This is a genomic window from Synechococcus sp. WH 8101 (assembly GCF_004209775.1).
In the GTDB taxonomy this organism is placed as follows: domain Bacteria; phylum Cyanobacteriota; class Cyanobacteriia; order PCC-6307; family Cyanobiaceae; genus Synechococcus_C.
Genome location: NZ_CP035914.1, coordinates 2066877 through 2119914 on the forward strand (window position 1 = coordinate 2066877; position 53038 = coordinate 2119914).

59 protein-coding genes, 2 tRNA genes and 1 pseudogene (1 of these 62 running past the window's edge) are annotated in these 53038 nt (G+C 64.3%); 32 read left to right on the top strand and 30 right to left on the bottom strand.

Features of this window, described 5'->3' with window-relative positions; genetic code table 11:
• Positions 1–36 precede the first annotated feature (36 nt).
• Together SynWH8101_RS11040 and SynWH8101_RS11045 are read right to left on the bottom strand one after the other, a co-directional pair.
• The gene (locus SynWH8101_RS11040) at positions 37–498 is read right to left on the bottom strand and encodes a hypothetical protein (RefSeq protein WP_130129810.1); all 462 of its coding nucleotides are present in this window, start codon (positions 496–498) and stop codon (positions 37–39) included.
• Positions 499–539: 41 nt separating this feature from the next.
• Positions 540–2615, bottom strand: a complete 2076-nt coding sequence (locus tag SynWH8101_RS11045) for a glycogen-debranching protein (protein WP_130129811.1) — start codon at positions 2613–2615, stop codon at positions 540–542.
• 68 nt (positions 2616–2683) lie between these two features.
• On the opposite strand from SynWH8101_RS11045, the gene SynWH8101_RS11050 reads away from it, so the two are divergent.
• The 4 genes from SynWH8101_RS11050 to SynWH8101_RS11065 all read left to right on the top strand — a co-directional run bounded on the left by SynWH8101_RS11050 (position 2684) and on the right by SynWH8101_RS11065 (position 5463).
• A complete protein-coding gene (locus tag SynWH8101_RS11050) occupies positions 2684–3364 on the top strand; it encodes an MBL fold metallo-hydrolase (protein WP_130129812.1) in 681 nt (226 codons plus the stop codon).
• Between the two features lie 132 nt (positions 3365–3496).
• Positions 3497–3772, top strand: a complete 276-nt coding sequence (locus tag SynWH8101_RS11055; protein WP_006043393.1) for an HU family DNA-binding protein — start codon at positions 3497–3499, stop codon at positions 3770–3772.
• An 86-nt stretch (positions 3773–3858) separates the two neighbouring features.
• Positions 3859–4821, top strand: a complete 963-nt coding sequence (gene gluQRS / locus SynWH8101_RS11060) for a tRNA glutamyl-Q(34) synthetase GluQRS (RefSeq protein WP_254427951.1) — start codon at positions 3859–3861, stop codon at positions 4819–4821.
• A 372-nt stretch (positions 4822–5193) separates the two neighbouring features.
• Positions 5194–5463 (top strand): lactate dehydrogenase, encoded by a 270-nt coding sequence (locus SynWH8101_RS11065; protein ID WP_130130498.1) that lies wholly within the window; start codon positions 5194–5196, stop codon positions 5461–5463.
• Positions 5464–5468: 5 nt separating this feature from the next.
• Here the strand turns inward: SynWH8101_RS11065 and SynWH8101_RS11070 are convergent.
• Positions 5469–5539: transfer RNA gene (locus tag SynWH8101_RS11070), tRNA-Gly, on the bottom strand.
• Positions 5540–5675: 136 nt separating this feature from the next.
• Here SynWH8101_RS11070 and SynWH8101_RS11075 point away from each other — a divergent pair.
• Genes SynWH8101_RS11075 through plsY form a run of 5 tightly spaced genes read left to right on the top strand, consistent with a single transcriptional unit; the run spans position 5676 to position 9798 of the window.
• Entirely contained in the window at positions 5676–6992 is a 1317-nt protein-coding gene (locus SynWH8101_RS11075; RefSeq protein WP_130130499.1) for an MFS transporter, read from the top strand.
• A gap of 16 nt (positions 6993–7008) precedes the next feature.
• Positions 7009–7755, top strand: coding sequence for an ABC transporter permease (locus tag SynWH8101_RS11080; RefSeq protein WP_130129813.1), 747 nt, complete (start codon positions 7009–7011; stop codon positions 7753–7755).
• Between the two features lie 13 nt (positions 7756–7768).
• Complete coding sequence (locus tag SynWH8101_RS11085) at positions 7769–8224, top strand: DUF3119 family protein (RefSeq protein WP_254427952.1); 456 nt, start codon at positions 7769–7771, stop codon at positions 8222–8224.
• Between the two features lie 36 nt (positions 8225–8260).
• On the top strand, positions 8261–9199 hold the full coding sequence (locus SynWH8101_RS11090; RefSeq protein ID WP_130129814.1) for a DUF3086 domain-containing protein: 939 nt from the start codon (positions 8261–8263) through the stop codon (positions 9197–9199).
• Positions 9199–9798, top strand: a complete 600-nt coding sequence (gene plsY, locus SynWH8101_RS11095) for a glycerol-3-phosphate 1-O-acyltransferase PlsY (protein WP_130129815.1) — start codon at positions 9199–9201, stop codon at positions 9796–9798. The genes SynWH8101_RS11090 and plsY overlap by 1 nt, the downstream gene beginning before the upstream one ends.
• Before the next feature lie 6 nt (positions 9799–9804).
• On the opposite strand, the gene pyrF is transcribed toward plsY, so the two are convergent.
• From pyrF to SynWH8101_RS11110, 3 genes are all read right to left on the bottom strand, one after another.
• Complete coding sequence (gene pyrF / locus SynWH8101_RS11100; protein ID WP_130129816.1) at positions 9805–10521, bottom strand: orotidine-5'-phosphate decarboxylase; 717 nt, start codon at positions 10519–10521, stop codon at positions 9805–9807.
• On the bottom strand, positions 10521–11768 hold the full coding sequence (gene tyrS / locus SynWH8101_RS11105; RefSeq protein ID WP_130129817.1) for a tyrosine--tRNA ligase: 1248 nt from the start codon (positions 11766–11768) through the stop codon (positions 10521–10523). Before tyrS ends, pyrF begins: the two co-directional genes overlap by 1 nt.
• A gap of 74 nt (positions 11769–11842) precedes the next feature.
• Positions 11843–12169 carry a DUF1825 family protein gene (locus SynWH8101_RS11110; RefSeq protein WP_007101707.1) on the bottom strand — a complete coding sequence of 109 codons (327 nt, stop codon included), beginning with the start codon at positions 12167–12169 and terminating at the stop codon, positions 11843–11845.
• An 84-nt stretch (positions 12170–12253) separates the two neighbouring features.
• Here SynWH8101_RS11110 and SynWH8101_RS11115 point away from each other — a divergent pair, with 84 nt between their 5' ends.
• Genes SynWH8101_RS11115 through SynWH8101_RS11135 form a run of 5 tightly spaced genes read left to right on the top strand, consistent with a single transcriptional unit; the run spans position 12254 to position 16068 of the window.
• Positions 12254–13039 (top strand): response regulator transcription factor, encoded by a 786-nt coding sequence (locus tag SynWH8101_RS11115; protein ID WP_130129818.1) that lies wholly within the window; start codon positions 12254–12256, stop codon positions 13037–13039.
• Between the two features lie 32 nt (positions 13040–13071).
• Positions 13072–13653 (top strand): hypothetical protein, encoded by a 582-nt coding sequence (locus SynWH8101_RS11120; protein WP_130129819.1) that lies wholly within the window; start codon positions 13072–13074, stop codon positions 13651–13653.
• Between the two features lie 7 nt (positions 13654–13660).
• Positions 13661–14251 (top strand): GIY-YIG nuclease family protein, encoded by a 591-nt coding sequence (locus SynWH8101_RS11125; protein WP_130129820.1) that lies wholly within the window; start codon positions 13661–13663, stop codon positions 14249–14251.
• 31 nt (positions 14252–14282) lie between these two features.
• Positions 14283–15785: a leucyl aminopeptidase gene (locus SynWH8101_RS11130; RefSeq protein ID WP_130129821.1), complete on the top strand. Its 1503-nt coding sequence runs from the start codon at positions 14283–14285 to the stop codon at positions 15783–15785.
• Positions 15786–15816: 31 nt separating this feature from the next.
• On the top strand, positions 15817–16068 hold the full coding sequence (locus tag SynWH8101_RS11135) for a hypothetical protein (RefSeq protein ID WP_130129822.1): 252 nt from the start codon (positions 15817–15819) through the stop codon (positions 16066–16068).
• 374 nt (positions 16069–16442) lie between these two features.
• Here the strand turns inward: SynWH8101_RS11135 and msrA are convergent.
• From msrA to SynWH8101_RS11175, 8 genes and pseudogenes are all read right to left on the bottom strand, one after another.
• Positions 16443–17075 (bottom strand): annotated as a pseudogene (msrA, locus tag SynWH8101_RS11140) (peptide-methionine (S)-S-oxide reductase MsrA); the annotation flags it as partial.
• Complete coding sequence (gene lpxB / locus SynWH8101_RS11145; RefSeq protein ID WP_130129823.1) at positions 17072–18259, bottom strand: lipid-A-disaccharide synthase; 1188 nt, start codon at positions 18257–18259, stop codon at positions 17072–17074. The pseudogene msrA and the gene lpxB, both read right to left, overlap by 4 nt.
• Complete coding sequence (gene lpxA, locus SynWH8101_RS11150) at positions 18259–19110, bottom strand: acyl-ACP--UDP-N-acetylglucosamine O-acyltransferase (protein WP_130129824.1); 852 nt, start codon at positions 19108–19110, stop codon at positions 18259–18261. Before lpxA ends, lpxB begins: the two co-directional genes overlap by 1 nt.
• Positions 19111–19115: 5 nt before the next feature.
• Positions 19116–19523 (bottom strand): 3-hydroxyacyl-ACP dehydratase FabZ, encoded by a 408-nt coding sequence (gene fabZ, locus SynWH8101_RS11155; protein WP_174719553.1) that lies wholly within the window; start codon positions 19521–19523, stop codon positions 19116–19118.
• 64 nt (positions 19524–19587) lie between these two features.
• Entirely contained in the window at positions 19588–20448 is an 861-nt protein-coding gene (lpxC, locus tag SynWH8101_RS11160) for a UDP-3-O-acyl-N-acetylglucosamine deacetylase (protein WP_130129825.1), read from the bottom strand.
• Positions 20448–22790: a BamA/TamA family outer membrane protein gene (locus tag SynWH8101_RS11165; RefSeq protein ID WP_130129826.1), complete on the bottom strand. Its 2343-nt coding sequence runs from the start codon at positions 22788–22790 to the stop codon at positions 20448–20450. The genes lpxC and SynWH8101_RS11165 overlap by 1 nt, the downstream gene beginning before the upstream one ends.
• Positions 22791–22836: 46 nt before the next feature.
• Positions 22837–23589, bottom strand: a complete 753-nt coding sequence (purC, locus tag SynWH8101_RS11170) for a phosphoribosylaminoimidazolesuccinocarboxamide synthase (protein ID WP_130129827.1) — start codon at positions 23587–23589, stop codon at positions 22837–22839.
• Positions 23586–24554: a hypothetical protein gene (locus tag SynWH8101_RS11175; RefSeq protein ID WP_130129828.1), complete on the bottom strand. Its 969-nt coding sequence runs from the start codon at positions 24552–24554 to the stop codon at positions 23586–23588. Before SynWH8101_RS11175 ends, purC begins: the two co-directional genes overlap by 4 nt.
• A gap of 102 nt (positions 24555–24656) precedes the next feature.
• Between SynWH8101_RS11175 and purD the strand changes: the two genes are divergently transcribed.
• Together purD and SynWH8101_RS11185 are read left to right on the top strand one after the other, a co-directional pair.
• A complete protein-coding gene (gene purD / locus SynWH8101_RS11180) occupies positions 24657–25961 on the top strand; it encodes a phosphoribosylamine--glycine ligase (RefSeq protein ID WP_130129829.1) in 1305 nt (434 codons plus the stop codon).
• A gap of 24 nt (positions 25962–25985) precedes the next feature.
• Positions 25986–28043 carry an ATP-binding protein gene (locus SynWH8101_RS11185; RefSeq protein ID WP_130129830.1) on the top strand — a complete coding sequence of 686 codons (2058 nt, stop codon included), beginning with the start codon at positions 25986–25988 and terminating at the stop codon, positions 28041–28043.
• A gap of 6 nt (positions 28044–28049) precedes the next feature.
• Here the strand turns inward: SynWH8101_RS11185 and kaiC are convergent, their stop codons facing one another.
• The 3 genes from kaiC to SynWH8101_RS11200 form a co-directional block, all read right to left on the bottom strand.
• On the bottom strand, positions 28050–29588 hold the full coding sequence (kaiC, locus tag SynWH8101_RS11190) for a circadian clock protein KaiC (RefSeq protein ID WP_130129831.1): 1539 nt from the start codon (positions 29586–29588) through the stop codon (positions 28050–28052).
• A 66-nt stretch (positions 29589–29654) separates the two neighbouring features.
• Positions 29655–30014, bottom strand: coding sequence for a circadian clock protein KaiB (kaiB, locus tag SynWH8101_RS11195; RefSeq protein WP_130129832.1), 360 nt, complete (start codon positions 30012–30014; stop codon positions 29655–29657).
• Complete coding sequence (locus SynWH8101_RS11200) at positions 30011–30919, bottom strand: circadian clock protein KaiA (protein WP_130129833.1); 909 nt, start codon at positions 30917–30919, stop codon at positions 30011–30013. Before SynWH8101_RS11200 ends, kaiB begins: the two co-directional genes overlap by 4 nt.
• A 163-nt stretch (positions 30920–31082) precedes the next feature.
• On the opposite strand from SynWH8101_RS11200, the gene rplU reads away from it, so the two are divergent.
• Complete coding sequence (gene rplU, locus SynWH8101_RS11205; RefSeq protein WP_130129834.1) at positions 31083–31433, top strand: 50S ribosomal protein L21; 351 nt, start codon at positions 31083–31085, stop codon at positions 31431–31433.
• Between the two features lie 39 nt (positions 31434–31472).
• Positions 31473–31739, top strand: coding sequence for a 50S ribosomal protein L27 (gene rpmA / locus SynWH8101_RS11210; protein ID WP_130129835.1), 267 nt, complete (start codon positions 31473–31475; stop codon positions 31737–31739).
• On the opposite strand, the gene SynWH8101_RS11215 is transcribed toward rpmA, so the two are convergent.
• Both SynWH8101_RS11215 and SynWH8101_RS11220 read right to left on the bottom strand, forming a co-directional pair.
• Positions 31717–32187 carry a DUF2127 domain-containing protein gene (locus SynWH8101_RS11215; RefSeq protein WP_130129836.1) on the bottom strand — a complete coding sequence of 157 codons (471 nt, stop codon included), beginning with the start codon at positions 32185–32187 and terminating at the stop codon, positions 31717–31719. The two genes, rpmA and SynWH8101_RS11215, sit on opposite strands and share 23 nt — an antisense overlap.
• Positions 32188–32207: 20 nt before the next feature.
• A complete protein-coding gene (locus SynWH8101_RS11220; RefSeq protein ID WP_130129837.1) occupies positions 32208–32960 on the bottom strand; it encodes a bifunctional 2-polyprenyl-6-hydroxyphenol methylase/3-demethylubiquinol 3-O-methyltransferase UbiG in 753 nt (250 codons plus the stop codon).
• Positions 32961–33040: 80 nt separating this feature from the next.
• On the opposite strand from SynWH8101_RS11220, the gene truB reads away from it, so the two are divergent.
• Complete coding sequence (gene truB, locus SynWH8101_RS11225; protein WP_130129838.1) at positions 33041–33934, top strand: tRNA pseudouridine(55) synthase TruB; 894 nt, start codon at positions 33041–33043, stop codon at positions 33932–33934.
• Between the two features lie 59 nt (positions 33935–33993).
• On the top strand, positions 33994–34779 hold the full coding sequence (locus tag SynWH8101_RS11230) for a YebC/PmpR family DNA-binding transcriptional regulator (protein WP_130129839.1): 786 nt from the start codon (positions 33994–33996) through the stop codon (positions 34777–34779).
• Here SynWH8101_RS11230 and SynWH8101_RS11235 read toward each other — a convergent pair.
• Together SynWH8101_RS11235 and SynWH8101_RS11240 are read right to left on the bottom strand one after the other, a co-directional pair.
• Positions 34766–35629 carry a glucosamine-6-phosphate deaminase gene (locus tag SynWH8101_RS11235; RefSeq protein WP_174719516.1) on the bottom strand — a complete coding sequence of 288 codons (864 nt, stop codon included), beginning with the start codon at positions 35627–35629 and terminating at the stop codon, positions 34766–34768. The two genes, SynWH8101_RS11230 and SynWH8101_RS11235, sit on opposite strands and share 14 nt — an antisense overlap.
• Positions 35577–36929, bottom strand: coding sequence for a SpoIID/LytB domain-containing protein (locus SynWH8101_RS11240; protein WP_130129841.1), 1353 nt, complete (start codon positions 36927–36929; stop codon positions 35577–35579). The genes SynWH8101_RS11235 and SynWH8101_RS11240 overlap by 53 nt, the downstream gene beginning before the upstream one ends.
• An 82-nt stretch (positions 36930–37011) precedes the next feature.
• Between SynWH8101_RS11240 and SynWH8101_RS11245 the strand changes: the two genes are divergently transcribed.
• On the top strand, positions 37012–37959 hold the full coding sequence (locus SynWH8101_RS11245; protein ID WP_130129842.1) for a ribonuclease Z: 948 nt from the start codon (positions 37012–37014) through the stop codon (positions 37957–37959).
• Between the two features lie 124 nt (positions 37960–38083).
• The gene (gene psbV, locus SynWH8101_RS11250) at positions 38084–38596 is read left to right on the top strand and encodes a photosystem II cytochrome c-550 (protein WP_217350134.1); all 513 of its coding nucleotides are present in this window, start codon (positions 38084–38086) and stop codon (positions 38594–38596) included.
• Positions 38597–38643: 47 nt separating this feature from the next.
• On the opposite strand, the gene SynWH8101_RS11255 is transcribed toward psbV, so the two are convergent.
• The 4 genes from SynWH8101_RS11255 to serA form a co-directional block, all read right to left on the bottom strand.
• Positions 38644–39033: a hypothetical protein gene (locus SynWH8101_RS11255; protein ID WP_130129844.1), complete on the bottom strand. Its 390-nt coding sequence runs from the start codon at positions 39031–39033 to the stop codon at positions 38644–38646.
• A gap of 112 nt (positions 39034–39145) precedes the next feature.
• On the bottom strand, positions 39146–39445 hold the full coding sequence (locus tag SynWH8101_RS11260; protein ID WP_007101676.1) for a ferredoxin: 300 nt from the start codon (positions 39443–39445) through the stop codon (positions 39146–39148).
• 142 nt (positions 39446–39587) lie between these two features.
• Positions 39588–40502, bottom strand: a complete 915-nt coding sequence (prmA, locus tag SynWH8101_RS11265) for a 50S ribosomal protein L11 methyltransferase (protein WP_130129845.1) — start codon at positions 40500–40502, stop codon at positions 39588–39590.
• A 9-nt stretch (positions 40503–40511) separates the two neighbouring features.
• Positions 40512–42098: a phosphoglycerate dehydrogenase gene (serA, locus tag SynWH8101_RS11270; RefSeq protein WP_130129846.1), complete on the bottom strand. Its 1587-nt coding sequence runs from the start codon at positions 42096–42098 to the stop codon at positions 40512–40514.
• 119 nt (positions 42099–42217) lie between these two features.
• On the opposite strand from serA, the gene SynWH8101_RS11275 reads away from it, so the two are divergent.
• The 6 genes from SynWH8101_RS11275 (at position 42218) to SynWH8101_RS11300 (ending at position 46326) form a co-directional block, all read left to right on the top strand.
• Positions 42218–42736, top strand: coding sequence for a hypothetical protein (locus tag SynWH8101_RS11275; protein WP_130129847.1), 519 nt, complete (start codon positions 42218–42220; stop codon positions 42734–42736).
• Positions 42736–43530: a photosystem II S4 domain protein gene (locus SynWH8101_RS11280; protein WP_174719517.1), complete on the top strand. Its 795-nt coding sequence runs from the start codon at positions 42736–42738 to the stop codon at positions 43528–43530. Before SynWH8101_RS11275 ends, SynWH8101_RS11280 begins: the two co-directional genes overlap by 1 nt.
• 86 nt (positions 43531–43616) lie before the next feature.
• Positions 43617–43688, top strand: a tRNA-Val gene (locus SynWH8101_RS11285).
• A 28-nt stretch (positions 43689–43716) separates the two neighbouring features.
• Positions 43717–45117, top strand: a complete 1401-nt coding sequence (murD, locus tag SynWH8101_RS11290) for a UDP-N-acetylmuramoyl-L-alanine--D-glutamate ligase (protein ID WP_130129849.1) — start codon at positions 43717–43719, stop codon at positions 45115–45117.
• Positions 45118–45143: 26 nt separating this feature from the next.
• Entirely contained in the window at positions 45144–45605 is a 462-nt protein-coding gene (locus tag SynWH8101_RS11295) for an EVE domain-containing protein (RefSeq protein ID WP_174719518.1), read from the top strand.
• On the top strand, positions 45589–46326 hold the full coding sequence (locus SynWH8101_RS11300) for a hypothetical protein (RefSeq protein WP_370586996.1): 738 nt from the start codon (positions 45589–45591) through the stop codon (positions 46324–46326). The genes SynWH8101_RS11295 and SynWH8101_RS11300 overlap by 17 nt, the downstream gene beginning before the upstream one ends.
• Here SynWH8101_RS11300 and SynWH8101_RS11305 read toward each other — a convergent pair.
• The 4 genes from SynWH8101_RS11305 to SynWH8101_RS11320 all read right to left on the bottom strand — a co-directional run bounded on the left by SynWH8101_RS11305 (position 46314) and on the right by SynWH8101_RS11320 (position 47871).
• Positions 46314–46625 (bottom strand): DUF2811 domain-containing protein, encoded by a 312-nt coding sequence (locus tag SynWH8101_RS11305; protein WP_254428123.1) that lies wholly within the window; start codon positions 46623–46625, stop codon positions 46314–46316. The two genes, SynWH8101_RS11300 and SynWH8101_RS11305, sit on opposite strands and share 13 nt — an antisense overlap.
• 326 nt (positions 46626–46951) lie before the next feature.
• Positions 46952–47332, bottom strand: coding sequence for a DUF1818 family protein (locus SynWH8101_RS11310; protein ID WP_130129850.1), 381 nt, complete (start codon positions 47330–47332; stop codon positions 46952–46954).
• Positions 47329–47556: a DNA-directed RNA polymerase subunit omega gene (locus SynWH8101_RS11315; RefSeq protein ID WP_038001123.1), complete on the bottom strand. Its 228-nt coding sequence runs from the start codon at positions 47554–47556 to the stop codon at positions 47329–47331. Before SynWH8101_RS11315 ends, SynWH8101_RS11310 begins: the two co-directional genes overlap by 4 nt.
• Positions 47557–47586: 30 nt before the next feature.
• On the bottom strand, positions 47587–47871 hold the full coding sequence (locus SynWH8101_RS11320) for a hypothetical protein (protein ID WP_007101665.1): 285 nt from the start codon (positions 47869–47871) through the stop codon (positions 47587–47589).
• A gap of 39 nt (positions 47872–47910) precedes the next feature.
• Between SynWH8101_RS11320 and SynWH8101_RS11325 the strand changes: the two genes are divergently transcribed.
• From SynWH8101_RS11325 to SynWH8101_RS11335, 3 genes are all read left to right on the top strand, one after another.
• A complete protein-coding gene (locus tag SynWH8101_RS11325) occupies positions 47911–49545 on the top strand; it encodes an Hsp70 family protein (RefSeq protein WP_130129851.1) in 1635 nt (544 codons plus the stop codon).
• A gap of 87 nt (positions 49546–49632) precedes the next feature.
• Entirely contained in the window at positions 49633–50475 is an 843-nt protein-coding gene (locus SynWH8101_RS11330; RefSeq protein WP_130129852.1) for a hypothetical protein, read from the top strand.
• Between the two features lie 55 nt (positions 50476–50530).
• Positions 50531–50752 carry a ferredoxin-thioredoxin reductase variable chain gene (locus SynWH8101_RS11335; protein WP_038001864.1) on the top strand — a complete coding sequence of 74 codons (222 nt, stop codon included), beginning with the start codon at positions 50531–50533 and terminating at the stop codon, positions 50750–50752.
• Here the strand turns inward: SynWH8101_RS11335 and pyrR are convergent.
• Positions 50736–51305, bottom strand: coding sequence for a bifunctional pyr operon transcriptional regulator/uracil phosphoribosyltransferase PyrR (pyrR, locus tag SynWH8101_RS11340; RefSeq protein WP_130129853.1), 570 nt, complete (start codon positions 51303–51305; stop codon positions 50736–50738). The genes SynWH8101_RS11335 and pyrR overlap by 17 nt on opposite strands.
• 137 nt (positions 51306–51442) lie before the next feature.
• Between pyrR and gpmI the strand changes: the two genes are divergently transcribed.
• Positions 51443–53038: the 5' portion of a 2,3-bisphosphoglycerate-independent phosphoglycerate mutase gene (gpmI, locus tag SynWH8101_RS11345; protein WP_130129854.1), read on the top strand. 33 nt of this gene lie beyond the right edge of the window; the window shows 1596 of its 1629 coding nt (coding positions 1–1596); the start codon lies at positions 51443–51445; the stop codon falls past the right edge of the window.

A 53038-nucleotide genomic window follows, 5' to 3' on the forward strand; every position in this document is an offset into this window, starting at 1 on the left:
TGCTGAGGCGGAGGCAGCGTCGCGATCGCCACAGAATCAGAGCGTTGTGTTGGAAGGCTGATGCTCACTGAGCCGCCAGCGCCAGGTTTGCACCAGCTCGAGCCGCAAGCCGTGACCTCTCAGCTTCAGCACCCTGGTGAGGGTCACCCGATTGGCATCACAGGAACGCGTCACGGACGCCCGGGGCTTCTCGAAGACAAAGCGTTGATCCATGAAATGGTTCAGCACCACCGCCGTCACCCCGGTGGTGGGAGCGGCGAGATCCAACCGGAAACGGTCACACTGCAACGCCTGAGTCGCACCATCTGCCCCAGCAAGCGCCAGGTCGCGACAGGGAATCACCTGCTGATCCTGCAGGCGGATCCAGGCCTGGTTGGGCCGTTGGGGGGCCCAGCTGAAACCCAGAGGCGCCTCACACTCGCCCGCTGCCGCCGGCAGGGCGATGGTGGCGATCCCCGCGAGCAGCAGAGATCGGCCGAACGGGCTGAAAGCACGCATGCTCCGGCTCTTGCATCAGATCACGGCATTCTCGGCTGCCTTCAGAGCTGAAGACTGCCGAGCATTTCACGGGCCACCATCACCACCAGGCTGCGGGCCTCCAGAGGTACCCCCCCGGGCGTCCACACCTCCGGCTGCTGGGGCAGATCGTCTCCCGGTGGCAAAGCGGTGTCGATCAGGCGATGCCAGGGCGAGGTGGGCTGGGGCAGATCGAAGTGCATCGCCTTGAAATAGCTGTTGAAACCGGCCCAGAGCACGGCACCCCGACTGCCGCGCTGCAGGCTCACCGCCAGGCAATGGGACCAGCTGGCCCAGTCGGGCTTGCCGAGTTCCACCCCGTGCCATTGGCGCCAGAGCTGATCGGGATCGCTGCTGCGCCGCTGCGGCATCTCACCGATCGGCTGTTGAGGATTGATCAGATCGGCCAGCTGCTGGCGCAGGCGGAGCAACCGCCGCACGTAACCCTGGAGGTGCCGGTCGCAGTGGTCGTCGCCCCAGATCATCCAACTCAAGGGGCTGTCCTGGCACCAGCTGTTGTTGTTGCCGCCCTGACTCCGCCCCACCTCATCGCCCATCAACAGCATCGGCACCCCTCGGCTGAGAAGCAGTGAGGTGATCAGATTGCGCTGCTGCCTGCGGCGCAAGGCCAGAACGGCGTGATCGGTGCTGGGCCCCTCCACACCGTGGTTCCAGCTGCTGTTGTGATTCTCTCCATCGCGGTTGTCTTCTCCATTGGCGAGGTTGTGTTTGCCGTTGAAGCTCACCAGGTCCATCAGGGTGAAGCCATCGTGGGCCGTGATGAAGTTCACGGAACGCCCCAACGCGAGGGGGCGCCCTCCGTTTAGGTCCGGGCTGCCGCGCAGGCGCTGACCCAGCTTCCAGGTGCTGTTGTCATCGCCTTTCCAGAAGCTGCGCAGATCGTCGCGGAACCGTCCGTTCCAGGCACCGATCCGCTGCGCTGGGAAATCGCTGAGCCGATAAAGGCCGCCGCAATCCCATGGCTCACTCACCAGTTTCAGGTCACTCAACAGGGGGTCGGCTTCGATTGCCTCGAACAGAGGCGGATGGTCGAGTGGTTGCAGCCCCTCACCCCGACTGAGGGCAATGCCGAGATCAAACCGGAACCCATCCACTCCTAGTTCGATCGCCCAACAGCGCATCGATTCGAGAATGAGCTGACGGGTCAGGGGGCGATTGGCGGCAATGCTGTTGCCACAGCCACTCACATCGAGGTAATCGCCTTTGCTGTTCTGGTGGTAATAAAGCCGATCGCCGCAGCCCCGCCAACTCAGCGTCGGCCCATGTCGATTCCCTTCGGTGGTGTGGTTGTAGACCACATCAAGCAGCACCTCAAGACCGTTGTCGTGACAGGCCGCCACCAGCTCGCGCACCTGGGCGCGAGCCTGCAGAGGGTCGTCGCCCTCGAGATAGCCATGGTGGGGAGCAAACCAGCTGAGGGGGCTGTACCCCCAGACGTTGTCGCGCCCCGCCGGAGCATCCTGCGGATCAAACGCCTGGATCGGCAGCAGCTCGATCGCCGTGACCCCCAGATCCTTGAGATAAGGGAGCTTGTCGATCACCCCCCGCAGGGTGCCACGACGGTCCGGTGCCACACCACTGTCGACGCGCCGGGTGAACCCCCCCACATGCAATTCATAGATCACGCTGCGATTCCAGCTGTGGTGCGGTCGCGGATGGGCCTGAAAGTCGAAACTGTCCCGTTCGCACACCACCGCCTTCAAGCAGCAGTCGGTGTTGGGTGAGGCACCGGTGGCCGCCTCCCGCCGATACACCTCCCAGCCGGCGATCGCCCGCGCGCAGGGATCGAGCAGCACCTTCGCTGGTCGGAAACCATGGCCGCCCGGCTCCAACGGGCCGAACACGCGATAGCCATAGCAACAACCGGCCTGGAGGCCTTCCACCTCCACATGCCAGTAATCACCGGACCGATGCTCCAAGCCGAGATCGATGATCCGCTCCGGTTGAGGCGCATCCGCACGGGCATACAGCAGAAGCTCCACCCGATAAGCGCCGGGGGCTGCGAGGGAGAAATTCACCCCCCGTTCGGTGATCGCACTGCCCAAGGGCCAGGGCCTGCCGCGCTGGATCGTGCTCAAGGATCCCGGCCCCCGCGTTCACAACGCACTGCGCTCAAATTAATGCTTGCGGCCGTTTGATTCAGCCCATGACCATGCCGTCCGTTCTGGAATCAGGACGCCCGCCGCAACCGGTGCGCGATGACCTCTGGCTGTTTCCTCCCAATCGCGACTGCCGGGGAGGGTCCTCCTGGTGGCTGACGTCTGATCCAGAGCCCGTGCTGATCGACTGCCCACCCCTCACGGAAGCCAGCCTTGAAGCTCTGCAGACCCTGGCGGCAGGACGCCATCCCCGCATCCTGCTGACCAGCCGGGAGGGCCATGGCCGCATCCGGCGGCTGCAGGAACGCCTGGGTTGGCCCGTACTGGTGCAGGAACAGGAGGCCTATCTGCTGCCGGGCGTCCATCCCCTGGAGACGTTCCAGGAGACCCACACCACGGCAGCGGGCCTACGGCTGCTGTGGACGCCTGGGCCATCCCCTGGCAGCTGCGTGGTCCACGCCCCGGCCCCCTGGAATCTGCTCTTCTGTGGTCGTTTGCTGATCCCGGTGACGATGGGAACGCTGGCGCCCTTGCGCCACCGGCGCACCTTTCACTGGCCGCGCCAGCAACACAGCCTGACGCGGTTGCGCCAGTGGATTCCTGCAGATCAAAGCCCAGCACTGGCTTCTGGGGCTGGCCTTGGAGCTCTGCGCGGCGAGCGACTCAGCCCCTGGTCGAGCTGGACAGACAACAACGAGACCGGCCATTGCCAGGGGTTGCCGTCGTAAAGCGTTGCGGCACAGGCCCTTTCAGTTGCCGCTGCGGTGCAGGCTCCATACGATTGGCCAGCTCAGGACAGCTCCTGCGGACGTCGACCTCCGCATTCCAAGCCCATCTCCGCATCTTTCTCCTCCCCAGCCATGAACAAAGCTGACCTCGTCAATCTCGTCGCCGCCCGCACCGAACTGACCAAGACCGACGTTTCCCTGGTCGTGGATGCTGCGATCGAAACCATCATCGATTCCGTCGTGGAAGGCAAGAAGGTGTCGATCCTCGGTTTCGGTTCCTTCGAGCCCCGCGAGCGCTCCGCCCGTCAGGGCCTGAACCCCAAGACCGGCGAGAAGATCAAGATTCCGGCCAAGCGCGTTCCCGCCTTCACCGCCGGCAAGATGTTCAAGGACCGCGTGCAGGGCTGAACGGTCTCCCTGGATGACGACAGGGCGGTCCTGCGGGGCCGCTTTGTTGTGTAAAACGGCTGAATGGCGTCGCTGGATCGCAGGCCATGGATGGCTCCGAATCCCGCACCGATGGGCTGCCCCGACGACTGCAGGCCCTGATCGATGCCGGACAGCAACGCCGAACGCAGGAGTACTGCGGCCGTTTCGCCCCCACTCCCTCAGGCCCTCTGCATCGCGGCAACCTGCGCACAGCCCTGATCTCCTGGCTGGCGGCCCGCCTGCACAACGGCAGCTGGCGGCTGCGGATCGATGATCTCGACACACCGCGCCTGCGACCGGGCGCGATCGAGGCGGCCCTGGCGGATCTTCGCTGGCTCGGCCTCGACTGGGATGGCCCCGTCATCCTGCAGAGCGAGCGCCGAGGGCTTTACCACACTCTTCTGAGCCATTGGCGCCGCACGGGCAAGGTTTACGCCTGCCGCTGCAGTCGGCGTCAGCTGAGCCGGCAACGCCTGTATCCAGGCTTCTGCCGCGACCGCCTACGGGGATGGGGCTGGGAGCAGCAACGCCTGCCGGCCTGGCGCCTCCGCGTGGCCGCAGAGTTTGCTGAGCGCTGCGGTGACCCGGTGGTGCGTCGAGCGGATGGCGTCATCGCTTACCACCTGGCCACCGCCTTTGATGAACTGGCCCTTGGCATCAGCGACGTGGTGCGCGGCGCTGACCTGGCCCCGGTCCAGACCGTCCAGGAAGCGGTGATCGCCGCCATGGGCCCGATCAGCCCACCCCGCTATCAACACGTCCCCCTGCTCTGCGACACGCAAGGCGTGAAGCTGTCGAAACGGGATGGCAGCCAGGGATTGCCACCGCGGAACGAACGCCCCGCCACCGCTGCAGCGGAAGTGGGGCAACTGGCCTCCGGCCTGCAGCTGATCCCCCCGGGCAACGAGCTCTCGGCCCAGGATTTGCTGCAACACCTGCGTTTCAGGCCCGAGCTCTTCCCCCACCAAGCGCTGCCGGATTCTTCACAAAGCCTTCGGGATCACGGCGGTCAAACGACTCCACACTGAACAAAACCACCATCACCACGGTGCAGCCATGACCACCTGTGCCCACTGCGGCGGAAGCGGCATCCAACGGGTGTCTGAACAACGCTTCCGCACCTGCCTGCACTGCCTCGGCAACGGCGACAACGGAGGGAGCCCAACCAGTGACGCTGTCCTGCGCTTCCCCCAGGTCGAGATCGACTTGACCCCAGATCTCAGCGCAGCTGTTTCTTCTTCTGCTGCCAGATAAAGAACGCGGCGGTGGCCACCACCGCCAGCAGGGGAACCGTGGTGAACAGCAGCAAGGCGACAGCGGTCCAGTCGGTGTACATCCGCTCAGGAAGAATGCGCCGCCATCATCTCAGGCAGCATGGGATCCACACCACCGGCGCCGTCATGTTCTGCCTGCCCTTGCGATGGACCTCCCTCGCTGTCGTCCTGCTCGTGAGCTCGGCCCTCGGCCAGGCGTCGCAGGCACAGATCCGTTTTGACGACTGCCAGCCGGTGGCAGGAGGTGGGATCACGTGCAACACGGTTCCCTACGGAAACACGCGGATGCAGATGATCGATGGGGAATACGGGTTGCTCGACCAGGCCAGTCCTGGCTGGGCCGAATACGACCCCTATGAGGGCTACGAAGACATGCTCGGCGGCAACCAGACCTGAGCGAAAGCGGGCGGCGGGAATCGAACCCGCATCATCAGCTTGGAAGGCTGAGGTTTTACCACTAAACTACGCCCGCACTGATACATCCGAACCAATCCGCCCCTGAAGGCGTGTGACTGGATGTGTGCCCCACCATTATGACGGTCCGCCCGACCTGCCCTCTTCGCTTGACCGCTCTCCAGGCTCCACCCGCCCAATCCCGGCGCCGTCTGATGGTGGCCTATGGCCTTGGCGATGCCGGCACCGGCCTGGCCGCCACCCAACTGGGCTTCTACCTGTTTCCTTTCTTCACCTGTGCCGCCGGCCTGCCCGCCTTTATCGCGGGCTCCCTGCTCACAGTGATCAAGGTGTGGGATGCCCTCAATGACCCCCTGATCGGCTGGCTCAGCGATCACACCCGCAGCCGCTGGGGCCCCCGCCTGCCCTGGATGCTGGGAGCCGCCCTGCCTCTGGGGATCAGCCTGGCGTCGATCTGGTGGGTGCCCGAGGGAGACACCCTGCAGCGCACGCTCTACTACGTGGTGATGGCGATCCTGCTGATGACCGCCTACACGAGCGTGAATCTGCCCTATGCGGCACTCTCCACCGAGCTCACCCCCGACACAGCGATCCGCACCCGACTCAATGCGGCGCGCTTCACCGGTTCGATCATCGCTGGGCTCAGCGGTTTGATTGTGGCGTCTGTGGTGCTCAGCAACGGCGCCGATGGCTACCTGCGCATGGGCCAGATCACGGGCACGATTGCCGCCCTCGCCACCCTGGCCTGCTGCTGGGGGCTGGCTCCCTTTGCAAAAACGGCCCAACGCCCCTCCGGCCAGGCTGAACCGCTTGTGCAGCAGCTGAGGAGGGTGCGCGCCAACGGCCGTTTCCTGATGGTGCTGGGGCTGTATCTGCTGCTCTGGTTCGCCCTGCAGCTGATGCAAGTGGTGGCCCTGATCTGGCTGGTGCAGGTGATCCACGTGCCACCGGCGCTGTCCACCTGGATCCTGCTGCCGTTCCAGCTGAGTGCGCTGGTGGGATTGCAGATCTGGAGCCTGCTCTCGAATCGACGGGGACGTATCACGGCACTGCGCTGGGGAGCTGGGCTGTGGATCGCCGCCTGCGTTCTCTCGATGCTGGTCCCCGTTCTTCCCGATGGCGCCAGCGGCATGGACCTGGCTCCCCTGATCGCCCTCATCGTGCTGGTGGGCCTGGGGGCATCGACGGCCTACCTGATCCCCTGGTCGCTGCTGCCCGATGCCATCGACGCCGACCCCAGTCGCCCTGCAGGTCTCTACACCGCCTGGATGGTGTTCGGCCAGAAACTGATGATCGGCATCAGCATGTCGGTGTTCGGCGGCCTGCTCTCGCTCACCGGCTACATCTCCAGCCAGACCTGCAGCGGCCCCCTCAGCTTCATCGAGCAGCCAGATTCCGCCCTGCTGGCGATCCGCTTCTGCATGGGGCTGATCCCGGCGACTCTGGTGGTGCTGGGCCTGGTGGTGATGCGACGCTGGCCCGATCGCGGTGCCCATCTGCAACACACCTGATGACGCCAACTCTCCGATGAGATCACCACGCTGGTTACGTCGTCTGGGCAGCAGCCTGCTGATCGGCGGTCAGGCCGTGGCCGCCACGGCCCGGGGGCGGATTAACACCATTGACCTCTTCGACCAACTTCTGGAGGCCGGCCCCGGCAGCTTCCTGATCGTGATCATCACCGGCATCGCCGCTGGGTCTGTGTTCAACATCCAGGTCGCTGCCGAGCTGAGTCGCCAGGGAGCCGGCTCCACCGTGGGTGGCATCCTGGCCCTCGGCCTGGCCAGGGAGATCGCCCCCCTGCTCACCGCCACCCTGCTAACGGGCAAGGTGGCCACGGCCTATGCGGCCCAGCTGGGAACCATGAAGGTCACCGAACAGATCGATGCGATCACGATGCTCCGCACCGATCCGGTGGAATATCTGGTGGTGCCCCGACTGATCGCCATGGTGGTAATGGCACCCGTGCAGTGTCTGCTCTTCTTCGGGGTGGCGATCTGGAGCGGCCAGATCACCAGCACAGAGCTCTACAGCATCCCTCCTGCGGTGTTCTGGACGTCGGTGCGCACCTGGATGCAACCCGACGACCTGCCCTTCATGTTGATCAAGGCCCTGGTCTTCGGCCTGCAGATTGCCGTGCTCTCCTGTGGCTGGGGCCTCACCACCGAGGGGGGCCCCAAGGAAGTGGGCACCAGCACCACCGGCTCGGTGGTGATGATTCTGGTGACGGTGGCCCTGATGGATGTGCTACTCACTCAGATCCTTTTCGGTTGACTTCAGTGCCGGCATGACTCCACCCGATCCCCAGCTCGGCAGCCCCGACTCCACTCTCCCCACAGACCCAGGCCCGGTGAGCCTGAGCGCCAATCCCCGCCTGCCGCTGCTAGTCCTCCTGCTCAGTGCCGCTCTGTTGCCCCTGCCCCTGGCTCCCTGGCCCACCCTGGTTGTGGTTCTGTTCAGTCTTTTTTTGCTGCTTCAGGCTTACAGCCTGCGGCTCGAATTCTGTGCCGACACCCTGGTGGTGTGGCGAGGCTCGCAGGAGCTGCGCCGCTTTCCTTACCAGGACTGGCTGAGCTGGCGATTGTTCGCTCCCTGGCTGCCCGGGCTGTTCTATTTCCGTGAGGTCAAGAGCATCCATCTCCTGCCGATCCTGTTCGACGCCGAGGAGCTGAAGCGCCAACTGCAGCGACGGCTTGGGGCCCTGGAGCAGCCCAAGCCCGGCGCCTCCAACGCCTCGCCCTGATGAAGCGCTCCACGTCTCCTACCGACCGTCGATGCCATGCCTGACGACACCGATCTGACGCCGCAGGACCCTCAAGCCGAACCAATCAGCACGGAAACCGACCCGAGCCAATCCCTGCTCAAGCTCGCCCTCACCGAGCTGCAGGAGCGTCGCGATGCGCTGCAGAAGGAGATCGAGCAGCTTCAACGGCGCAAACAGCAGATCGAAACGGACCTCAGCACGAACTTCGCCGGCCAGTCCGATGCGATCGCCCGGCGCGTGAAAGGGTTTCAGGAGTATCTGAGCGGAGCGCTCCAGGGGCTGGCCCAGTCGGTCGACACGCTGGACCTGGTGGCTCAGCCCGTGGTGGTTCAGCCTTCCCCACTGGATCAGCAAGCTAAGGAGGCCACGGCAGCCGATGCCAAGCCCCAAGCGGCTGCCGCGGCAGTCGCCGACACCTTCCGGCCCGACGAGCCTCTAATCCGCGCCAACCTCGAGCGGTTCCTGGAACAACCGGATTTCTATGCCGATCCCTGGAAATTGCGCCGCAGCCTTGAGCCGAGCGACACCGCTCTTCTGGAGGATTGGTTCTTGAACCAGGGCGGCCGCGGCGCCCAACCCAGTCGAGGCAACCGGCCCCGCAACGTGCTGCTGAGCGCCGGCGTGATCGCGATCATCGGCGAGCTCTACGGCGACCAGTTCCAGACGCTGGTGCTGGCCGGTCAGCCGGAACGGCTGGGGGAATGGCGCCGCGGCCTCCAGGATGCCCTCGGTCTCAGCCGCGAGGATTTCGGTCCCAACAGCGGCATTGTGCTGTTTGAGCGCGGCGATGCCCTGGTGGAGCGGGCCGACCGGCTGGAGGAGCGGGGTGAGGTGCCGCTGATCCTGATCGATGCGGCCGAACGCGCCGTCGACATCCCCGTGCTTCAGTTTCCGCTCTGGCTGGCGTTCGCGGCTGGCCCCGATGAGATCGACATCGACGAGGACCTGCTCTAATGGCTTTCCTTTCCCTTCTCCTGGGTTATCTGCTCGGCTCCATTCCGAGTGGTTATCTCGCCGGGCGCTGGTGCAAGGGCATCGACCTGCGCACGATCGGATCGGGCTCGACCGGTGCCACCAACGTGCTGCGCAGCGTGGGGAAGGGCCCCGCTCTGGTGGTGTTTCTGGTGGATGTCACCAAGGGGGCGGCGGCGGTGCTGCTGGCCCGGGCCCTCTCTCAAGATGCAACTCTGGCCAACTGGATCGAGGTTGGTGCCGGGCTTGCCGCCCTCGCCGGTCACATCTGGCCGGTGTGGTTGGGGTTCAAGGGCGGCAAGGCGGTGGCCACGGGCTTCGGCATGTTTCTTGGCCTGGCCTGGCCAGTGGGCCTGGCCTGCTTCGGTGTGTTCCTGGCCGTGTTCTCGCTCAGCCGAATCGTTTCGCTGGCCAGCGTGATCGCCGCCATCAGCCTGCCTCTGCTGATGGTGGCAGGCAACAACGAGTTGGCCAATGTGTTGATCGCCCTGGTGGCGATGGCGCTGGTGCTCTGGCGTCACCGCAGCAATTTGCAGCGCCTGATCGAAGGCAGCGAGCCCAGGGTCGGTCAGAACAACTGAAGCGACTCAGGCCAACGATGCACAGCACTGGGCGAAGGCCCGGTTCGGATCGTCCGCCCTGGTGATCGGCCGTCCGATCACCAGTTGCGTGGCACCGGCCGCCAGGGCCGCTGCCGGTGTCATCACCCTGGCCTGATCAGCGGCTTCCGTTCCGCTGGGCCGGACGCCCGGTGTCACTAGCGCAAACGGCTCCGGATGCTGGCTGCGGAGCATGGAGGCCTCCAGGGGAGAGCAGACGCATCCACCGATGCCTGCCGTCGCCGCCAGCTGGGCCAGTGCCGAGACCCGATCGGCGACGCCGTGCTGCAGGGCCAGCTCCCGTTGCAGGCGTTGCTCCTCCCAACTGGTGAGCACGGTCACCGCCAACAGGGTGGGCACCGCCACCCCGCCTCTTTCGGCACCCTCTACCGCAGCCGCCTGTGCCGCACGAAGCGCCTCGCTGCCGGCGCAGGCATGCACCGTGATCAGCTCCGCCCCGAGCGCAGCCGCCCGCCGGCAGGCCCCTGCCATGGTGGCGGGAATGTCGTGGAATTTGAGATCGAGAAACACCCGCAGCCCCCGCTGCCGCAACTCCGCCACTACATCGGGCCCGGCCTGAACGAACAGCTCGAGGCCCACCTTCACCCAACGCAGCCCCGACACCTGAGCGCTCAACGCCAGAGCCTGCTCCGGTGCCATGCCATCAAGGGCGACGATGATGCGGTTGGCGGGATCCCAGCGCATCAACCCACCAGCCGCCGGAAGGTTTTCTTGCCAAGCTGCAACACCTTGCCCTCCAGCTCGGCGGCGGACGCAAACTCCTGATTGGGATCGCTGATCTTTTCCCCCTCCAGACGTGCGGCACCGCCTTTGATCTGGCGGCGGGCCTCACTGCTGCTGGAGCAGATGCCCACAGCACTGAGCAGATAGAACGCCTTGGCCGGGAAGTTCACCTCCGCCAACGACGCTTCAGGCACATCAGCCGACGCATCACCGGCTCCCCCCACCAGGGTGGCGGCATCCGCTTGCGCTTTGGCCGCTGCCTCCTGGCCATGGCGGCTGGCGGTCACCGCCAAAGCCATCGCCTTCTGTTTCTCGCGAGGGTTCTCTGGCAAGGTCTCCAGATCGAGATCCGTCAACAACGTCACGTAGTCGTTGATCGCCCCGTCGCCGACTTTCTCGAGCTTGGAATACATCGAAAGGGGGTCTTCCTCCAGCCCCACGGTGTTGCCGAGGCTTTTGCTCATCTTCTGCACCCCGTCGAGGCCGACGAGGATGGGTAGGAGCATGCCGAACTGGGTGCGCTGGCCGAAATGACGTTGCAAATCGCGGCCCATCGCCACATTAAATTTCTGATCTGTGCCGCCCAGCTCCACATCCGCCTCCACCGCCACGGAGTCATAGCCCTGCAGCAAGGGGTAGAGGAATTCATGGAGCGCAATCGGCGTGCCGCTGCCGTAGCGCTTGGAGAAATCATCTTTCGCCAGCATCTGGCCCACGGTGGCTGTGCCGAGCAAGCCGATCACCTGGGGCAGATCCAGCCCCTCCAGCCACTCGCTGTTGCGGCGCACCTCGAGCCGACCCGGGGTTTCAAAATCCAGCAGCGCCTGCTCCTTGGGCTGCCCCTGGCCCAGCTGTTTGAGATAGGTGGTGGCGTTGGCTTCCACCTGCTCTTTGCTGAGCTGCACCCGGGTGGCGCTCTTACCCGTGGGATCACCGATCCGAGCGGTGAAGTCGCCGATGATCAACACCGCCGTATGGCCGGCGTCCTGAAAAGCCCGCAATTTGCGAAACAGGATGCTGTGGCCCAGGTGGATGTCGCTTCCGGTGGGGTCAATGCCCAGCTTGATCCGCAACGGTCGCCCTTCTGCTGTCGCAGCCGCCAGACGGGCGGCCAGGCATTGATCAGGGTCGCCGGGGTCGCCAGCGGGAAACAGATCAGCCATGCCACGCGCCAGCCAGCTCGGCAGGGGAAGGGGCGCCTCGGACATGACAGAGGGAAAGAGATCGTGCGGATCGTACGGGGGAACCGCGACGCCGAAGGGTCGGACGCCGCGGCAAAGGCTCATGCGGGCGGCTGCTCGAGCTGACTCTTCATCCGCTCCAGGGTGGTGTGCATCTGCTCGAACATTTGTTCCGGCGTGATGCCGAACTGACCCAGCTGGGTGCGGAGCTGCTCGACGGTGAGCTTGGCCTGAAAGTCCTCCGACAGCTCAAACCGCTTCATGAAAACGCGGTAGCGCTCCATCAACTCCTCCATGGTGTCGATGAATTTCTTCTTGCCTTCCCGATCGAACTTGCCGTAATCCGACCCCAGCTGCATGAGCTGCTGATAATCGCCGAACAGCCGCTTGGCCTCCTCCTGCACGATCTCGGAGTCAAAGAAGGCCATCGCCCGTCGATCAACTGCAGACCAGTTTGAACAATCCAGAAGCCACGTAACAGTGCGGATCTACGCCCCCTGATCACCGCCAACATGGCAGCAGTGCTACGGACGCTGCCAGCGTCCCCACCCACCGTGGATCTGACCTCGATGATCGGCGACGTGCAGCAACATCGGCGCGACAGCCGAGCCGTTCTGAGCCACTGCCGAACGGCCATTGCCAGTGCCGATCGGGCCCTGCTGGTCAGCTGGATGGGGTGGTTTGAAGGCATGGGGCCGCTGGTGGCCGCCACCTCCACCGAAGAGGAATGCCTGCTCAGCCTGCAGAGCAGCGACGCCGACCTGCTCGTTTGCACCGACATGCTGGAGATCGGCAGCGGTCCCAGCCTGGTGCGCCGCGCCAAGGAGGCCCATCCCGGGCTCAAGACGCTGATGCTGATCCAGCGACCGATTGTGCGCACGATTCTGGAAGCGGTGGAGGCCCACTGCGATGGCCTCTGCTCCCACCAGAGCGCTGGCACGGGGGCCGTGCGGACCGCCCTCGCTGCGATCGACAGCGACGGGACCTACATGGACGGGGTGATCACCGGGGTGCTGCGTCATGGCCGCCTCGGCGGCAGCTCTGGCCATGGCCCTCTCGCTGAACTGAGCCTGCGGGAAGAGGATGTGCTGCGTGGCCTCTGCCGAGGCATGAGCAATCAGGAGATCGCCGATGCCCTGGTGGTATCGATCGACACCGTGAAATCCCACGTGAGCAGCCTGTTGCGCAAACTGCCGGCCAATGACCGCACCCACGCCGTGGTGGTGGCCTTTCGCGAAGGGCTCGTGGAACTGCCCAACCGCCCGCCGCGCTGGCGCAGTGGCGACCAGGGTCGGTAAGGTCCTGCCGAAGCAACGGGATAACAGCAACCATGGCCCGTGGGCACTGGCTCGATCCCCTGGCCCGCAAAGTGCTTCAGGCGATAGGCGATCTTCCGGCGGACGCGCCGGCCCCCACCCTGCCTTCCGCATCCATGGCCGCTCCGATCCAGGAGCCTGATTGGTTTCTGGACGTGAACAGGGCCACTGCGGAGCAGTGGCAGCGTCTGCCGGGCTGCACCGCCACGATGGTCGACCTCCTGATCCGTCTGCAGCAGGGCGGCGTGCAGTTCAGCCAGGCCGACGATCTGTTTCAACTGCTTGAGCTGCCCCCAGTGCTGGCGGAACGCTGGCGGCCGCACCTGATCTTCCACTGGTATGGCGATGCGCCCCCGCTGACGCCGACGGCTCCGATCGATCTCAACGCTGATGCGGCTCCCACCCTGCAAGAGGCGCTGGCATGGCCGCCCCAACGGTTGGAGCGCCTCATCGAAGAGCGACGTCGCCGGCCCTTTGCTCACCTGGCCGACCTGCAGGAACGCCTTTGCCTGCCTCCCCAGACGGTGGAGGCTCTGATCGGGCGGGTGCGTTTCGGGGCGACGCGTCCGGGACCCAGCCTGCCTCCCGGCCGCTGAAACGACCATGGTGCCGACGCCTCGTCAGGGAGATCTGTTTGCCCAGACCAGCTGGAGCAGCAGCGCTGACGCTCCAGGCCTCAGCCTCAGTGCACCGCAGTTGCGCCAATGGCAACGCCGGATTCAACGTCACCAGGCGCCCCTGTTCGCGGGCCATGGGCAGCCAACAGCACTGCAGCAAACCCAGCTGTTTGCTGCTCCAGCGGATCCCCTGGCCGCGCTAGCCCCCCTCAGCCTGCGCCCGCTGCCGCTCACCTTCTGGCGTTGGCCCGAGAGCCCCCATCAGGGAGCGGCGATCTACCTGGTGATGGATCGCCCCCCCGACCTCAGCACCCCGATCCTGCTCTACGTGGGCGAAACGAAAGCGGCGGATCGCCGTTGGAAGGGAGAGCACGACTGCAAGGCCTACCTGGCGGCCTATGGCGATGCCCTGTGCAGCGCCGGTCTGCCACAGCAGACCAGCATCCGTTTCTGGACCGATGTGCCAGCCGACACCCGGCAGCGACGACGGTTGGAACAGGCTCTGATCCAGGCCTGGTTACCGCCGTTCAACAAGGAGACCCGAGATCGATGGGCCACCCCCTTCAGCACGGACTGATTCGTAGCATCGCTCCAGAAGCCGCCCCTCCATGTCGTTCTCACGATCACCCGCCACACTCCAGAACTGGAGCGGTTCCGTGCTGGCCGTGGGGATCGCTGCCAACGACCCGCAGGGCCTGATCGGCCAACTGGAGGCACGCCTGAACAGCCCGCTGGGCACCTGGCTGGAGAAGCAGCGCTTCCAGGCCAAAGCGGGGGAGGTGGTCAGCCTTCAATTGCTCCACAAGGACCTGAGCCGTCTGGTGCTGGTGGGTCTGGGCGATGCGACAACGGCCGATGAACCGACAGCGGATGTCGCAACGCTGCGTCAGGCCGCTGCAGCGCTGGCCAAAGCCTGCATCGGCCTTGACGGTCGCGCCGGTGTCCATCTCCCCTGGGGAAGCGATGGAACGCGCACCGCTGAGGCGGTCGCCGAAGCGATCCGACTGTCGCTGTATCGCGACACCCGCTTCCGCAGCCAACCCGAACCACGCCTCCAGCCCGAACACTTTGACCTGCTCGGCGATCTGCCCGCCGACCTCAGCGGCGCCCTTGAGCGGGTCGATGCCCATTGCGCCGGCGTTGAGCTGGCCAGGGAACTGGTGGCAGCACCACCCAACAACGTCACACCTGCCGCTCTGGCCGACACCGCAGCCGCCATCGCCGCTGAGCACAACCTCGAGCTCCAGGTGCTGGAGCGGGGAGACTGTGCCGAGCGGAACATGGGCGCATTTCTCGCGGTGAGTCAGGGCTCCGATCTCGATCCCAAGTTCATCCACCTCACCTACCGCTCACCCGGAGCCATCCAGACTCGTCTGGCGCTGGTGGGCAAGGGGCTCACCTTCGATTCCGGCGGCTACAACCTCAAGGTGGGTGGCGCCCAGATCGACATGATGAAGTACGACATGGGGGGCAGCGCGGCGGTGTTCGGAGCGATGCGCACCATCGCCCAACTGCGACCGGCTGGCCTGGAGGTGCACATGCTGGTGGCCTCCTGCGAAAACATGATCAACGGGTCCGCCGTCCATCCCGGTGACATCATCACCGCCTCCAATGGCACCACGATCGAAATCAACAACACCGATGCCGAAGGCCGTCTGACCCTGGCGGATGCGCTCGTGTACGCCAGTGGCCTCAAACCCGACGCGATCGTGGATCTGGCCACGCTGACCGGAGCCTGTGTGATTGCCCTGGGCGAGGAAATCGCCGGTCTGTGGTCGGAGCATGACGCCCTGGCGGACAGCCTCAGGCAGGCGGCGGAGCAGGCCGGGGAAGGGCTGTGGCGCATGCCGATGCAGGCGAGTTATCGCGAAGGGCTGAAATCGACCCTGGCGGATCTGAAAAACACAGGCCCCCGGCCCGGCGGCTCCATCACCGCAGCGCTGTTCCTGAAGGAATTCGTGGAGGGCGGCATCCCGTGGGCCCACTTGGATATCGCCGGCACCGTGTGGAGTGACAAAGGCCGGGGGCTCGACCCCGCCGGCGCCACCGGCTATGGAGTGCGCACCCTGGTGCACTGGATCTGCAGCCAAGCTGACCAGGCCAGCGCCTAAATTCCTGTCGCATTCGACACAGCCCACTGCGATGGCCTCCCGCCCGATTCGCTGGTATCTGCGAGCTCAACTGGGCATCCTGCTGCTGCCGGCTGGCCTTTGCTTGTTCGGCGAAGCGATCAGCCGCCGACTGCTGCAGACCCTGGGCAACGACGGCGGGCCCTGGTTCTGGTATGGCACCCTCAGCCTGATCTGCATCAATGCAGGCGTAGGGCTGATGATCGAGAGCGGGCTGCTTCGTGGCTATCCAGGGCGATCGGCGCCTTCCACGCCACGAGACTGAGACGACGCTGCAACGGCTCAGGAGGCAGCAGCGGTGACGACCCGATCATCGGCTCCGGCAGCATGCCGGTTGAAGCGAAGACTGCTGGGACACTCCAGCGCGTGAATCTGCCAACGGGCCCGCTCGGAAAACGACGCCATCACCCGATCGAGATCATCAGAGGCCTGCTTGGGCGAGGGATAGGGGCCGATGTGACGGGTCACCAAACCGTCTTTGATGGTCAGCAGATACATACATCCTCCCCCCAAATCTCCGTCAGATGGTAAGCAGGGTGATTGGGCTTGTGAATGGGGGAAAACCCGCACCTTCACTGAGAAGTGGCTGAGCTGAGGCTCCCAGCTCCCTTTAGATTTTCCTTCTATTTCAGGTCCTCGGCGCCAGGAATCGCCACGTCGTGCGCGCTCACCCCAGACCGCGTCCAGCCGTTGATCGCGCCCACAGCTGAAACGGTAATAGCGGTAACGCAGGGGATGCCGCTCCGCATAATTCTGGTGGTACGTTTCGGCAGGCCAGAAACGCACAGCTGAGCGGACCTGCACTTTGAGCCGATCGGGCGACAGCTTGAGTTCTTTGGCAGCAGCAGCGACACTGGCCTTGGCCGCGGCTGCCTGCTGGGCGCCTTCGGTGAAGATCACGGGGCGATAAGAATCGCCGCGATCGCAGAACTGACCGCCGCCATCCAGGGGGTCCACATTGCGCCAGTAGTGACGCAACAAGGTGGCATAGCTGATCCTCTCCGGGTCAAAACGGACGCGCACCGCCTCTTGATGTCCCGTGCGTTCACCGCTCACCTGCTGGTAAGTCGGCCGGAGCACATGGCCGCCGCTGTAGCCACTTTCAGCAGAGAGAACGCCGGGGAGCTCTTCAAGGTCATGCTCCAGACACCAGAAACAACCACCGGCAAACACCGCCTCCTGCACGGATGCGGCGACAGCAGGGGCCCCCTGCAGGCTGAGCAGCAGCAGCAGGCCAAGGGCAAGGCCTCGCAGCCAGTGGCGACGGGTCATCGAGAGCATGGCTGCACCGACTCGAGGATGGCAACGGCAGCCCGATCGGTGACGCCGGGGCTGCCGAGGGTGGCGCTGAGCCTGGCGTAGCCGGCCAGCATGTGATCGCGACAGGAACGGTCACAAAGGAGCGGCTGGGCCTCGCGCACCAGCGCTTCGGCCGTGAACGCATCCTGAAGCAGCTCGGGCACCAACCGCTCCCCCAACAGCAGGTTGACCGGGGAAATGTGGTCCACCTGAAAGCGCAGCAGATGGCGAGCCACCCAGGCCGTGAGTCGGCTCACCCGGTACCCCACCACCTGGGGCACCCCATGCAGGGCCAACTCCAGATTGATCGTGCCCGATTTCCCCAGGGCCAGATCCGCAGCAGCGAAGAGACTGGGCTTGAGACGGTCGGCGTCGGCGGCCGCGATCACGCGACCCCGAACGCCAGCCTCCTGCAGAGCCTGGCGCAGCGGCTCTTCAAAGGCCTTAAGCCCAGCGGGCACCATCACGTCAAGGGCTGGATCGGCAGCCTGCAACCGGGCAGCGGCTTCCACCAGAACCGGCATTAAATAGCGCAGCTCCTGGGGCCTGGAGGCGGGCAACAGCAACAGCAGGGGAGCCTCGGCGGGGAGCGCCAGGGTGCGGCGAGCTTCTGAACGGGAAGGGCGATGGGCCGCTAGATCGAGGAGGGGATGGCCCACCCAAGTGACCTCGGCACCGCGGGCGGCATAAAACTCCGCTTCAGCAGGAAAGATCGCCAGGATGCGATCGGTGAAACGCAGTAGACGCGTGGTGCCGCCATCGCCCATGCGCCAGGCCCATTCCTGCGGGGCGATGTAGTACGTGATCGGCACTTGGGGCAGCCGCCGCCGCAGATCGCGGCCCAGGCGCACGTTTGCGCCCATGTAGTCGATCAGCACCACCGCATCAGGCGGCCGAGACCTCAGCAGCTGATTGACCCGGGCCTGAAGCCGCAGGGTGGGCACCACCAGGGGCAACGCCTCCCACAGGCCGATCGCCCCCATCGGCGCCGTGTCGGCGAGCAGTTCCGCGCCAGCCTCACGCATGCGTTCACCACCGAGGGCGAGCACTTCCAGGGCAAGGCCGAGCCGCTTCGCCTGACGATGGAGGGCTTCGATGAGAAGGCTCCCCTGCAGATCACCGGACACCTCGCCGGTGCTGATCAGGATGCGGACCATCAGCGACCGCCGGCAGCGGGCATCGGGCCACGACGCCCCTTGCTGATCGAAGCCTCCAGGAAGCTGCAGAGGTGGTCTGCAGCCGGTAGAAGGGCAGTTTGGCGGGCCTGACGGAGGCTTTCGGCGATCACCAGATCAGAGCGATAAATCAGGGTCCAGATGTCCTGAAGCTGGCGCAGCTCCTCCCCTCCATTGCTCTGATCCAGGCCACGGCGCCGCAGCCCCACCCGGTTCAGGCCCCGAACCCGACCGGGGTGCCCCTCCACCAGGCAGTAAGGCGGCACATCCCGATCCACCCGGGTCATGCCTCCGACCATCGCCAAGCCGCCGATGTGCACAAATTGATGAATTCCGAGACAGCCACCGATCACGGCGCGATCTTCAATCTCTACATGGCCGGCCACCTGGATGCCGTTGGACATCACGATCCCATTGCCGAGCAGACAGTTGTGACCGAGATGGCAATAGGCCATCAAGAGATTGTGGTCGCCGATCCGAGTGACTTCCCCCTCATCGGTGGCGCGATTGATAGTGACGCATTCGCGGATGGTGTTGTGGTCGCCAATCACCACCTCGGTGGGGGCGCCGCGATACTTCAGATCCTGCGGCTCCTGACCAAGGCAGGCACCCGGGAAGATGCGATTCGAGCTGCCGATGGTCAGACGGCCATCGAGCACAACATGGGGACCGATCCAGGAGTTGGCACCGATCCGCACGCCGGGGCCAACCACGGCGCCAGGTCCGATCACAACCCCTTCGGCCAGCTCGGCCCTGGGGTCCACAACAGCCAGAGGATGGATCTGCACCGCCGAATCCTCGCTGATGACCGATGGGGAAGGGGTCTCCGGCATGACGCTCAGTCCACTAGGGAGAACATCAGCTCACCGGAGCAGACGAGCTGACCCTCCACCGAGGCTTCCGCCTTCACCTTGCCGAATCGCTGCCGCTTCAAACTGAGCAGCTCGCAGCAGATGCGCAGCTGGTCGCCGGGCACCACAGGTCGCCGAAAACGCACTCCATCAATGCCCGCAAACACGAACAGCCCCTTGGGAAGGTCGGGCATCTGGGTGACGATCAGGCCGCCCACCTGGGCCATGGCCTCCACGATCAGCACCCCAGGCATCAAGGGGCGATCGGGGAAGTGCCCCTGAAACTGCGGCTCGTTCAGGGTCACATTCTTGATGGCCACCGCCCGAACTCCCGGCTCATGCTCCAGGACCCGATCGACCAGGGCGAAGGGATAGCGATGGGGCAACAAGCCCATGATCTGCTCACTGGTGAGCACGGGGTCGGTGGGCGTGGCCGTAGAGGGGGGGGTGGTCAACGGATCAGCGAGGGGAGGGAGAGAGATCTGCCAGGGCAGCAGCCAGGTCGGTGTGCAGGCCGTGGGAGCCCCGATACACGAGCACCTGTGCCTGGGGGAACCCCACCAGGGCCAGATCCCCGATCAGGTCCAAGAGCTTATGGCGCACCGGTTCATCCACGAAGCGCAGCGGTGGGTTGAGCCAGTGCTCTCCATCACACACCAGGGCGTTGTCCAGAGCGCCTCCCTGAATCAGCCCCGCAGCGCGCAACTGATCCACCTGCTCGCGGAAACCGAAGGTGCGCGCTGGGGCGATCTCCTCCACAAACCGTTCGGGCGTCAAGCTGATCGCCAGCTGCTGCCGCCCGATCGCAACCTGAGGGAAGTCAATCACTCCCACCACCTGAAAACCCTCGGCAGGAGTGGCCGTGATCACACTGCTGCCCCGATGACGTGTGATCGGTGCCGTGAGCCTGGGGCCGGGTCGGCGTGACGTCGCCGCCGGAGCGAAGCCCGCCGCGTCGATCGCCTCCACCCAACCGAGAGCGGAACCATCCAGCAGAGGGACCTCCGGTCCACTCACCTCCAATTCCACATGACTCAGCCCTGTACCGGCCAGTGCGGCCAACAGATGTTCCACCGTGGCCAGGCGCCGCTCGCCCAGATCCAGGGTGGTGCAGAGCTGGCTGTCGCGCACCTGGGCCGGGCTCAGGGTGACAGGCTCACTGGAAGCGGGCGCCTCAGCCCAACGCACGTGATATCCAGCCCGTTCGGACGGTTTGAGCGTCACCGACACCGAAGCACCGCTGTGCAAGCCAACCCCGGTGCGCGCCACAGACGAAGCGAGGGTCCAGGAGCCGTTGTAATCAGCGGGCCAGGTGGCCATTAGAATTTCCAGCCCACACCCAGGTTGAAACGCCAGTCACCGGTGAAGTCCTGGCTGGCCACCTCCAGGCGCAGAGGGCCGACCGGGGTGGTGACGATCACACCGGTACCGACGGAGAAGCCCGATCCCGGCTTATCGAGGAGCTCACCAGGCTTTCCGGGAACATTCGCCTGGGATCCGAAGGACATGCCGGCATCCACAAAGAGTTCACCTGCAAAGATGCTGATGATCGGGAAGCGGTATTCGATCGTGGCCTCACCGAAGCTGCGGCCCACACCCAGATCGCAGTCATACCAACCGCGCACGGAGTTGGAACCGCCCAGACAGAAGGCTTCGTAGGGGGGAAGCTGGCCGATCACGGTGCCCGCCTTCAGCTGGATGCCGATCGCCTGGGGGCAATTGGCCTTCTCGCCGGGCTTGGGCCGACAGCCCTTGGCGATCTTGAGCCAGTTCACAGGGAAAAACTGGGTGTAACTGGCCCTTAACCGGTTGAAGGTGGGAGAATTGGCCCCCACAGAAACAAATTGTTCGGTTCCCAGGCTGAGGAAATTACCTGACGTGGGATTGCGTGGATCGTTCAGCTTGTTGTAAGTGGCGGCGAAGCGCACGCTGGCCAGATTGTTCTCCGTGGCGCAGTCAGAGGAATTGCTGCTGTAAGCGATACAGATAATTTCATCATTGGGAATCCGATCGTTTTTGATATTTTCATTGGGAACACCATAAGGACGCGAATCCCCGGCGAAATTGATCGGACGCACATTCTGGATGTTCAATCCAGCCAGAACATTCCAGGGAACAATCTTGTAGGGATCACCGCCGTTGAGCGGTCGAGCAAACACAATATTGCCGCCAACCCGCTGGAGCGCGACAGAATCACCTTCAAAGTCAAACCAACTGTACTCAGGGAATTGCTTGTCGGCGTTAGCAACATTGTCAAACTTTCGCCCAGCTGGATTGTTGTCGGTGTTGATCTCGTAAGCGTAGGTGGAGTTGTTATTGACGTAGTCATCCACCGTGACGATGCTGCCATTGTTCTGGCTCTGGAAAACCTGGGGGACTTCCCGGCTCAGGAACAGCGAAGTGCGGAAGGAGGTTCGCCACTTATCCCCTTTGATCCAGGGATCGGTGAAGGTGAAGTTCGCCAGGCCGCCGTACTGGCCATAGGTGAGGTTGAGCGCCAGATTCCAGGCGCGCCCAAACAGGTTGCTGTCCTGGAGCTGCACCTGGCCGAACACACCCTGACTCTGGCTGTAACCAAGACCACCGGAGAGGGAGCCCGTGGATTGCTCCACGATGCCGAGAATGATGTTGACGGTGCCAGGCTCACCGGCCACCGGCTTCAGGGTCACCTTCACATCGCTGAAGAGGGAGGTGCTGTAGAGGCGTTTGATGTCACCTTCCAACTGATTGCGGTTGAACGGTTCACCGGGCTTGATCGAGATTTCCCGTGTCACCACCCAGGGCTTGGTTTTGCCCTTGATCGGCTCACCCTTGTCGTTGGTGCTCTCGCCCTCTTTATTCAAGAACTGCACCTCGACGCCGGCCACGGTGCCGATCACTACCTTGAGCTGCACCACACCCTCCGGGCTGACCCGACTGGGGCCGGAGACCCGTGCCAGCGAGTAACCCTCTTTGGCATACCAACCCTGGAGCTCCTTCATCCGTAGCTGGAGCTCATTCAGGTTGAGTGTGCGGCCGTAGTCGGAACTGAACGTCTGTTCAACGACTTCCGGCGGCATCTTGGTGTCGTCGGGTTCAAGCTCAACCTGGGTGAGCACCGGGTTGGGCACCACTTTCACCAACAGCTGCACGCCAAGGGGGCCATTGATCGGCTCGATCCGCACATCGGAAAACCAGCCGGTCGCATAGATCGCATCCAGATCGGTTTTGAGCTGGTCACGGGTGACGCGACTGCCCGGACGCACCGTCATCGCGTCGTAGGCCGCCAGCTCAAGGCGCTCCTGTTCCGGATGACCGGCAATGCCCTCGATCACCACCTCACTGATCAGCACCCGAGGTTGGGCCGGCGACTGCTCCAGGGGCTCCTGCACCGCAGGCTGTTGCTCAGAGGGAAGCTGCTGCTCGGCTGCAGGCTGCTGGGCTGGCTCCTCGCCTGAGGCGTCCTGCTGCGTGGGGAGGACCTCCTCCACCTCAATTTTTTCCACGTCCACCTGCTCTACCTCAACCTCCACCGTCTCGGTCTGAGGCTGGTCTTGCTGCTGCTCCGGTGGATTCTCCTGGGCTCTCAGCGCTGGGCTGGCCATCAGGGGTAGAGCCAGAGCAAGACCCAGAGCTCCCCGCCGAACGGCGTCCGTGGTCCGGCTTGAGGAGAAATTGACCATGGAGAGGGCAGCGGTCGGCCGATTCGGCCGCAAACGTCCGCAGACCTTACCTGTAGTTGCGGGGGTTGGGGCAGCACCCTTGGACCCGTTTGTAGACCTCCCCGTAGGCCTCGATCAGCCCACCGAGATCCTGGCGAAAGCGATCCTTGTCGAGGATGCGGTCCTGTGGATCCAGGGTGCCCAGGTCCCAGAGCCGGCAGGTGTCCGGGCTGATCTCATCGGCCACCAACAGTTCGCCGCTGCGATTGCACCCCAGCTCCAGCTTGAAATCCACCAGTTGGAGCTCCAGATCCCGAAAGAAGGGCACCAACACGGCGTTCACGCGCCGCGCCAGGGTTTCCATCTCCAGACGTCGCTCCCGGCTCACCAGCTGCAGCAGCTCGAGCCGGGACTCCGTCAGCAGAGGATCTCCGAGGCCATCGTCCTTGTAATACAGGTCGAGCAGGGCTGGCTCCAACGCCGTCCCCGCCTTGATCGGAGTCTGTTTGCAGAGCGAACCTGTGGCCACGTTGCGCAGCACCACCTCCAGGGGAATGACCTGCACCCGCTGCACCGCCATCCAGGTGTCGCCGGCCAATCCCTGATAGTGCGTCGGAATTCCGGCACGTTCCAGAAGCTCAAACAACCGAGCCGAGATCTGACAGTTCAACCGCCCTTTGTCGTCCAGCTGCTCACGTTTCAAGGCGTTGAAGGCTGTGGCGTCATTTTTGAATTCCACCAGCACGGTGTCGTCCAGCGGGGAGGCATACACACGCTTGGCCTTCCCCTCGTAGAGCAGGGGACCGGGGGAAACGCTCATGGGCTGGGGGAGGGGGCGATCACCGGAGAACCGGCAGGCCTTGATTCTCCCAGGGCAGCGTGGCCCCCTGGCTGCCGGGGCGATCGCAACTGTTGATCCAGTGCATCGGGATCAACGTCTGAACGTTGCAGCAGGGTGTAGCGGTCATCCAACCGACGCGACAACCGTTCCAAGCGCTGCCGGGCCCGGCTCCCATCGCCGCCAGCCTGCAGATTCAGGCGCAACTGCAGGCGTAACAGATCAACGGCCGTGGACCAGGCCTGGTCGGCGGCCGCCTGGTCCAGGGCCGCCTCGAGCAACGCGTCGCTGCTGGGTTGACCGAGGGTCTGCAGCCATTCGGCCACGAGCCCGTAACGGCGTGCGGCCACGACCCCAGGTGTTCGACCAGCCAGAAGGACTGCAGCGGCGCGATCCAACTGCCCGGAAGCCGCTTCATGGTCAGCGAGCAGATCGAGGGCCGAACGGGTCAGCGGTTGGCCGTCCTCGGACACACCCACCACAAGCTGCTCCTGGTCCAGGCTGGCGAGATCGCCATTGGCCAGCCGCCGCAGCGCCAGGGCGGCGCGCCGATGGTCAAGGCTCGCCGATGCGGCTCTCCAGTCGAGCAACAACCATTGACGGCGCTGCTGACCAGGCCCAGGCCCGAAGCGATTCAGCACCACCTGGGCACTGGCCGGAGCCTTGCACGTCAACAGAGCCCTGGCGTTGGCCATCACCACGGGGAAGGGCTGGGGCGCGGGGGCCACCAGCATCAAACGATCCCTCAATGCCTGGAGGCGTGGCTTGAGATTGAAACGAGCCGCATCGGCACAGGCCAGCTGCAACTCGGGGATACCCCCCTCCAGCAACGCCATCTGGTAGGCCACCTCGCCCATCGGCAAAGGCTCGGGCTGACTCTGGGCCTGCGTCTGGGGCAGGGGCTGGGCCGCAAGCAACAGCGTCAGGGGCAGGGCATGGATCCCCATGGGGCGGCCGTCAACAAAGATGGAAACCGTTCGCCCTGCGACGCGAACGCCCCGGCGATACCACTCAAACCTAAGGGGGCTTCCCCCATCGTTCCCGCTGCCATGGCCCTCTCACCATCCCGTCCCCAGCCCCTGCCATCGCTGGCGCGGTTGCTTGTCGTGGGCAATGGAGGCCGCGAACAGGCTCTCTGCTGGGCGCTCGAACGCTGCCCTGGAGTGGACAAGGTCTGGATCAGTCCGGGCAATGGCGGATCTTTCGGCGAGCGCCTGGACACGGCGGCCAGCGATGCCGAAGGTCTGCTGTCGCTGTGCCAGCAGCATCGGATCGATCTGGTGGTGATCGGCCCCGAGGCGCCTCTGGCGGCCGGCCTGGCCGACACGCTGCGGGCCGCGGGGCTGGCGGTGTTCGGACCAGGAGCTGATGGTGCCCAGCTGGAGGCCAGCAAAGCCTGGGCGAAGCAGCTGATGCTTGAGGCCGGCATTCCCACCGCCGGACACTGGACCGTCACCAGTGCTGAGGAGGGTCTGGCACTGGTGGCGCAGCTACGGCGCCCCCTCGTGGTGAAAGCCGATGGTCTCGCCGCCGGCAAAGGGGTGACAGTGGCGGAGTCGATCGCGGCCACGGAGGAGGCGATCCGGGATGCCTTCAATGGTCGCTTTGGCTCCGCCGGCGAACGCCTGGTGTTGGAAGAAAGACTGGAGGGGCCAGAGGTGTCTGTGTTCGCCCTCTGTGATGGCGAACGGCTCGTGCTTCTGCCGCCTGCCCAGGACCACAAACGCCTGCTGGATGGCGATCAGGGGCCGAACACCGGTGGGATGGGGGCCTACGCCCCAGCGCCACTGCTGGAGACCACTGGCCTGGACCAGGTGCGTCGCCAGATTCTGGAGCCCACGGTCGCGGCCCTACAGGCCCGGGGCATCGCCTATCGCGGTGTCCTTTACGCCGGGCTCATGCTCACGGCCGACGGCCCGCGCGTGATCGAATTCAACTGCCGCTTCGGCGATCCCGAATGTCAGACCCTGATGCCGCTGATGGGGCCTGAACTGGCGCAGGTGCTGCAGGCCTGTGCCCTGGGACGGCTGGATCTCGCCCCGACCTTGACGGTGCACCAAGGCTGCAGTGTTGGCGTGGTGGCGGCAGCGGCGGGCTATCCGGAACAGCCGCGCCAGGGCGATGTGATTGAGGGGGACCTGGCTTCGTCAGACCAGCGGCAACTGTTCCATGCGGGCACGCGCTTAGCCGCCGATGGTCAACTCCTGACCGCAGGCGGACGGGTCCTGACGATGACGGCGCAGGCTGACGACTTTGATGCGGCCTTCTCCGCCGTGTACCGCGCCCTGGAGCAGGTGCGCTTCGAGGGCATGCAACTGCGTCAGGACATCGGTCATCAGGTGCGGCAGGCCTAGGCTGCGTCGGAGCGCCCCAGCGCGATGGCCAGCAGCGCATCAGCAGCATCCGCAACCGGCTCCCCCGCCGCATCCACCGCAACGAGCTGGTGGGGGAAGGTGCGGCTGTGGTGGGCCGAATTCAGTCTTCAAACGAAGCTGCTGTCGGTGGCGACGCTGGTGGTGAGCCTGATGATGACAGGCATCACCTTCTTCGCCCTCAACGGCATCCAGCGCGACGCCGTCATGAATGACACGCGTTACGCCAGGGATCTGGGTCTGCTCCTGGCCGGGAACGTGAGCGAATTGGTGGCGGAGGGCCGCGACCGCGAACTGGCCAATGTCACCGAATCCTTCTGGCGATCAAGCCGCAGCCTGCGTTACATCTTCTTCGCCGACCCCGAGGGCATCGTGTATCTGGGAATTCCGATCAGCGGCAGCGGTCAGGAAACGCCCAATGACCTGCAGCTGAGTCGACGGCTTGAGCTACCGGCGGGTCTGCGCAACCGACCCCAGAACCCTCTGGTGCGTCAGCACCTCACCCCCCAGGGTCAGGTCACCGATGTGTTCGTGCCTCTGGTGCGCGATGGGCGTTACCTGGGCATCCTCGCCCTGGGGGTGAATCCCAACGAAACCGCTCTCGCCAGCGCCGCCCTCACCCGCGAGGTGACGGTGGCGGTGTTCATCTCGATCTGGGTGCTGGTAATCCTTGGGGCTGTGTTCAACGCCCTCACGATCACCCGACCGGTGAAGGAACTGCTGCGGGGCGTCCGCTCGATCGCCTCCGGTGATTTCGAGGCACGGATTGCCCTGCCAGTCAGTGGAGAACTGGGGGAACTACTGGATGGCTTCAATGCCATGGCCGCCCAGCTGCAGGCCTACGACGCCGCCAACATCGAGGAGCTCACCGCCGCCCAGGTGAAGCAAGCGTCCCTGATCGCCACGATGGCCGATGGCGCTGTGCTGCTCGATGCCGAAGGACGGATCGTGCTGGCGAATCCCACCGCCCGCCGGCTGTTTCGCTGGGAGGGGCGCAACCTTGAAAGTCAGGAGCTGCTCGATGAACTGCCCCACCTTCTGGCGATCGAACTGCATGCTCCCCTCGATGCTCTCTTGAACGGCATCAGCGACAGCGAAGACCTCCGCTGCAGCATCGACGATCCATCCCGAACCCTACGGATCGTGCTGCAGTCGGTGCGCGATGCCAGCGGCGAAAGCCTGAAGGGAATCGCGGTCACCATTCAGGACCTGACCAGAGAAGTGGAACTGAACGCAGCCCAGAGCCGGTTCATCAGCAACGTGTCCCATGAACTGCGCACACCGCTGTTCAACATCAAGAGCTACGTGGAAACGCTCCACGACATGGGCGACCAGCTCAGCGAGGAGGAAACCAAGGAGTTTCTGGGTGTCGCCAACGCCGAGACCGATCGGCTCACACGACTGGTGAACGATGTGCTCGACCTCTCGCGCCTGGAGTCGAACCGACCGGTGCAGTTCGAAGCCATGGCGCTGACACCGGCCCTGGAGCAGACCCTGAGGAACTACAAGCTCAATGCCGACGACAAGCAGGTGAGCCTGAGGCTGGATGTGCCTGTCGAACTGCCGGAGATCCTTGGCAACTGGGATCTGCTGCTTCAGGTGCTCGACAACCTGGTGGGCAACGCCCTGAAGTTCAGCCGCCAGGGAGGTGTGCTGATGCTGCGCGCCTACACCTGGCCCGACAGCTGTTGGATGCCAGCAGCACGGCAAGAGGAGAGCGCTCCCCATTGCGACCTGATCTCACCCCTGCCCAGGGTGCGCATCGAAGTGGCCGATACCGGCTTCGGCATCAGCGAAGCGGATCAACAACGCATTTTCGATCGTTTCTATCGCGTCGAGAATGCCGTGCACACCGAGGTAGGAACGGGCCTGGGGCTCTCCATCGTGCGAGGCATCGTCGAAAAGCATGGCAGCACAATCCACATGGCCAGCGAACCAGAGGTTGGCACCACCTTCTGGTTCGATCTGGCCCTGGCCCAATCGGATCAGGATGAACTGCAGCTTCAGTCGGACCGACGCAAACGGCAAGAACTGGAACTGTTGGAACAGGAGCTGAGCGGTTGAGCCCCCTCAGTCGTCAGCGGTGACCCCGCGCACGATCCGGGAGAGCTCACTGCGTTCATCTGTGGTGACCCGGTGAGGCACACCGGAAATGATTCGCTCGAAATTGGAGAACGAATCCTTGATCTGGGGGCCATTGCCCGTGATCACGAATTCACGGATGCCTTTGTCGTGCCAGGAACCGCGCATCTTAAAGACATTCAGGGCCCGGGCCATCTCACCGCGAATCTCCACGTATTGCAGCAGCAGGATCGTGTCGGTGATGGTGGAAATATGGGAATCGGTGATCGAATGGCTCCCCATGAATTCCTCGGAGGTGTTGGTGAAGAAGCCGGCGATCTCTTCCTGCTTCGCATAACCGGTGACACCGATCACAAACTGGCGGAAGGCATTGTGGCTCACGCCCCTGGCCAGGGCAGACAGGGAATCAATCGCCATCCGCGACGGCTTGAACTGGCTGATTTCCGTTTTGATGATCTGAAGGTGATCCTCCAGGCCTGTCGACTCCGGATAGGCACAGATGATCTTGAGCAAGCCATCCTGCTCCATCTGCTCGAAATCGATTCCCCAGCTGGTGGCATTCCGCAGGAGCTGGGCGCGTGATTCCTCGTAGGCGAACAGAATGGCTCGCTCCTTGCTGCGGCAGGCATCCTCAACGAACTTCGACACCAGAAGGGTTTTACCGGTCCCGGTGGCACCGGTGGCCAGGATGATCGAATCCTTGAAGAAACCACCACCGCACATCTCATCGAGGCGGGGCACTCCCGAACTGAGGCGCACATTCGAGGAGCGCTGGGTGAGACGCATGGCACCAAGCGGGAAGATACTGATGCCATGGGCCCCCATGGTGAAGGGGAACTCTCCCTTCATGTGGGTCGTGCCACGGAGTTTAAGGATCTCAACGGTGCGGCGTCGGCGCTCGCCTTCTAGAACATTGCGGAGAATCACCACATTGTCGGAAACGAATTCCTCCACGCCGTAACGTGCGATCGGGCCATATTCATCGATTCTCTCGGTGGTCATCACGGTCGTGACACCGATCTCCTTCAACCTGGCGATCAGACGGAAAATCTCGCGACGCACCACAAAAACAGCGTCGTATTGCTGGAACACCGCGGTGATCGAATCGATCGCCACCCGTTTGGCCTTGTATTTGCGAATGGCGTAGTGGATGCGCTCGATCAGACCCGACAGATCAAAACTGCCCGCCACATCCTGGCCGTCGGGGTCGGGGGAGGCATCAAGAATGAAGAGCTTGTCCTGCTCAACCATCTCCTGGAGATTCCAACCGAAGCTGGCGGCATTGCGAAGGATGTCGAGTGGAGACTCCTCAAAGGTGACGAAGATGCCCGGCTCGTCGAAGTGGGCAATGCCGTTATGGAGGAAATGCAGCGAGAACACCGTTTTACCGGTGCCGGAGGTGCCGCTGATCAGGGTGCTGCGCCCGATTGGCAGACCGCCCTGGCACACATCATCGAAGCCCTCGATCCCGGTGGGGAGCTTCTGCACCTGCATCTGGGGTGAGCTGCTGGAGCTGGAGATCTGCATAACACCGAGGTTCTGTTGCAACGGTAAGGAGATTTGAGCGGTTCTTCAGGATCAACACGGCAGTGCTTAAGAATCTGTGCCGTCTGTGTCGGCGTCCTCCAACGCATCCATCAGCGAAGAGGTCAGACCGCTGTCGGAGAGTTCGTCGTAGAGCAGATCGAGTCCGATCAGCACCCGCTCCCGATCGGAGAGGTCTCCGATGATCCGTCGCACCGGCGGCGGCAGGATCTTCGACAGGGTTGGCGTGGCCAGGATCTTGTCCTCCTCAGCCAGCTGGGGGTTTTTGAGCACATCGATCACCTTGAGGGCGTAAACCCCTCGGAACTCGGTCTCGAGGATGTTGCGCAGCGTCTTGAGCGCGCGCATCGAGTTTGGAGTGTTCCCAGCGACGTAGAGCTTGAGGATGTTGGTCTTGCGAGCACTCATGAGGACATCTCCTGATTGGTAACGGAAGGCGACCCGGCGGGCTGGGAAGCAACCGAGGAGGACAGGGACACATCCGGCGGAATCGAACGTCGATACATCTCACAGAGATGTGCCATCACATCCAGCAGGGCCAGGCGGTAGTCCTGCAGGAAATCGTTCTTGTGCCCTTCAAGTCTGAGCTGCTTCCAGAAGTCGTCAATGAGATTCATGTGAATCTCCACGGCGCGGGTGATCGGCAGATCAGCGAAGAACGCGGTGTTCACAAAGCTTTCGAGTGCCTGGTTGGCAGCCGCCGGGTCCCGGAAGTAGCTCAGCAGAAGATCCCGGTAGGTGCGCTGCAACGACTTGAGCAACTCGGCCTGCTCATCGGGAGCGAGATGAGCGAGAAAGCGGGAGGGATCGCGCTTGTAGAAGACCCCGAGGTAGCCGAGCCGTTCCTGCAGCCGACTGGTGAGCCGCCAGGCACTCGCCTCGACCGCCGCCCCCCCCTCCACATCAACCGCTGTGCCTCCCATGGGGCGGTCTTCCCGCTGCCCATGCCGCAGGAAGCGGGAGATGGCCGCATCCACGTTGTAACCAAGCTGCTCGAGCTGATCCACCGGCAGATGCACTTCCTCCGGGTGGTAATCCACATGGCCCATCACCTCCCCCACTACAACGGCTGGGAACAGCAGACCAGCCTCCAGAAGCGATTGGCGCACCTCGGCCGTGAGCAGGGACTGCTCGATCACCACCGCATCCACCGCCTCCCTCTGCCCCTCCAGGACCTGGCGCAAATCCGTGGCATCACCACTCAGCCCCAGATCCACCGGGGTGTAACGGTTACCAGACAACCACTGCCGACAGGTCTCGATCAATGGCGACGTCCTCAGCAGCAGGGCGATGGTGAGGGCCGGGCCGGTCATCCAGCAGAACAGGGGTCCATACGCTGAATCTTGACGGAGGGAACCTCGAAAGGTGAAGATCTTTGTTTGTCTTTCGATTGCGACTCAGGCCGAATCGCGCTTCGACCAACACCTTTGAGTGATGACCGTCGAATCCCGAGCCTGATTGCGTCCTTTTCCGCCCATGGCAGACCCAAATCCCGAGACCTACGCCATCGTTGAGGCTTCCGGCCAGCAATTCTGGCTTCAACCCAACCGCTATTACGACCTGGATCGGCTCCAGGCTGCGGTCGATGAGACCGTGACACTGGACAACGTGCTTCTCGTGAAGGATTCCAAGGGCACCACCGTGGGCCAGCCCTACGTGAAAGATGCCAGCGTCTCCTTGAAGGTGATGGATCATCGCCGCGGCCCCAAGGTGATCGTCTACAAAATGCGCCCGAAGAAGAAGACCCGGCGCAAGAATGGCCACAGACAGGAGCTCACCCGTGTCATGGTTGAGTCCATCTCCGTGGGCGGCAAGGCCATCAGCTGATCGTCAGCCCTACGTTCCACCCCACCGCTCTCCCACCCCATGGCTCATAAGAAAGGCACAGGCTCCACACGCAACGGCCGCGATTCCAACGCCAAACGTCTCGGTGTGAAGGCCTACGGCGGCGAAACGGTCACCGCAGGCTCCATTCTGATCCGTCAGCGCGGCACCTCGGTGCTTCCCGGTCTCAACGTGGGCCAGGGCAAGGACGACACTCTCTTCGCCCTCACTGATGGTGTGGTGACCTTCGAAACCATCCGTCGCGGCCTGCGGAATCGCAAGCGCATCAGCGTGGCGACCGCCAGCTGAAACCGCCGGTGGCCTGACGCAACGTCAGCACCAAACCCAACACGGTGAGCCCCAGGACCAACACGGTTCTGGGGCTTTGTTCATGGAGGAGATGGCCAACCTCCAGCGGGAGAGCCATCACGAAGACCGCCACCAGCAGCCATTCCCCCCAATGCCGCCCCACCCAGGTCGCCCAGGCCGCCAAGAGGATCAGGGCGGCATACACGCCACTGAGCACGGCCAGCCTCCCCAGACGGCTCGGCCCGAGCAACTCGGCACGATCGGCAGCCTGCACCAACAACTCACGGTTGGCCTGTCCCCAGACATCAGCCCAGTGAGAGAGCTGATCAAACTGGCGACTCCCCACCAGGGCCGCCAGACTCACCAGCAGCAAGGCCAGCGCCAGAACCACCTTCTTGATCACAATCAGGCGCAACAGGAGCCGACTGGAACCGGAATGCCGGGGCATGCGCTGAATTCAACGGGCGATTAGAGCGGACGGTAAGCCCGGGTGGTGATCAGCCAGGGATGGAAGCGTTCCAGGAAGTGGGCCTGCAAGGTGCGGAAAAACTGGTCCACCAAGGCAGGGTCATCGAAGTGAAAGGGGTACTCACCGTTGTGCCCCTTGAAGAAATACCAATTGAGCAAGGCGGTGCCATCGGCAGCCAGACAGCGATGAAACTCCAGCAATTGGGCTGAAGGGTCGGGTAGGTGCTCCAGCACATCGAGACACACCACCGTGTCGAAGCGCTGACCCCGACAGCTGGCCAGGTCGCGATGCACCGACAGGCGATGCTCTAAGCCCAGCGCTGCGGCACGGGCCTGCAGAAATTGGCGGTTGTGGGGGTTGAGATCCACAAACCACACATGCTCCACCTGGGGCAGAGCTGCCGCAGCCAGGGCATGGGTTCCGATCCCACCACCAAAGTCGAGCAGATGGCCGCGGGCGAACTGCTCTTGCAGGCGCAGGGTGTCGGCGATGTAGTCGGCGCTGGTCAGATGCCAGGCCGCCAGCTCGAGCAGATGACCGGTCCCGACCGTATCTTCGTAGAACGTGGTTGCATCCTCCGGCTGAAACGCACCGGGATGGAGTGCCGCCAGATCGTCCGTCCCGACGGGGAGGCGCGCCTCCAACTCGATCAGGGAACAATCGAGGAAGCGGGAGAGATGGCGGCGCAGGTCAAAGCCATCGGCGCGAAAGGCCTCCACATCAAGAGCGGCGGACCGACTGACCTGCTGCATGTCCGATTTCGATCAGGTGGGAGCAACCTACGCGGCGGTGCTGAGTGCCACAGTCTTGAGCGGATGGAGCGTGAGGGCCAGTGAATCGGGAGGGCGTCAATCCGATCGGCTTCGTGGTGATCGACAAGCCGGCGGGGTTGACGTCCCATGCCTGCGTCGCCCGCCTACGCCGCTGTCTCGGCACCCGTCGGGTCGGTCACGGCGGCACCCTGGATCCAGCCGTGACCGGCGTCCTGCCACTCGCGATTGGGCCGGCAACCCGATTGCTTCCCTATCTGCCGGGCGCCAAGACCTACGTGGGCTCGATTCAGCTTGGACGCCGCACCAGCAGCGATGACCTCGACGGTGACCTGCTGGAGGAGCACCCCTGGCCCCGACTCAGCCGCGATGATCTGAATCAACGACTGGATGCCTTCCGAGGCACGATCCAGCAGCGCCCCCCCCAGGTGTCAGCAGTGCATGTGGATGGCGTGCGGGCCCACACCCGCGCCAGGCGTGGCGAAACGATGGACCTCCCCCCCCGCGAGGTGCGCATCGATCGCCTGACGCTCCTGGACTGGGATCCCGACTCCGGCGAGCTGGCGCTGGAGGTGCACTGTTCCGCTGGCACCTACATCCGCTCCCTCGCCAGAGATCTGGGCGAGCAACTCGGCTGCGGCGGCTGCCTGGCACGCCTGCGGCGGCTGCAGGCCCTTGGTTTCAGCATCGACCAGGCGGCTCCTCTCCCCCTCGACGCAGCCTCGGCGACACCGCCCCTGATCGAGCCCCAGCGGGCACTTCAGGATCGCCCGACGCGCATCACCACGGCAGCCGAGGTGGAGGACTGGCGCTGCGGGCGGCGCCTGAGCCTGGATCCAAACATCGCCGCGGGGCCGGTGGTGGTGCTGGCTCCAGACGGCCAGATGCTCGGACTGGGGCTGCACGAGCAACCCGGCAGTTTGAGGCCGAAGGTGGTGTTCGACGCCCACGGCTGAAGCCGACCCGGGACCCGCCCGTAATCTGCGGGGTCGAGGAGAACAACGCTCGGGCAACGATGGCCGGCCACAGCAAATGGGCACAGATCAAGCGCACCAAGGCCGTGGTGGATGCCAAACGCGGTGCCGTGTTCACCCGGATCGGCCGGGAGATCACGGTGGCGGCCCGAGCAGGTGCGGATCCGGCGGGGAACTTTCAGCTGCGCACGGCCATCGCCAAGGCCAAAGCGGCCGGCGTGCCTGCCGCCAACATCGAAAGGGCGATCGCCAAGGGATCCGGCCAGGGAGGCAGCGGGAGCGAACTGGAGAGCATGCGCTACGAGGGCTATGCCCCGGGGGGCGTGGCGGTGCTGGTGGAGGCCCTCAGCGACAACCGCAACCGCACGGCCGCTGACCTGCGTCTCACCTTCAGCAAAAACGGCGGCAACCTTGGTGAGTCGGGATGCGTCAGCTATCTGTTCGACCATCGCAGCGAGGTGCGCATCGCCGCCAAGCCGCACCAGGATGGAAGGCCGTTGGGCATTCAGGAGGATGCCCTGTTGGAAGGGCTGCTCGAGCTCGATGCGGAGGGTTACCAGCTCGAAGGCGATGGCCAAGAAGCCGTGGTGCATGGGCGCTTCGAGGCGCTGGAGGCCCTGCAGGATGGCCTGCGAGACAGGGGCTGGGTCGTTCTCGAATGGGAGCACACCTGGCACCCCCTCACCGCAGCGGTGGTGGATCGCGCCGAGACAGCACACCAATGCCTGAAGCTGCTGGAGGGGCTAGAGGCTCTCGACGACGTCAGCAGCGTCAGCACGAATCTGGAGATTCCGGAGTCGGTTCAGGCGAGCCTCACATCCCGCTGACGGCGTCAGCCGACAGGGCCGCCGCATCAGCCCAGAGATGCACACGCGGATGGGAGCCGAGCCAGCTGGCGGGCAGGTCGGGTGTGGCGTCACCGCGGAGCAAACGCGCCAGGATCAACGCCTTGCCAGCCCCCGTCACCACGAGGTGAATCTCCTCGGCCTGCAGGATCTCGGCGATGCCAAGCGTGATCGCCTGCGGCGGCACCCGCTGGGGATCACCGCCAAAGGCAGCAGCGTTCTGAATTCTCGTTGCATGGCTGAGCTGCACCACCCGGCAGCGAGTGTCTGCCCCGCAGGGGGGTTCATTGAAGCCCACATGGCCATTGCCGCCCAGGCCGAGCAACTGCACGCCCAGCCCCCCGGCCCGCTCCAAGGACAGGGCATACCGCCTGGCTTCCCCATCCGGATCGGGCGCCGCTCCATCGGGCAAGCGGAGTTGAGCGGCCGAAAGGCCCAGGGCATCCCCCAGGCAGCGCTGCATGGTGGCGGCGAAACTGGCGGCAGCACCCGAGTCCAACCCCGCATACTCGTCCAGATTGAAGCTCAACCACCCCTCGATCAGGCGCTGCCGTTCCGCCTCCGTCCATCCCCGCAGACGCGTGATCAGTTGCCGATAAAAGGGCTCCATCGTCCGCCCGGTGGCCAGCCCCAACGGTTTCGGCTCCCGAATCTCCAACCGCTCCCGGAGCCGGCTTTCCCAGTGGTCAACGACCGCCTCGATCAACTGAAGCGGGTCGGGGCGGGAGACCAGTCGAAACGACACCGATGGCGAGGGCACAGCAAACGCGACGCGGAAGTCAGCCCCTCCAGGCTGGCTCGAGCACAGGGCCCAGCGCCACCGCAGGATCATCGCTGGGGCGGAAAGGCCTGATCTGAATGCCCCGGTAGTAATGCTGAAGAATCTGGCGGAAATCGGCTCCACGCTCCGCCAGCGCCCGGGCCCCCCACTGACTCATGCCCACACCATGGCCAAAACCGCGACCACGCACCTCCAGCACCGGTTGCGGCTGAACCACTGAGCCAGGTAGGGCCGGTGGCGGCACCAGGGCCTCATCACCCCCTTCACCGTCGGGATCGCGCAGCAGACCCACCCAGCGGGTGCCATCGATGCGCCCAGTGGCTTGTCGATCCTCCGGCTCGCCATCAAGCCAGGCGAATTCCACCATCGTGCTCTTGAGGCCGAGCCGCTGGCGCAGCTCCCGGCCACTGAGTTTCAGGGAGCCGGCAGGCCCCTTCACCCGCAGCAGGCGCACACGCCCCGTGGAACTGGTGGCCAACACCTGAAAGGAGCGCGCCCCCCCGATCTCCCCGAAGGCGCGACGAAGCTGTGTCGCATCAAAGCGGGCCTGCCAACGGTGCACCGGGCTCTCCTGGTCGTGGTCCGGAACGCTCACCAGATAGGGCAACTGGGAACGCCAGACCTCACCACTCGCCTCGGTCGCTCCGCCGGAACTGCTGTGAAACACCGCATTGATCAGCTTTCCTCCATGCACCATCACCAGGGAACGGGTGCTGTCGACGGCTTCCTCGGTTCTGGGGGTCGCGGATTCGAGGCCGCGGTACACCTGGCTGGCCACGGTGGCCTTCACATCGAAACCTCCCGCCTTGCCGCGCTGGCGCAGGGCATAGGTGCGAGCCGCCACCGCCTGGGCCCGCAGGGCTGCCATCGGCCAATCCTGTGGCATCTCACTGCCCACAACGCTGGCGAGGTAGGCCTCGATCCCCAGCTGGTTCACCACCTGAATCTGGCGGTCATGCACCGTCAGATTCAGCACGCCGCCATAACGCCGCTGTGCCAGCCAGATCCCGCGGGGATCATCAGTCTCCAAGCTCAGCCGCGTGCTGGCGGAGAGTTCCCGGCGTTGCAGCGGCCCTGAAGGATCCCCCTGCGGCTGAAAGTCCAGCACCAGGCGCCCATCCATCAGGCGCACCTCCAGGCGTTGCAGCGCCAAGCGATCCAGGCCACCGCCTCGCACCCGGAGAGGACGGGCCGCATCAGCCCGCAGCGTCACCTGGTCGGCCCGCTGCAGCAACACGCGCATCTCCGGTTCGCGAGCCGCGATCACGGCAGGCGGCCCGGCCAGCCCCGCCAGCAGAGCCGCCGGCAGGCCGAGGGCAAGGGAGGGCAGCGGCCTGAACAAGACCGTCATCAACGAAGGCAGCCCAGTGTGCCGCCCCCGTCCAGGGTCATCCAGGGTGCATGGCAGATTTGAACGTTGAGCGCAGCAGACCGTGCAGGTCACCTTCCTCGGCACCAGCTCCGGCGTTCCCACCCGCGCCCGCAATGTTTCCGCCGTGGCCCTGCGCTTGCCCCAGCGCTCAGAGCTCTGGTTGTTCGACTGCGGGGAAGGCACGCAGCACCAATTTCTGCGCAGTGATCTGCGCCTGTCCCAACTGCGCCGGGTGTTCGTGACCCACATGCACGGTGATCATGTCTTCGGACTGCCCGGCCTGCTCGCCAGCCTCGGCCTGGCCGGCAGCAGCGCCGGTGTCGATCTGTATGGCCCCGATCCGCTCGAGGCCTACCTACAGGGAGTGCTGCGTACCAGCTCCACCCGGATCGGCTACCCCCTGGCGGTTCATCGCGTCCGGGAGGCGGCCGAGAACGGCACGGTGCTGCTGGAGGACGACGACATCATCGTGCGCACCACGCCGCTGACCCATCGCGTGCCGGCCTATGCCTATCGCATTGAACAGAAGCCCCGGGCCGGCCGCTTCGATGTGGATCAGGCCCGGGCCCTCGCCATCCCCCCAGGCCCGATCTACGCCGCCCTCAAGCGAGGAGAAACGGTCAGCCTCGACGACGGCCGCCGGATCGATGGGCGCCAGCTGTGCGGCCCGACACGCCCCGGCGTGAGCGTGGTGTATTGCACCGACACCGTGTTCTGTGAAGCAGCGGTGGCGTTGGCCCGGGGAGCGGATCTGCTGATCCATGAGGCCACGTTCTCCCATGGGGAGGCGGAGATGGCCTTTCAGCGCCAACACTCCACCAGCACGATGGCCGCACAGACCGCGGCGGAAGCCGGTGTGCAGCAACTGGTGCTCACCCACCTGAGCCCCCGCTATGCCCCCGGCAATGCCATCAACGCCGATGACCTGCTGGCGGAGGCGCGGGCGATCTTCCCCAACACGGTTCTGGCGAAGGACTTTCTTTCCCTAGACGTCTGCCCGCGGGACTGACCAGCTGCGGCGAAGGCGACGCTGCAACAGTTCATGATCAGCTGAGCCTGCAGCAGTCCAGGGGACCACCCCCCCGTGATACAAGAGCCTGGTGCGGTGTACCCGTCAGATCCTGGCGTCCTCCATGGCCTCTCTTTTCTTCTCCCTGCGACGGTCCGTGAGCCGGCTGCTGTTCGTGCTGCCTGTGTTGATCGGACTCGCGTTCAGTTCCCCAGCGCTTGCAGCCCAATGGGATGCTGAAACCCTCACGGTCCCAGCCGATGCCAGCGGCGATCAGGTGACCTTCAGCGAGCAGGAGATCAAGACCGGCCGCAAGATCTTCAACACCAGCTGCGGCACCTGCCATGCCGGTGGGATCACCAAGACCAACCACAACGTGGGGCTGGACCCTGAAACTCTCGCCCTGGCGACTCCGGCCCGCGACAACGTCGACAGCCTGGTCGACTACATGAAAGACCCCACCTCTTACGACGGCGAGTACAGCATCGCCGACGTGCATCCCAGCATGCGCAGCAGCGATCTGTTCGTGCAGATGCGTGATCTCAACGACGATGACCTGCGCCTGATCGCTGGTTACATCCTTGTGGCCCCCAAAGTTCAGGGCAACCAGTGGGGTGGCGGCAAGATCTACTTCTGATCTGCCTTCCAGCCATCGACAACCGCTCCGGAACCGGAGCGGTTTTTTTATGGCAGCGCGTTGCCGGGATCCAAGGAGCGCGGATGCCGGCTGTACCACCATTCCTGGAGCTCAGCACTGAAGCGGATCGAAAACAACGTCAGCACGGTGGTCGTGGGCCGGGAGCCCGGTTGCAGCAACTCAACGGCGTACGACGGACAGCGGCGGGCGGCCAGATCGGGAACGAAACGCCGACCAACCCGTCGCCAGCTCGGTTCCTTGCTGCGCCACACCAGACGACAACAGGGCCAGGGCAACTCCTCCCGGTCAAACAGACGACAACAGGGACCAATCACCCTGAAGCTGTACTGCCCCCCAGGGCTGGTGTGGACACTGCCGTGGTCGAGAACGGTCGTCACCTCCGCAGCGGAGGCAGCTGTCGAGCACGCTGCCGTCATAGGAGCACCAGACCGAGCTAAGGCAAGGCTGGCATGCTGCCAGCAAAAAGCCACCCCGAGGGGTGGCGAAGGCTCAACTGCCGAGACTGTGGCTGACAGGTGATGCCGAAACTCAATAGAGCTCTTCTTCGGCGTGGGTCTTGATGGTGCAGTCGGAGGTGGGATAGGCCACGCAGGTCAGCACGAAACCGGCTTCGATCTGGTCATCATCCAGGAAGCTCTGATCGGACTGATCCACAGTGCCAGCGGTGATCTTGCCGGCGCAGGTGGAGCAGGCACCGGCACGGCAGGAATAGGGCAGATCAATTCCCTGCTCTTCAGCGGCGTCGAGGATGTACTGATCATCGGGCACCTCGATGGTCTTGTTCAGACCTTCGCTCTCATTGATCAGAGTGACCTTGTAGGAAGCCATGGCTGGTTGGGGTGTGCAGGAACCGAGAGCCCGGACCTGCAGGACTGCACCTATCTACATCGGCCGAGGGGTCAGCCAGCCGGTTCGTTGACGCAAATCTCTCAAGCCCAATCAAAGCCACTGCTCTGATAAGCCCCTCTTATCAAGAAATCCTTCGGCGGATCTCCAGCAAGCCCCAGCGCCCCTGCGCCACCTGATCGGTCACCTGCCAGCCCAACGCCTCCAGAACGGCGGAGAGCCGGGGCGCCTGCTCGAGCAGCAAGCCACTGAGCAAACCGCGACCGGAGGGCTTGATCAGAGACTCAAATGCTGGCGCCAGCGCTTCGATCACCGGCGCGAGGATGTTGCACAGCATCAGATCGGCGGGCTGCCCCTCCAGAAGTGCCGCCAGCACATCGGCTGAACCCTGTTGCACCACCAACCTTTCGGCCGGCACAGCGCCCAAACGGGCGTTCTCAGCGGTGGCGCGAACGGCCAGTGAGTCGGTGTCGACGGCGAAGACCGTGCTGGCGCCCATCGCCAGGGCCGCCAAACCGAGAATGCCGCTGCCGCACCCCAGATCGGCCACCCGCAGCCCGTCAGGGGGCTGCTGCTCGAGCGCTTCCAGGCAAAGGCGGGTGGTGGGGTGACTTCCGGTGCCGAAGGCACTGCCTGGATCCATGCGCAGCACCAAGCGATGGGCCTGCTCCGCCGGTGGCTCCAGCCAGGCCGGCAGGATCAGCAGCGTCGCTCCCACGGGATCGGGCTCCCAATGCTGCTTCCAGGTGAGGCTCCAGTCTTCATCGTCGAGCTCGCACCACACGGGGTCGGCCAGGGCGAGATCGAACGTGCGCGCCAGCGGCTCAAGGCTGGCCAGAAGAGCGACCCGTTCGGGCTCAGGCCATTCCGGCGCCGGCAACCAGAGGTGAAGGGTGCGTTGGTCGGGGTGCTCCGGCGCATGCTCCACCGACACACGCTGCAGGCCGAGGCTGTCGAGTTTCCAAAGAAGTGACTCCTCGAGCTCAGGCGCCAGCGGCAGCGACAGTCGCCACCAGCGCAGCGGCACAGACACAGACATCAGGCCGGCTCAGAGGGTGACGGGATGGGCTTCCTGGATGCCGTTGATGGCATGGATGGTGGCCAGAAGGCTGGGGGGGATCGGATCATCGATGCTCAGAACCATCACCGCATCACCCCGCACGATCCGCCGGCCGACCTGCATGGAGGCGATGTTGACGTTGTGCTCACCGAGCAGGGAGCCAAGGTGGCCAATGATCCCGGGCATGTCGCGGTGACGGGTGAACAGCATGTGCCGACTTGGGGGCACATTCACCGGAAACTCGTCGATGCTCGTGACCCGCAGATCGCCGTCGGCAAACACGGCACCGGTGACGCTGTGTCCCCCCTGTCCGCCACGGGTGGTGAGCTGGAGGGATCCGCCAGCAAAATCGCGGCTGGCATCGTCCTTGATCTCCAGCACATGGATGCCCCGTCCCTTGGCCTCTAGGGCGGCATTCACATAATTGATGCGCTCACCAAGGGCGCTGGAGAGGAGCCCCTTGAGGGCCGCCACCACCAGGGGCTGGGAAGGATGCTCGGCAAACTCGCCCTGCAAACGCACCTCCAGCTCTTGCACCTGGCCGCCCGAGAGCTGACTCACCAGCAAACCGAGGGTTTCCGCCAGCTGAAGATGGGGCTTGAGGCGCTCCATGATCTCAGCGCTGAGACCGGGAATATTGACGGCGCTGCGGGCGGGCAGACCGAGCAAGACGTCACGGATCTGCTCGGCCACATCAATCGCCACATTCTCCTGAGCCTCCTCGGTTGAGGCACCCAGGTGGGGCGTGAGCACCAGACCCCTCTCTACCGCACGAAGCGGAGAGTCCACCGCGAGGGGTTCGCTGGCAAACACGTCGAGACCAGCCCCAGCAATCACACCGGTGTTGATGGCCTCAGCGATGGCCGCCTCATCGACGATGCCGCCCCGGGCGCAATTCACAAGGCGGGCGGTGGACTTCATGCTGCGCAGCAACTCCGCATTCACCAGGTTCTCGGTGTCTGGAGTGCGCGGAATGTGCAGGGTGATGTAGTCGGCCGTGCGAAACAGCTCGTTGAGCTGGGTGAGTCGCACCTGCATCTGCTGAGCCCGATCAGCGGAAATGAACGGATCGAAAGCGATCACATCCATGCCCATCGCCTTGGCTACCCGGGCCACATGGGACCCGATTTTTCCGAGCCCCACCACCCCGAGGGTTTTCTTGTAGAGCTCGTTCCCCACATATTTCTTGCGATCCCAGGCGCCCTCCCGCATCGAGGCATGGGCCTGAGGCACATGGCGGGACAGAGACAGCAGCAAGGCCAGGGCATGCTCCGCCGCCGCAATGGTGTTGCCCTCCGGTGAATTCACCACCAGCACACCCCGTTGGGTGGCCGCCGGCACGTCGACATTGTCGACACCAACGCCGGCGCGGCCGATGATGCGCAGCCGATCGGCGGCAGCGATCACGTCGGCGGTGACCTGCGTGCCGGAACGGATCATCAGGGCGTCGTAATCGCCGATGATCGCCTTCAGTTCATCGGGGCTGAGACCGGTGCGCTGATCCACCTGTGCCACCTGGCCAAGGATGTCGATCCCCGCCTGATCAATGGGATCGGAAACCAGAACTTTCGTCATCAACCGGCGGAACACAGCCACCCTTCACTGTAGAGAGCGGCTCGCAAAGCTCCTGTTGTGCAGCGGACCATGACACAGCGGCCCACAGGCGAGACTTGGCGATTGGCGAGGGGATGGTCATGCCGGTCTGCGTGCTGGTGCTGAAGGAGCTGAAGGACGCAACCAGCCTCAGGCAACGACTGGATGCTGAACCGTTCCCCCTGCGCCAATGTCTGCTCGTGGCACCGGAGGGGGAGGACAACGCCGCTGCCGTGGCGATGGATCAGGTGGATCTGCTCAATCCGAGTCTGGCCCGCCAACGGCGCCAACGGTCCATGGCCCGCTGGCTGATGCCCTTCGGCTTCTTCGCTGGCCTCACCTTCACCCAGATCACCAACCTGGAGACCTTCTCGGCCCTGGGCCCCTGGGGAGAACCGGTCGTGGGGGGCCTGCTGGGACTGGGCTCAGGCCTGATGGGCAGTTATGCCGCCGCCGCCAGCGTGCCGTCCGACAACGAAGACGGCGTGCGCATCCTGCGCAATCGCCATGAGGAAAGACGCTGGCTGCTGCTGCTGGAAACCCCGAGCGGGGTTGAACCGCCCTGGCAGCTGCTGCAGAGCGCCCGTCCCCTGCAGGTGGTGCGCCTCAGCGAACTCTGATGCTCCCCCGCGCCGAACTGCTGCAGGGGGCCCGCAACCGGGAGGGCCTTGAACGCCTGCTCGATCAGGCGGAGGCGGTGCTGCGCACCTGGCAGCCCCAGTGGAGCCCTTTTCTGGAGGCCCCCTTACAGGAGGAGGCCTTCGACCGTTTCTCCAGCCTCACCGAACTGTCCTGGCGGCGAGAGGGTGGATACCCCGGCGCTGAGCGCTGTCGCCTGCTCTGCCAGCGACGGGATCCCGACCTTGAACCGGGTTCGGAAGCGCAGGAGCCAGCTCCGATTGTGGGGCTAACGGTGGAGGGAAATTTCCTGTTTGACCCGATTGTTCCCGCCGACATCCGCCGGGCACTCGCCCCCCTGGGCGGTGCCCCTGAGCAACTCGGCGACGTCTGGATCCGTGGCGATCGTGGCGCCCAGCTGCTCTGCACTCCGGAGGCCGCCGATCGCCTGAACGGACGACAGGGCCGACTGCGCGACGTGGAGATCCACTGCGAAACCATGCCGATCGATGCTCTTCAGCTGCCGGTGCGCCGCGCCATCAAGCGCTTCAGCAGCGTGGAGGCGTCCTGCCGACTCGATGCAATCGCCTCAGCCGGCTTCGGGTTGTCCCGCAGCAAGGTGAGCCAGGAGATCCGATCGGGGCAGCTGCGCCTGAATTGGGAGCCGATCCGTCAGGCCAGCAGGGAGCTCAAAGTGGGCGACCGATTGCAGCTCCAGAACCGAGGCAGCGTCGAGGTGCTGTCGCTGACGCTCACCAAGCGTGAACGATGGCGGGTGGAGATGGAGCGACGATGAGACCTCATCACCACTCAACTGCTAGGTTCACTCTCACAGCAGTGCAACTGCTGGTCACGCCTCTCGCAGTGTTCGATGCGACGAGAGGGCGATTAGCTCAGAGGTAGAGCACTACCTTGACACGGTAGGAGTCACTGGTTCGATTCCAGTATCGCCCACTTCCTTTCAACACGATCCAGCTCCATCATGACGCGCACCGTGGTCGTGGGTCTGGGTCGCTCGGGAATCGGAGCGGCACGGTTGCTGCGGGCGCAGGGGAAAACCGTCACCGTGCTGGAACGGCTTGAAGGTGACAGCCAGACCCGGCGAGCCAGAGATCTGATCGATCAGGGGATCGAGGTGCAGCTCGGTCGTCCGCTCACCCTGTCGAGTTTCGCGCCATGGCTCAACGACCTCGAAACGGTGGTGGTGAGTCCTGGGATCGACTGGAATCACCCCACCCTGGACGCCTTGCGGCAGCAGGGCGTGGCCGTGATCGGCGAAATGGCCCTGGCCTGGCAGTCCCTCAACGAAACGCCCTGGATCGGCATCACCGGAACCAACGGCAAAACCACGGTGACCCAACTGCTGCAGCACGTGCTCAGTTCAGGCGGGCTGCACGCCCCCATGGCAGGCAACGTGGGCCATTCCGCCGCTGAATTGGCCCTGAGCCTGAGTGCAGTGGCGCCCAACGGTGGAGACCCTGCAGCCCCGGATTGGCTGGTGATGGAAATGAGCAGTTATCAGATCGAAGCTGCCGCGAGCGTGGCCCCTCGCATCGGCATCTGGACGACGCTGACGCCCGATCACCTGGAACGGCACGGCACGCTGGAGGCCTATCGCGCCATTAAACGGGGGCTGCTCGAGCGCTCGCAGATTCGCATTTTCAATGCCGATGACTCCGACCTGCGCAGCCAGCGGGCGAGCTGGGACCACGGCCTCTGGATCAGTGCTGAGGGGGCTGGCGACGGAGCAACGGCCGCTGATCTCTGGTGCGATGCCATGGGCATTGTTCACTGCAGGCGCCGAGGCCCCCTGTTTCCAGCCAGCGCACTGGCCATGCCAGGAGATCACAACCGCCAGAACCTGCTGATGGTGACCGCCGCGGCCCTGGAGGCGGGGCTGGAACCCGAGGTGATCGCCGCGGCCCTGCGCACCTTCCCGGGGGTGCCCCACCGCCTCGAACGGCTGGGAGAGCTCAAGGGCATGCAGGTGTTCAACGACAGCAAAGCCACCAATTTCGATGCGGCCGTGGTGGCGCTGCGCTCCGTGCCCAGGCCAGCGGTCGTGCTCGCCGGGGGCCAGACCAAACAAGGTGAGGCGGGCGAATGGCTCACCCTGATGGGCGAACGCAGCTGCGCGGTTGTGCTGTACGGCAGTGGCGCCGAGGAACTCGCCAACCTCCTCAGCTCCGGCGGTTACCCCGGCCAGATCAGACGCTGCGACGACCTTGAGGCAGCCGTGCCGATCGCCGTCGAACTCGGCCATCAGTTGCGCGCGGGCACGCTGCTGCTGTCGCCGGCCTGCGCCAGCTTCGACCAATACAGCGATTTCGAGGCACGAGGCGACCATTTCCGCACGCTGATTGCCACGCAGCTGAGCACCTAACCTCTGCTCAGGAAACGGACATCGCCTTGGCCTACTGGCTGATGAAAAGTGAGCCGGATGCTTACAGCATCGAGGATCTGGCCCGAGAAGGCACCACCCTCTGGGATGGCATCCGCAATTATCAAGCTCGCAATTTCATGCGCAGCATGAACGTTGGCGATCGTGCTTTTTTCTATCACTCCAACTGCAAACCACCAGGAATCGTGGGGCTGATGGAAGTCGTGGAGACCGGCTTGGTGGATCCCAGCCAGTTCGATCCGAACTCGAAGTATCACGATCCGGCCTCCAAACCGGAGTCGCCACGCTGGGACTGCGTGAAGCTCCGCTATCTGGGGGTCTTCAGCGCGATCTTGAGCCTGGAGACCTTGCGCAACACCTACAGCGACGACGATCTGGCGGTGGTGCGGCGCGGCAACCGCCTCTCCATCCTGCCGGTGCCCGAAGCGATCGCCACGGATCTGCTGCAACGCCTTGGCGAGCTCCAGTAACGGCGCGGTGCCCAGCGGAAGGGAGGTCCTCCCGCTCGCCACGGTGTTGCCACGGGCCTGGATCGGATTCGGCAAAGCCCCCTGGCGCTGTGTGGGTCTGGCGGCCTTGATTCTGATCACCCTGATGGGACCAGGGGTGCTGGCCAGCGACATGCAACGCAGTGGCTGGCCCCTGATCGCGAGCCTGGGCCACCTGCTCGTGGCCTGCAGTCTGCTGCTGCCGATCGCTCCCGCCATGGCGTTGCTGCAGCTGGCGGATCAACTGCTCCCAGGGTCAGGAGCCACTCCTGAAGGCCACAACCATCCCCAACCCATCACAAGGCTGTGGCTCTGGCGTCAGGGCGTAGCACTGCTGCTGCTCGAGCTGCTGATCCTGGCCGGCGGACTGACCGGCCTGAAGCTACTGAGCGCCCTCTTGATCGCCCAGAGCGGCGTGTTGGCTGGAGCGGCGCTGCTCGCTGGCGGCCTTGCTCTGAGCGGCTGGACAGCCGGGCAGCTGCTGGCCTTCCCGTTGCTGGTCCATCACCGGCATCGACCTCTGGCCGCCATGGAGCACAGCAGGCGCCTGGTGAATAGCAACCGCCTCAAGGTGCTGGCCCTGATCGGCCTTCTTCTCGGGCTCAATGCCGTGGGACTGATGGGTGCCTGCCTCGGGCTGCTCGTGAGCATTCCCTTGAGTGCCTTGGTACTGATGGCCAGCTGCCGGACTCAGGCGTCCTGAAGCAAAGACTGTCGACAAAAAAGGTTGCCCACATAGAGACGGGTGATCGACCTGGAGCTGACCCCGTTCTGCACCAGAAAGCCAGCCAGTGCGGCCTGCACCAGGCGGTAGTGGTCCCAGTTGGGGTGTCGCTCGATGAAACGACGCATGGCCTGTTGGAGCGGTTCGGGAAGCTCGGTCTGAAAACTCACCGTCGCGGTTTCAGCCAGCTGGGGGGCGGGAGCTCGATGACCTGAGGGCGCCCCAACCGACACAGGCACCCGCGCTTCCGCAACCTCTCCGGTGTTCACCACCCCCATGTCGTGCACTGACCGCATCCCAGACCCCTCAAACGCTCACTAGTTCTCCACACCCTGAGGGCCACGTCAAGCGACGAATTTGACGCCCTTCCAAGCGGTTCTCCCGATGAGACTCCAGGCGCAAAGCCCTTTCCTGGCCTGTGATGCGGTTAACAGCCTGAGACAAGTCGCCTCGCGCCGCCCGTCAAGGGAGCCAGAGCCAGAAAGCCAACTTTTCCACAGCCGAAGCCCAGGCGCGTCATTCCACGCAAAAACCTGTGGAAAAGCCCCTCAAGACCACGCGGTCGACCGTGGAAAAACAAAACCAAGAAAATGATCAGTAGGGCTTATGAAGGCGGGGAGTCCCAGAGCGTTCTCACCGCTGCCGTCATCGCCTGGGCTGCGGGGGCCGGCCAGTGTCCCTCCACGCCCCGATCCCCCAGGGTGTCGCCCTGCAGAACCACCCGCAGATCCCATTGATCGCGATCACCATCGAGACACCCCCACCAGGGCAAGCGCTCCAACTCCAGGCTCAAAGCCTCTTCAGCCATCAACTGATCGACCAGCGCTCGATGCTGCTCCACCAGGGCGGTGATCAGGGAGACAAGCTCGCGCCACTCGTCTCCGGTCAACTCAAAGGCCCATCCCTCACCACCAATCAAGACGGGATAGCGACGGCGGGCAGGATCCCAGGCCAGGCGCCAACCCGGACCCTCGCGCTGAATCATCCAGGCAGAAGGTCAGGTTGGTCCTGCTCGTCGCTCAGTTCAACAATGGCCCGTTGCACCGGCTTGACACTGGATTCCTCCAACAAACCATCGAAATCGTCGAAACGACGCTGCTTGGCGCGGAAGGCAATGCGCACCGTGGTGAGGTAGCGATTACTCGACTGGCGGATCAGACTTTCGCCCCGTTTGGCGAGATCCTGGGCACTGACACCGGCACTCATCACGCGCAATCAACCGAAGCTTGATCTTTCACCTTAATTGAGCAGGTCGCTGTGAAAGGGAACGTGCATGGGATAGCTGCGCTGCAACGACCCCGGAACCCTGAGCACGATCTGACGGCCGAGCCCCATGGCCGCCAGGGGGCGGCGCACCAGCTCCAACAGACCACTGATCTCCTCGAGATGACTGGCATCAAGGCACTCGATCCGAACACTGCCCCAGCTGCGCGAGATCCTGCAATCCCGCAGCGGTTCGAGCTTCGCCTCCAGCAGCGGCTCCTCGCGGTAAAAGGACAACACCAGACGCTGCAAGCGGTCCATACCGATCCTCTTTAGTCTCACCACTTCTCCAACCTGCCCATGGCAGCGGATCCCCCCCCGGCGGACGAAGAAAACCTTCAGGTTTCCCCCCGCAGCGGCACCCTGGCCATCGACCTCGGCAGCACCACCACCGTGGTGGCCTTCCAGGCGGATGGCTCCAGGCACCTGGAACCGGTCGATCTGCCACCGATCAGCCGCACACCAGGCGAAGTTCCCAGCCTGTTGTGGCTCAAAGACAGCCATGACCCCCACCCCCTGGTGGGCCGCCAGGTGATCGACAGTGGCCTGAATGCCTGGGACGGGCCGGAACTGCTCAGGGATTTCAAACGCTCGATCGCAGGCAGCTGCCCAGAACCAGGCGAGGCCCGCCGCAATCTCTCGGCGCAGGAGGCGGCGGAACGGTTACTGGCAGAGATCTGGCGTCGCCTACCGAACCGACTGAACGTGCACCGCTTGGTGCTGACAGCGCCGATCGACCATTACCGCGGCTATCGCCACTGGTTGGTGCGTGCCTGCCAGGCGCTGCCCGTCGACGCCATCGCCCTGGTGGATGAGCCAACGGCAGCGGCCCTCGGCGCGGGATTACCTCCCGGCTCCAAGCTGCTGGTGGTGGATCTGGGGGGGAGCACCATCGACATGGCGTTGGTGGCCCTAGAGGGGGGCGAAGGACGGGCAGCGCCTCTGGCCCAGCTGCTGCGCTTCAACGGCCGGATGCTGGGAAACAGTCGTCAGGCCCTTCGCTGCGCCAAGGTGCTGGGAAAAGCAGGCTTGCGCCTGGGCGGCAGGGATCTGGACCACTGGATCCTCGATCACCTCACAGGCGCGAGCCCTACCGCTGAGGGCGTGTTGCCGATGGCCCTGCTCAATGCGGCGGAGCGGCTGAAATGCCGCCTGAGCGACCCTGACCTCGATGGGCAGACCACCGTCACGGAACTCGCCGTCGCCGGCGATGGTGCGGCGCCCTGTGAGCTGCGTCTGAACCGAGAGGAACTGAACCGTTTGCTCCATGAGCGCGGCCTGGTTGAAGCCCTGGATGATCTGCTGGAGCAGACCCTCGCCGGCGGCCGCCGCCACGGGGTGAACCTGGAGGACCTTCAGGGGGTGATGGCGGTTGGAGGCGGCGCTCGACTGCCCCTTCTGCGCGACTGGCTGGAACGACGCACCAGGCCCGTTCCCCTGCTCACTCCCGCCCCGGTGGAGGCGGTCGCCCGTGGTGCCCTGGCCCTGACCCCGGGTGTTCAGATCCGGGACGTGCTGCGTCACGGTGTCTCCCTGCGCTGCTGGGACCGACGCAGCAACCGCCATCATTGGCACCCGCTGTTCATGGCTGGACAGACCTGGCCCACCACCACGCCCCTGGAGATCGTCCTCGCCGCAGGATGTGACGAACAGAGACAGGTGGAGCTTGTGCTGGGGGAACCCGAGGTGGTCGCACACCACGACGTGGTGTTCCGCCACGGCTTGCCGACCCTGCAGTCCAGTGATCGCGCCCCCCGCATCCGTGCCTGGGATGGCGACCCTGTCGCCGTGCCGCTCCAGCCAGCGGGAACAGCAGGGGAAGACTGCCTGCGACTGCGTTGGTCTCTCGACGATGCATCTCAGCTGCGCGTGGAGATCGAGGATCTCCGCAACGGCAAGGCCCTGCCGTCGCTCGTCCTCGGCACCGTGAGATGAGGGGACCGTGCGGTGAGGCGTCCGTCCACAGGACAATCAGAACCGATGCACCTCTACATAGAAAGATGGTGATTCCGCCTGATCGCTTTGGCGCTGCGCCGCCACACCCTGCCCCGTTACTGGCTCGGGCTGACCCTGGGAGGTGTCGCCCTGCTCTGTGGTGTCGCCTACTGGTGGGAACAGCAATTACCCCTTCGCCTGCGTGACGCCGCCCAGCGGGGCGACCTGGAGGCCTGCCTCCGTTACAGCGAACAGCTTGCGGCGCTGCGCTGGCTGGGGCAGAAAGCTCCGAGCGAACAGGCGACCTGTCGCCGCCGCCAGGCCGAACTGGCCTGGGAGCAAGGCGACCGATCGCAAGCCCTGCGCCTCCAGGAACAGCTGGTGAATTCGGCGATCGGCAGCAGCAGCGAACAACAACAGGATCGCCAACGTCTGATGCTTTGGCGCGATCAGCTCCGCAATCAGGCGCTTCTCCGTTTCCGGGAAGGCGATCTCGATGCCGCCATCACCCTGCTCCAACCGGTCGAGCAAGGGGATGGTCGCCCCGGCACGCGCCTCAGCGACAGCTTGAGGGAAACCTGGAACCGCAACCGCCTCAACCATGAGCGGTTGCTGGAGATGGTGCAAGACCAGAAATGGTGGGAAGCCCTCTCACTGCTCAATCAGCTCGACCATCCCTGGTGGCAGCGCAAAGCTCTTCCCGAGAGAACCAAGGTGGAGGCCTCGATCGATGCGCTCCGCGATCGGGAGGAGCACCACAGCCACGGTGAGCTGCCGGCCCACACCGTTCCCCAGGCGGAACTCGACGCTGCCGTGCAACAACGCATTCGGATGGGCATGGATCCCTGGCAGGCCTTCATCTCAGGCTGCGCCGATGTGGGTGGCACGGTGATCGAAGACGGGCCGGAAAGCCTCTGCCGCAGGCCCTGATCAGGGCAGACGCCCCCTGGTGCATGACACAATGCGCCCCAGCGACGACGGACCCATGCAAGCGGGAGACAAAGTGACGGTCTCAACCAGCGTCGTGGTCTACAACCACCCCCAGCACCGCGGTGAAGGCTTCGATCTGCAGGGGCAGGAAGGTGAGGTGGTGAGCCTGCTCGGGGAATGGAAAGGCCGCCCAATCAGCCCCACCTTGCCGGTGGTGGTGGCCTTCGGGCGCTACAAAGCCCACTTCCGGGAAGACGAACTCACTGCGCTGAACTGACCGACTCGTCACGGCGCAGATACACACCTTCCTCACCATCGAGGTCAAGCAAGCGCAGCTCAATGGTCTCCGTGCGTCGTGTCGGCACAACCCGTCCACAGAAGTCGGGTTGGATTGGAAGTTCACGATGGCCGCGATCCACCATCACCAGCAGCAGCACGCGACACGGCCGCCCCCAGGTCTGGATCGCTTCCAGAGCAGCCCGCACCGTGCGACCCGTGAAGATCACATCGTCAACGAGCACCACCGTGCGGCCCTCGACAGTCATCGGGAGATCGGTGGCCTGCACCAGACGGGTGCCAACCCGATCGAGATCATCGCGATGAAAGGTGGGATCCAGCGTGCCCTGGGCAATGGTGCGACCCGTCAGATCCTCCAGCTGCCGGGCCAGAACCCTGGAGAGATGAACACCACGGGTGGGAATGCCGAGCAACAACAGATCATCGATGCTGTCGACCACTTCCAGCACTTGCGATGACAGGCGGGCCAGTGTGCGTGCCAGCTCCTGGGCCGAGAGAATCTCAATCCGATCGGATTCAAAAGAACCGGCCATTCTCAACTGCTCGGTTGGCGCTCAGTGTATGGCCGAGGCATGGGCGAAAGCTGACGCATGCAGGGTTCAAGACTCGAGAGGATGGGCCTCGCGGTAACTTGAATCTGGAGAAGCCCTTAAGAACTGATCGTTGCGGAGTGAACGTGCCGAACACCAGTGAGAAGAGCTTTCGTCACTCAGGCGGCATCGCCCCTGTTGTGCTGACCATTCTGGACGGTTGGGGATATCGGGAAGGATCGGATCACAACGCGATCCGCAGCGCGCAGACACCGGTGATGGATGCGCTCTGGCACGCCTATCCCCATGCTCTGATCGAAGCCAGCGGGGCCCATGTGGGTCTCCCGGATGGGCAGATGGGGAACTCAGAGGTGGGCCACCTCACGATCGGAGCCGGTCGGATCATCCGCCAGGAGCTGGTGCGCATCAGTGAAACCGTGCGCGACGGTCAGCTGGGGGAGCGAGAGGCTCTGCGGCAGCTGGCCGCAGACCTGCGCCGCAGCGGCGGCACGCTCCATCTGCTCGGGCTCTGCTCCGATGGAGGCGTTCACAGCCACGTGGATCATCTCTGCGGCCTGCTGCGCTGGGCCGCCGCCGAAGGGTTGGAGCGCGTGGCCATTCATGCGATTACCGACGGTCGCGACACCCCCACCGACAGTGCGCCCCGCTACATCCGCCAGGCGGAAGAGGCGATTCACTCCTGCGGTGTGGGCGAACTGGCCAGTCTCTGCGGTCGCTACTGGGCCATGGATCGGGATCATCGCTGGGAGCGCACCAGCAAGGCCCATACCCTGCTGACCGATCCCACGCTCTCCAGCAGCGGCCTGAGCGCCGCCGAAGCGGTGGCAGCGAGTTATTCCCAAGGCACCACGGATGAATTCCTCGAACCGTTGCGCCTGAAGGATCAGTGCCTGCGCGATGGGGATGGCCTGGTGGTGTTCAACTTCCGCCCTGACCGGGCCCGTCAACTGGTTCAGGCGCTCTGTCTCGAGCACTTTGATGGCTTTGAGCGCGGGCATCGCCCCAAGCTGAACGTGGTGACGTTCACCCAATACGAAGCCGATTTGCCCGTGGCTGTGGCCTTCCCGCCGGAATCGCTCGATCAGCTGCTCGGTCAGGTGGTGGCGGAGCACGGCCTGAAGCAATACCGCACCGCTGAAACGGAAAAATATCCCCACGTCACCTATTTCATGAACGGGGGGATCGAACAACCGCTGGACGGGGAAGATCGTCACCTGGTGCCTTCACCGCGGGTAGCCACCTACGACCAGGCTCCCGCCATGGCCGCGGCCAGCCTCACCGACAGCTGCATTGCCGCCATCGAGAAGGGTATGTATTCCCTGATCGTGATCAACTACGCCAACCCAGACATGGTGGGGCACACCGGCGTGATGGCCGCAGCCACCGAAGCGATCGAGGAAGTGGATCACTGCATCGGCCGCCTGCTGGATGCGGTGGGCCGCATGGGTGGCACGATGCTGATCACCGCCGACCATGGCAACGCTGAAGTAATGCAGGGCCCTGATGGTCAGGCCTGGACCGCCCACACCACCAATCCGGTGCCGGTGATTCTGGTGGAAGGGGAGCGGCGCAAGGTGCCCGGCCTGGGGAATGCGATCCAGCTGCGTGACAACGGTGGCCTCGCTGACATTGCGCCAACGCTGCTGCAATTGCTTGATCTGCCCAAGCCCGACGCCATGTCGGGTGCGAGCCTGATTGAAGCGATCGATGCCGTC

Excerpts from the sequence above, each read along its gene's own strand:
- SynWH8101_RS11040 (WP_130129810.1), bottom strand. The coding sequence starts at position 498 with ATGCGTGCTTTCAGCCCGTTCGGCCGATCTCTGCTGCTCGCGGGGATC.
- SynWH8101_RS11050 (WP_130129812.1), top strand. The coding sequence starts at position 2,684 with ATGACCATGCCGTCCGTTCTGGAATCAGGACGCCCGCCGCAACCGGTG.
- SynWH8101_RS11055 (WP_006043393.1), top strand. The coding sequence starts at position 3,497 with ATGAACAAAGCTGACCTCGTCAATCTCGTCGCCGCCCGCACCGAACTG.
- gluQRS (WP_254427951.1), top strand. The coding sequence starts at position 3,859 with ATGGATGGCTCCGAATCCCGCACCGATGGGCTGCCCCGACGACTGCAG.
- SynWH8101_RS11065 (WP_130130498.1), top strand. The coding sequence starts at position 5,194 with ATGTTCTGCCTGCCCTTGCGATGGACCTCCCTCGCTGTCGTCCTGCTC.
- SynWH8101_RS11075 (WP_130130499.1), top strand. The coding sequence starts at position 5,676 with ATGGTGGCCTATGGCCTTGGCGATGCCGGCACCGGCCTGGCCGCCACC.
- SynWH8101_RS11080 (WP_130129813.1), top strand. The coding sequence starts at position 7,009 with ATGAGATCACCACGCTGGTTACGTCGTCTGGGCAGCAGCCTGCTGATC.
- SynWH8101_RS11085 (WP_254427952.1), top strand. The coding sequence starts at position 7,769 with ATGACTCCACCCGATCCCCAGCTCGGCAGCCCCGACTCCACTCTCCCC.
- SynWH8101_RS11090 (WP_130129814.1), top strand. The coding sequence starts at position 8,261 with ATGCCTGACGACACCGATCTGACGCCGCAGGACCCTCAAGCCGAACCA.
- plsY (WP_130129815.1), top strand. The coding sequence starts at position 9,199 with ATGGCTTTCCTTTCCCTTCTCCTGGGTTATCTGCTCGGCTCCATTCCG.
- pyrF (WP_130129816.1), bottom strand. The coding sequence starts at position 10,521 with ATGCGCTGGGATCCCGCCAACCGCATCATCGTCGCCCTTGATGGCATG.
- tyrS (WP_130129817.1), bottom strand. The coding sequence starts at position 11,768 with ATGTCCGAGGCGCCCCTTCCCCTGCCGAGCTGGCTGGCGCGTGGCATG.
- SynWH8101_RS11110 (WP_007101707.1), bottom strand. The coding sequence starts at position 12,169 with ATGGCCTTCTTTGACTCCGAGATCGTGCAGGAGGAGGCCAAGCGGCTG.
- SynWH8101_RS11115 (WP_130129818.1), top strand. The coding sequence starts at position 12,254 with ATGGCAGCAGTGCTACGGACGCTGCCAGCGTCCCCACCCACCGTGGAT.
- SynWH8101_RS11120 (WP_130129819.1), top strand. The coding sequence starts at position 13,072 with ATGGCCCGTGGGCACTGGCTCGATCCCCTGGCCCGCAAAGTGCTTCAG.
- SynWH8101_RS11125 (WP_130129820.1), top strand. The coding sequence starts at position 13,661 with ATGGTGCCGACGCCTCGTCAGGGAGATCTGTTTGCCCAGACCAGCTGG.
- SynWH8101_RS11130 (WP_130129821.1), top strand. The coding sequence starts at position 14,283 with ATGTCGTTCTCACGATCACCCGCCACACTCCAGAACTGGAGCGGTTCC.
- SynWH8101_RS11135 (WP_130129822.1), top strand. The coding sequence starts at position 15,817 with ATGGCCTCCCGCCCGATTCGCTGGTATCTGCGAGCTCAACTGGGCATC.
- lpxB (WP_130129823.1), bottom strand. The coding sequence starts at position 18,259 with ATGGTCCGCATCCTGATCAGCACCGGCGAGGTGTCCGGTGATCTGCAG.
- lpxA (WP_130129824.1), bottom strand. The coding sequence starts at position 19,110 with ATGCCGGAGACCCCTTCCCCATCGGTCATCAGCGAGGATTCGGCGGTG.
- fabZ (WP_174719553.1), bottom strand. The coding sequence starts at position 19,523 with ATGGGCTTGTTGCCCCATCGCTATCCCTTCGCCCTGGTCGATCGGGTC.
- lpxC (WP_130129825.1), bottom strand. The coding sequence starts at position 20,448 with ATGGCCACCTGGCCCGCTGATTACAACGGCTCCTGGACCCTCGCTTCG.
- SynWH8101_RS11165 (WP_130129826.1), bottom strand. The coding sequence starts at position 22,790 with ATGGTCAATTTCTCCTCAAGCCGGACCACGGACGCCGTTCGGCGGGGA.
- purC (WP_130129827.1), bottom strand. The coding sequence starts at position 23,589 with ATGAGCGTTTCCCCCGGTCCCCTGCTCTACGAGGGGAAGGCCAAGCGT.
- SynWH8101_RS11175 (WP_130129828.1), bottom strand. The coding sequence starts at position 24,554 with ATGGGGATCCATGCCCTGCCCCTGACGCTGTTGCTTGCGGCCCAGCCC.
- purD (WP_130129829.1), top strand. The coding sequence starts at position 24,657 with ATGGCCCTCTCACCATCCCGTCCCCAGCCCCTGCCATCGCTGGCGCGG.
- SynWH8101_RS11185 (WP_130129830.1), top strand. The coding sequence starts at position 25,986 with ATGGCCAGCAGCGCATCAGCAGCATCCGCAACCGGCTCCCCCGCCGCA.
- kaiC (WP_130129831.1), bottom strand. The coding sequence starts at position 29,588 with ATGCAGATCTCCAGCTCCAGCAGCTCACCCCAGATGCAGGTGCAGAAG.
- kaiB (WP_130129832.1), bottom strand. The coding sequence starts at position 30,014 with ATGAGTGCTCGCAAGACCAACATCCTCAAGCTCTACGTCGCTGGGAAC.
- SynWH8101_RS11200 (WP_130129833.1), bottom strand. The coding sequence starts at position 30,919 with ATGACCGGCCCGGCCCTCACCATCGCCCTGCTGCTGAGGACGTCGCCA.
- rplU (WP_130129834.1), top strand. The coding sequence starts at position 31,083 with ATGGCAGACCCAAATCCCGAGACCTACGCCATCGTTGAGGCTTCCGGC.
- rpmA (WP_130129835.1), top strand. The coding sequence starts at position 31,473 with ATGGCTCATAAGAAAGGCACAGGCTCCACACGCAACGGCCGCGATTCC.
- SynWH8101_RS11215 (WP_130129836.1), bottom strand. The coding sequence starts at position 32,187 with ATGCCCCGGCATTCCGGTTCCAGTCGGCTCCTGTTGCGCCTGATTGTG.
- SynWH8101_RS11220 (WP_130129837.1), bottom strand. The coding sequence starts at position 32,960 with ATGCAGCAGGTCAGTCGGTCCGCCGCTCTTGATGTGGAGGCCTTTCGC.
- SynWH8101_RS11230 (WP_130129839.1), top strand. The coding sequence starts at position 33,994 with ATGGCCGGCCACAGCAAATGGGCACAGATCAAGCGCACCAAGGCCGTG.
- SynWH8101_RS11235 (WP_174719516.1), bottom strand. The coding sequence starts at position 35,629 with ATGATCCTGCGGTGGCGCTGGGCCCTGTGCTCGAGCCAGCCTGGAGGG.
- SynWH8101_RS11240 (WP_130129841.1), bottom strand. The coding sequence starts at position 36,929 with ATGACGGTCTTGTTCAGGCCGCTGCCCTCCCTTGCCCTCGGCCTGCCG.
- psbV (WP_217350134.1), top strand. The coding sequence starts at position 38,084 with ATGGCCTCTCTTTTCTTCTCCCTGCGACGGTCCGTGAGCCGGCTGCTG.
- SynWH8101_RS11255 (WP_130129844.1), bottom strand. The coding sequence starts at position 39,033 with ATGACGGCAGCGTGCTCGACAGCTGCCTCCGCTGCGGAGGTGACGACC.
- SynWH8101_RS11260 (WP_007101676.1), bottom strand. The coding sequence starts at position 39,445 with ATGGCTTCCTACAAGGTCACTCTGATCAATGAGAGCGAAGGTCTGAAC.
- prmA (WP_130129845.1), bottom strand. The coding sequence starts at position 40,502 with ATGTCTGTGTCTGTGCCGCTGCGCTGGTGGCGACTGTCGCTGCCGCTG.
- serA (WP_130129846.1), bottom strand. The coding sequence starts at position 42,098 with ATGACGAAAGTTCTGGTTTCCGATCCCATTGATCAGGCGGGGATCGAC.
- SynWH8101_RS11275 (WP_130129847.1), top strand. The coding sequence starts at position 42,218 with ATGCCGGTCTGCGTGCTGGTGCTGAAGGAGCTGAAGGACGCAACCAGC.
- SynWH8101_RS11280 (WP_174719517.1), top strand. The coding sequence starts at position 42,736 with ATGCTCCCCCGCGCCGAACTGCTGCAGGGGGCCCGCAACCGGGAGGGC.
- murD (WP_130129849.1), top strand. The coding sequence starts at position 43,717 with ATGACGCGCACCGTGGTCGTGGGTCTGGGTCGCTCGGGAATCGGAGCG.
- SynWH8101_RS11305 (WP_254428123.1), bottom strand. The coding sequence starts at position 46,625 with ATGGGGGTGGTGAACACCGGAGAGGTTGCGGAAGCGCGGGTGCCTGTG.
- SynWH8101_RS11310 (WP_130129850.1), bottom strand. The coding sequence starts at position 47,332 with ATGATTCAGCGCGAGGGTCCGGGTTGGCGCCTGGCCTGGGATCCTGCC.
- SynWH8101_RS11320 (WP_007101665.1), bottom strand. The coding sequence starts at position 47,871 with ATGGACCGCTTGCAGCGTCTGGTGTTGTCCTTTTACCGCGAGGAGCCG.
- SynWH8101_RS11325 (WP_130129851.1), top strand. The coding sequence starts at position 47,911 with ATGGCAGCGGATCCCCCCCCGGCGGACGAAGAAAACCTTCAGGTTTCC.
- SynWH8101_RS11335 (WP_038001864.1), top strand. The coding sequence starts at position 50,531 with ATGCAAGCGGGAGACAAAGTGACGGTCTCAACCAGCGTCGTGGTCTAC.
- pyrR (WP_130129853.1), bottom strand. The coding sequence starts at position 51,305 with ATGGCCGGTTCTTTTGAATCCGATCGGATTGAGATTCTCTCGGCCCAG.